41 protein-coding genes (1 of these 41 cut by a window edge) are annotated in these 47,952 nt (G+C 57.8%); 9 read left to right on the top strand and 32 right to left on the bottom strand.

What is annotated here, in order from left to right:
- The coding region (locus tag VNZ60_RS05460; RefSeq protein WP_325657407.1) for an ESPR-type extended signal peptide-containing protein at positions 1 to 4,876 on the bottom strand (4,876 nt) is incomplete at its 3' end.
- A gap of 609 nt (positions 4,877 to 5,485) precedes the next feature.
- Here VNZ60_RS05460 and VNZ60_RS05455 point away from each other — a divergent pair.
- Positions 5,486 to 7,630 carry an autotransporter-associated beta strand repeat-containing protein gene (locus tag VNZ60_RS05455; RefSeq protein WP_325657406.1) on the top strand — a complete coding sequence of 715 codons (2,145 nt, stop codon included), beginning with the start codon at positions 5,486 to 5,488 and terminating at the stop codon, positions 7,628 to 7,630.
- A 98-nt stretch (positions 7,631 to 7,728) separates the two neighbouring features.
- On the opposite strand, the gene VNZ60_RS05450 is transcribed toward VNZ60_RS05455, so the two are convergent.
- A complete protein-coding gene (locus VNZ60_RS05450; RefSeq protein WP_325657405.1) occupies positions 7,729 to 8,085 on the bottom strand; it encodes a hypothetical protein in 357 nt (118 codons plus the stop codon).
- Positions 8,086 to 8,940: 855 nt separating this feature from the next.
- On the opposite strand from VNZ60_RS05450, the gene VNZ60_RS05445 reads away from it, so the two are divergent.
- The 4 genes from VNZ60_RS05445 (at position 8,941) to VNZ60_RS05430 (ending at position 11,057) form a co-directional block, all read left to right on the top strand.
- Entirely contained in the window at positions 8,941 to 9,648 is a 708-nt protein-coding gene (locus tag VNZ60_RS05445; RefSeq protein ID WP_325657404.1) for a hypothetical protein, read from the top strand.
- A gap of 32 nt (positions 9,649 to 9,680) precedes the next feature.
- Positions 9,681 to 10,172, top strand: a complete 492-nt coding sequence (locus VNZ60_RS05440; RefSeq protein ID WP_325657403.1) for a GTP-binding protein — start codon at positions 9,681 to 9,683, stop codon at positions 10,170 to 10,172.
- A gap of 18 nt (positions 10,173 to 10,190) precedes the next feature.
- Positions 10,191 to 10,592 (top strand): roadblock/LC7 domain-containing protein, encoded by a 402-nt coding sequence (locus VNZ60_RS05435; RefSeq protein ID WP_325657402.1) that lies wholly within the window; start codon positions 10,191 to 10,193, stop codon positions 10,590 to 10,592.
- A 105-nt stretch (positions 10,593 to 10,697) separates the two neighbouring features.
- On the top strand, positions 10,698 to 11,057 hold the full coding sequence (locus VNZ60_RS05430; RefSeq protein WP_325657401.1) for a hypothetical protein: 360 nt from the start codon (positions 10,698 to 10,700) through the stop codon (positions 11,055 to 11,057).
- A gap of 117 nt (positions 11,058 to 11,174) precedes the next feature.
- On the opposite strand, the gene VNZ60_RS05425 is transcribed toward VNZ60_RS05430, so the two are convergent.
- The 9 genes from VNZ60_RS05425 to VNZ60_RS05385 all read right to left on the bottom strand — a co-directional run bounded on the left by VNZ60_RS05425 (position 11,175) and on the right by VNZ60_RS05385 (position 20,549).
- Entirely contained in the window at positions 11,175 to 12,050 is an 876-nt protein-coding gene (locus VNZ60_RS05425; protein WP_325657400.1) for an amino acid ABC transporter substrate-binding protein, read from the bottom strand.
- A gap of 267 nt (positions 12,051 to 12,317) precedes the next feature.
- Positions 12,318 to 12,644, bottom strand: a complete 327-nt coding sequence (locus VNZ60_RS05420; RefSeq protein WP_325657399.1) for a hypothetical protein — start codon at positions 12,642 to 12,644, stop codon at positions 12,318 to 12,320.
- 51 nt (positions 12,645 to 12,695) lie between these two features.
- A complete protein-coding gene (locus tag VNZ60_RS05415) occupies positions 12,696 to 13,289 on the bottom strand; it encodes a hypothetical protein (protein WP_325657398.1) in 594 nt (197 codons plus the stop codon).
- A 103-nt stretch (positions 13,290 to 13,392) separates the two neighbouring features.
- Positions 13,393 to 17,211 (bottom strand): pilus assembly protein, encoded by a 3,819-nt coding sequence (locus VNZ60_RS05410; protein WP_325657397.1) that lies wholly within the window; start codon positions 17,209 to 17,211, stop codon positions 13,393 to 13,395.
- A 58-nt stretch (positions 17,212 to 17,269) separates the two neighbouring features.
- The gene (locus VNZ60_RS05405) at positions 17,270 to 17,920 is read right to left on the bottom strand and encodes a pilus assembly PilX family protein (RefSeq protein ID WP_325657396.1); all 651 of its coding nucleotides are present in this window, start codon (positions 17,918 to 17,920) and stop codon (positions 17,270 to 17,272) included.
- 12 nt (positions 17,921 to 17,932) lie between these two features.
- Positions 17,933 to 19,114: a PilW family protein gene (locus tag VNZ60_RS05400; protein WP_325657395.1), complete on the bottom strand. Its 1,182-nt coding sequence runs from the start codon at positions 19,112 to 19,114 to the stop codon at positions 17,933 to 17,935.
- Complete coding sequence (locus tag VNZ60_RS05395; protein ID WP_325657394.1) at positions 19,111 to 19,542, bottom strand: type IV pilus modification PilV family protein; 432 nt, start codon at positions 19,540 to 19,542, stop codon at positions 19,111 to 19,113. Before VNZ60_RS05395 ends, VNZ60_RS05400 begins: the two co-directional genes overlap by 4 nt.
- Positions 19,543 to 20,136, bottom strand: a complete 594-nt coding sequence (locus VNZ60_RS05390; RefSeq protein ID WP_325657393.1) for a GspH/FimT family pseudopilin — start codon at positions 20,134 to 20,136, stop codon at positions 19,543 to 19,545.
- Positions 20,127 to 20,549, bottom strand: a complete 423-nt coding sequence (locus tag VNZ60_RS05385; protein ID WP_325657392.1) for a type IV pilin protein — start codon at positions 20,547 to 20,549, stop codon at positions 20,127 to 20,129. The genes VNZ60_RS05390 and VNZ60_RS05385 overlap by 10 nt, the downstream gene beginning before the upstream one ends.
- A gap of 326 nt (positions 20,550 to 20,875) precedes the next feature.
- Here VNZ60_RS05385 and VNZ60_RS05380 point away from each other — a divergent pair, with 326 nt between their 5' ends.
- Positions 20,876 to 21,508 carry a response regulator transcription factor gene (locus VNZ60_RS05380; protein ID WP_325657391.1) on the top strand — a complete coding sequence of 211 codons (633 nt, stop codon included), beginning with the start codon at positions 20,876 to 20,878 and terminating at the stop codon, positions 21,506 to 21,508.
- Between the two features lie 63 nt (positions 21,509 to 21,571).
- On the opposite strand, the gene VNZ60_RS05375 is transcribed toward VNZ60_RS05380, so the two are convergent.
- The 3 genes from VNZ60_RS05375 to VNZ60_RS05365 all read right to left on the bottom strand — a co-directional run bounded on the left by VNZ60_RS05375 (position 21,572) and on the right by VNZ60_RS05365 (position 27,145).
- Positions 21,572 to 24,610 carry a sensor histidine kinase gene (locus tag VNZ60_RS05375; RefSeq protein WP_325657390.1) on the bottom strand — a complete coding sequence of 1,013 codons (3,039 nt, stop codon included), beginning with the start codon at positions 24,608 to 24,610 and terminating at the stop codon, positions 21,572 to 21,574.
- Positions 24,611 to 24,678: 68 nt separating this feature from the next.
- Positions 24,679 to 24,945, bottom strand: coding sequence for a hypothetical protein (locus VNZ60_RS05370; RefSeq protein ID WP_325657389.1), 267 nt, complete (start codon positions 24,943 to 24,945; stop codon positions 24,679 to 24,681).
- 229 nt (positions 24,946 to 25,174) lie between these two features.
- A complete protein-coding gene (locus tag VNZ60_RS05365; RefSeq protein WP_325657388.1) occupies positions 25,175 to 27,145 on the bottom strand; it encodes a hypothetical protein in 1,971 nt (656 codons plus the stop codon).
- 397 nt (positions 27,146 to 27,542) lie between these two features.
- On the opposite strand from VNZ60_RS05365, the gene VNZ60_RS05360 reads away from it, so the two are divergent.
- Together VNZ60_RS05360 and fnr are read left to right on the top strand one after the other, a co-directional pair.
- Complete coding sequence (locus VNZ60_RS05360) at positions 27,543 to 28,631, top strand: fatty acid desaturase (RefSeq protein WP_325657387.1); 1,089 nt, start codon at positions 27,543 to 27,545, stop codon at positions 28,629 to 28,631.
- Between the two features lie 118 nt (positions 28,632 to 28,749).
- The gene (gene fnr / locus VNZ60_RS05355; RefSeq protein WP_325657386.1) at positions 28,750 to 29,502 is read left to right on the top strand and encodes a fumarate/nitrate reduction transcriptional regulator Fnr; all 753 of its coding nucleotides are present in this window, start codon (positions 28,750 to 28,752) and stop codon (positions 29,500 to 29,502) included.
- A 4-nt stretch (positions 29,503 to 29,506) separates the two neighbouring features.
- Here the strand turns inward: fnr and VNZ60_RS05350 are convergent, their stop codons facing one another.
- The 11 genes from VNZ60_RS05350 to hemN form a co-directional block, all read right to left on the bottom strand.
- A complete protein-coding gene (locus VNZ60_RS05350; protein WP_325657385.1) occupies positions 29,507 to 30,784 on the bottom strand; it encodes an amidohydrolase family protein in 1,278 nt (425 codons plus the stop codon).
- A gap of 30 nt (positions 30,785 to 30,814) precedes the next feature.
- Positions 30,815 to 31,396, bottom strand: coding sequence for a FixH family protein (locus VNZ60_RS05345; RefSeq protein ID WP_325657384.1), 582 nt, complete (start codon positions 31,394 to 31,396; stop codon positions 30,815 to 30,817).
- 324 nt (positions 31,397 to 31,720) lie between these two features.
- The gene (gene ccoG, locus VNZ60_RS05340; protein WP_325657383.1) at positions 31,721 to 33,127 is read right to left on the bottom strand and encodes a cytochrome c oxidase accessory protein CcoG; all 1,407 of its coding nucleotides are present in this window, start codon (positions 33,125 to 33,127) and stop codon (positions 31,721 to 31,723) included.
- Between the two features lie 27 nt (positions 33,128 to 33,154).
- Positions 33,155 to 34,126 carry a cytochrome-c oxidase, cbb3-type subunit III gene (gene ccoP, locus VNZ60_RS05335; RefSeq protein WP_325657382.1) on the bottom strand — a complete coding sequence of 324 codons (972 nt, stop codon included), beginning with the start codon at positions 34,124 to 34,126 and terminating at the stop codon, positions 33,155 to 33,157.
- Complete coding sequence (locus VNZ60_RS05330) at positions 34,119 to 34,325, bottom strand: cbb3-type cytochrome oxidase subunit 3 (protein ID WP_325657381.1); 207 nt, start codon at positions 34,323 to 34,325, stop codon at positions 34,119 to 34,121. Before VNZ60_RS05330 ends, ccoP begins: the two co-directional genes overlap by 8 nt.
- A gap of 2 nt (positions 34,326 to 34,327) precedes the next feature.
- Positions 34,328 to 34,942 (bottom strand): cytochrome-c oxidase, cbb3-type subunit II, encoded by a 615-nt coding sequence (ccoO, locus tag VNZ60_RS05325; protein ID WP_325657380.1) that lies wholly within the window; start codon positions 34,940 to 34,942, stop codon positions 34,328 to 34,330.
- A gap of 37 nt (positions 34,943 to 34,979) precedes the next feature.
- The gene (gene ccoN, locus VNZ60_RS05320) at positions 34,980 to 36,482 is read right to left on the bottom strand and encodes a cytochrome-c oxidase, cbb3-type subunit I (RefSeq protein WP_325657379.1); all 1,503 of its coding nucleotides are present in this window, start codon (positions 36,480 to 36,482) and stop codon (positions 34,980 to 34,982) included.
- A 106-nt stretch (positions 36,483 to 36,588) separates the two neighbouring features.
- The gene (gene ccoS, locus VNZ60_RS05315) at positions 36,589 to 36,765 is read right to left on the bottom strand and encodes a cbb3-type cytochrome oxidase assembly protein CcoS (RefSeq protein ID WP_325657378.1); all 177 of its coding nucleotides are present in this window, start codon (positions 36,763 to 36,765) and stop codon (positions 36,589 to 36,591) included.
- Between the two features lie 32 nt (positions 36,766 to 36,797).
- On the bottom strand, positions 36,798 to 39,284 hold the full coding sequence (locus tag VNZ60_RS05310; protein ID WP_325657377.1) for a heavy metal translocating P-type ATPase: 2,487 nt from the start codon (positions 39,282 to 39,284) through the stop codon (positions 36,798 to 36,800).
- Positions 39,281 to 40,060 (bottom strand): sulfite exporter TauE/SafE family protein, encoded by a 780-nt coding sequence (locus tag VNZ60_RS05305; protein ID WP_325657376.1) that lies wholly within the window; start codon positions 40,058 to 40,060, stop codon positions 39,281 to 39,283. The genes VNZ60_RS05310 and VNZ60_RS05305 overlap by 4 nt, the downstream gene beginning before the upstream one ends.
- A 27-nt stretch (positions 40,061 to 40,087) precedes the next feature.
- The gene (gene hemN / locus VNZ60_RS05300; RefSeq protein ID WP_325657375.1) at positions 40,088 to 41,506 is read right to left on the bottom strand and encodes an oxygen-independent coproporphyrinogen III oxidase; all 1,419 of its coding nucleotides are present in this window, start codon (positions 41,504 to 41,506) and stop codon (positions 40,088 to 40,090) included.
- A gap of 391 nt (positions 41,507 to 41,897) precedes the next feature.
- Between hemN and VNZ60_RS05295 the strand changes: the two genes are divergently transcribed.
- The gene (locus tag VNZ60_RS05295; protein WP_325657374.1) at positions 41,898 to 43,352 is read left to right on the top strand and encodes a sensor histidine kinase; all 1,455 of its coding nucleotides are present in this window, start codon (positions 41,898 to 41,900) and stop codon (positions 43,350 to 43,352) included.
- An 18-nt stretch (positions 43,353 to 43,370) separates the two neighbouring features.
- Here VNZ60_RS05295 and VNZ60_RS05290 read toward each other — a convergent pair whose 3' ends face one another.
- The 7 genes from VNZ60_RS05290 to cyoB form a co-directional block, all read right to left on the bottom strand.
- Positions 43,371 to 43,877, bottom strand: a complete 507-nt coding sequence (locus tag VNZ60_RS05290) for an acyl-CoA thioesterase (RefSeq protein ID WP_325657373.1) — start codon at positions 43,875 to 43,877, stop codon at positions 43,371 to 43,373.
- Positions 43,878 to 44,025: 148 nt separating this feature from the next.
- Complete coding sequence (locus VNZ60_RS05285; protein ID WP_325657372.1) at positions 44,026 to 44,562, bottom strand: response regulator transcription factor; 537 nt, start codon at positions 44,560 to 44,562, stop codon at positions 44,026 to 44,028.
- On the bottom strand, positions 44,552 to 45,901 hold the full coding sequence (locus tag VNZ60_RS05280; RefSeq protein ID WP_414648780.1) for an ATP-binding protein: 1,350 nt from the start codon (positions 45,899 to 45,901) through the stop codon (positions 44,552 to 44,554). The genes VNZ60_RS05285 and VNZ60_RS05280 overlap by 11 nt, the downstream gene beginning before the upstream one ends.
- Positions 45,891 to 46,772: an SURF1 family protein gene (locus tag VNZ60_RS05275; protein WP_325657370.1), complete on the bottom strand. Its 882-nt coding sequence runs from the start codon at positions 46,770 to 46,772 to the stop codon at positions 45,891 to 45,893. Before VNZ60_RS05275 ends, VNZ60_RS05280 begins: the two co-directional genes overlap by 11 nt.
- Positions 46,769 to 47,266 (bottom strand): cytochrome o ubiquinol oxidase subunit IV, encoded by a 498-nt coding sequence (gene cyoD, locus VNZ60_RS05270; protein WP_325657369.1) that lies wholly within the window; start codon positions 47,264 to 47,266, stop codon positions 46,769 to 46,771. Before cyoD ends, VNZ60_RS05275 begins: the two co-directional genes overlap by 4 nt.
- A complete protein-coding gene (cyoC, locus tag VNZ60_RS05265; protein WP_325657368.1) occupies positions 47,263 to 47,898 on the bottom strand; it encodes a cytochrome o ubiquinol oxidase subunit III in 636 nt (211 codons plus the stop codon). Before cyoC ends, cyoD begins: the two co-directional genes overlap by 4 nt.
- Positions 47,891 to 47,952, bottom strand: the final stretch of a protein-coding gene (cyoB, locus tag VNZ60_RS05260) for a cytochrome o ubiquinol oxidase subunit I (RefSeq protein ID WP_325657367.1). 1,942 nt of this gene lie beyond the right edge of the window; 62 of the gene's 2,004 nt are visible here — the last part of the coding sequence; its start codon lies beyond the right edge, outside the window; the stop codon is at positions 47,891 to 47,893. The genes cyoC and cyoB overlap by 8 nt, the downstream gene beginning before the upstream one ends.

Genomic DNA, 47,952 nt, shown 5'->3' with positions numbered 1-47,952 from the left:
CCCCCGCGATTGTTGTCTGCGCCGTCGGTCCGGTCACTGCACCGGTAGCGCTGACACTGTTGATCGGCTGGCTGAAACCAGCGACATTGCCGGTCGCCGGATTATAGGTAGCGCCGCCGCCCAGGGTGCTTGCTGTCGTCGTGCCCAGGTTGTTGACGCCGGTGACCACCGAGTTCAGCTGCGAACCGTTGATGGCGTCGGTGCTGGTTGCTGAGATCACGCCAGCAGCCACGTTCTGGATCTGACGTTCAGAACCCGCTGCACCGACCGAAACCACGCCATTGGTCGAAGCGGCTGCTTCAATGCCAGCCGCTGTTCCGCCATACTGCGCCGTGGTGCCTGTATGCGGCGCTGCCGTTGTCGAGTGAGAACCCAGCGCTACGTCATTGGTATTGGCGGCCACCGCAGTATCGCCCAGCGCCACCGCACCGGCCGCTGCCGCGCTGCTGGTGTTGCCCAGCGCTACCGAACCCTGGCCGGTCGCGGTGTTGGCATTGCCGAGCGCTACCGCGCCCTGACCGTTGGAAGTATTGTTAGCGCCCATCGCCACGGCGCCGGTGCCGGTGGCCGTATTTGGATCGCCGATAGCGACTGCACCGTTGCCGCTGGCCGTATTGCCAACGCCGATCGACACGGCCTTACCGCCTGTCGCTGTTGCCGTCTGACCGATCGCTATCGCCCCGGCCGTATTCGCCTTGGCTCCTTGTCCGGCTGCAATCGAATTGCCGCCAGTCGCTTGTGCGCCATTACCCAAGGCAATGTCATTGGCCGTCGCCGGTGTGCCGTTGACACCGGCCACTGCGTTCAAGCCTTGTGCTATCGAATCGTTACCGTAGGCATTGGCCGCAGGCCCCACTGCAATCGCATCGGTACCGGTTGGCGAACTATCAGCCAGCGTGGAATTGGTGTGGAAGTATTTAATCCCACCGCCGTTATTGATATTCGTGATGGCGGTGGTGTTGCTGGTCACCTGCTGGTTGGTCGCAAACAGCTGGCTGCCATTCACCGCATCCGTGCTTGTGCCGCTCAGTTGACCGGCTGCCACGTTGGTGATCTGACGGTCGTTGCCTGCGCTGCCTACCGATACCACCCCTACCGGCGCGCCGCCGGCGAACGCATAGGATGTGCCGCCTACGGTCGCACCCGTCGTCGGCACCGCTGCGGCTGCTACTGTGCTGCCCTGGCCCAGCGCCACATTGCTGCCGGCGGTCCCGGCTGCAATGCTCGCGCCCTGACCCAGTACCGTCGCGTTGGCGTTGCCGTTGTCGGTAGACTGATTGCCCAGCACCGTCGAGGACGCGCCCGTCGCACTCGCACCGAAACCGCCGGCGCTCGCGTTCGCTCCACTCGACACCGGTTGCACCGCCGTCACGCTGTTGTCGGATACAAACGGACCTGCCTTGCCGGTGGTAATCGCCGTCACATTCTGGTTAGTGGCAAACAGTTGCGACCCGTTCACCGCATCGGTGCTGGTTGCATTCAATGCCGCCGGCGCCATGTTGGTGATGGCTACCGGCGCACCTGCCCCCGCTCCGCCGGTTGCGCCCAAGGTGATCTTGGTGCCGCCTGCGGCATCGTACTTGACCGCGATATTGGCCGTGTTGTCGACGTTGGTATTCAACGCGCTCAAGGCCCCCGCGATTGTTGTCTGCGCCGTCGGTCCAGTCACTGCACCGGTAGCGCTGACACTGTCGATCGGCTGACTGAAACCAGCGACATTGCCGGTCGCCGAATTATAGGTAGCACCGCCGCCCAGTGTGCTCGCCGTCGTCGTCCCCAGATTGTTAACGCCGGTGACCACCGAGTTCAGCTGCGAACCGTTGATGGCGTCGGTGCTGGTGGCCGAAATCACGCCCGCCGCCACGTTCTGGATTTGGCGCTCGGTGCCCGCCGCGCCAACCGACACCACGCCATTGGTCGAAGCGGCTGCTTCTACGCCGGCAGCTGTGCCGCCATATTGCGCCGTAGTGCCGGTATGCGGCGCCGCAGTGGTCGAACCCGCTCCGAGCGCCACATCATTCGCATTGTTAGCATTTGAATTGGCGCCGATCGCCACGCCGTTGCCCAGCACGGCATTAGCCGTATCGCCAAGCGCAATGCCGCCGGCGGCCGCAGCGGTCGATGCGTTGCCCAAGGCGATAGAACCTTGCCCGATTGCGCTGTTGGAATTGCCGACGGCAATCGCTCCCTGTCCGTTCGAGGTGTTGTTGGCGCCGACTGTCACCGCACCGGTTCCGGTCGCACTGTTGGGATCGCCAATTGCCACCGCGCCGTTGCCATTGGCGAGCTGGCCCTCGCCCAGCGCCACCGCGCCGGTGCCGCCGCTTACCTGCGAGTTGTGGCCGCCGGCGATGGAGCCGGGGCCGGCTGCGGCGGCCACTACCGTCGTGTCGCCGAAGGCCACGGTGGATACGGCACGAGCCTGCGCCGAGGGCCCGAATGCGGTAGCGCGGTCAGCCGCGGCGAGCGCAGCGGGGCCGAAGGCCGCGGAGGTGGCGCCGGTCGCGTTCGAGAACACGCCCACCGCCACGCTATTGACCCCACTAGCTGCGCTATTGACGCCAACCGCGGTCGAGCCGCTGCTGCCGGAACTCACCGCGCCCGCGCCGAGCGCGGTCGTCTGACTGCCCGAAGCCGTCGCTCCATCGCCGATCGCGAGGGCCTGTGTCGCGCTCGCCTGGGTTTGGAAGCCCATCGCAATGGATCGATTTCCCGAAGCGCTCGCCGCGACACCTGCCGCTACGGCATTGTTGCCGGTGGCGCCATTGTTTATGTAGTTCGCCTGCTGCGTGCCGGTATCGTTCACACTGTAGTAGTGGAGAGGCGTGCTGGCCGCGATAGCCTGGACGGCCTGGTTGGTGGCGTACAGCTGGCTGCCGTTTATGGCGTCGGTCGAGGTGCCCGAGATGCGCCCGGCCGCGACATTGGTGACGGTGCGTTCGCTTCCGACTGCGCCCACGCTCACGGTGCTGGCTGGGTTGGTACCGGCAAAGTTATAGACCGTACCGCCCAGCGTCACGCTGCCGGTGCCGACCGCCACCGCCGTTGTCGAACCAGAACCCAGCGCGACGTCCTTGGCGTTGTTCGCCGTGGCGGCATCGCCCAAGGCAACGCCGCCGGCAGCAAGGGCCGATGTGGCATTGCCCAATGCCACCGATCCCTGTCCAATCGCGCTGTTGCTGTTGCCGATTGCAACGGCGCCATTGGCCGCAACAGTCCCGCCCGCGTTGCCAGCTGCGGTGTTATTCGCTCCCATCGTGACGGCGCCCGTACCAAAGGACACATTCGGATCGCCGATCGCCACTGCGCCGTTGCCATTTGCGACCTGCTGATTACCGATCGCAACGCCGCCGACACTGGTTCCCTTCACCTGCGACTTATAGCCGATCGCGGTCGAACCCAGGCCCGCCGTTGCCGCCACCGACGACGTATCGCCGATCGCCACCGAGGATGCAGCCAGAGCGGAAGATGTGCTGCCGCCGGCGAAGGAGTTGGCGCCCGAGGCCGTCGACTTCATGCCGACGGCGGTCGCGTTGACAGCAGAGGCGGTAGTTTGTGCGCCGAGCGCGGTGGAATCGGTGGCCGATGCATTGGCGGAAGCGGTGGCGTCAGCACCCAGCGCCAGCGAGCCGACACCCGAGGCTACGGTGTTGAAGCCAATCGCAACGGAATTGGTGTTGGACGCTCCAGCCGTGTTGCCGATCGCAATAGTGTTGATCCCGACGCTCGCCGTGGCGGCCTTACCAATAGCGATACCCGAAGTGGCTGCAGCCGCCACGGATGACTGGCCGCCGATGGCAATGGAATCTGTTGAGGCCGCCGAGGCGCTGGCGTTGCCGGCGACGCTGCTTGAGCCAATCGCTGTCGCGCCCGCCGCGGTCGCGTGCGCGGCCAGGCTTGCAGTTGCGTTGCCGCCGATCGCCGTTGCATTCAATGCCGAAGCGTTCGCCTGGGTGCCGAGGGAAATCGTATTTTCTGCGCTGGCCGTCGCGAAGGAGCCGATCGCGGTTGCGTTCAATGCCGAGGCGTTCGCCTGCAATCCCATGCCGATGCCTTCGGAGCCGGCAACGCTCACATCCGTACCGATCGCGATGGCCGATGTTCCGGATGCACCTACGCCAACGGTACGCGCGCCCAGGTAGATCGCGTTGAGAGCGCTCGCATTGGCTTGCCAACCGACAGCCGTCCCGTGGGTTCCTCCGCTCACAGTCGAGCCCGAGCCGACAGCAACGGCATTGTTGGAGTTAGCGACATTGGCCAGATAACCAACGGCGATGCTGTTGACCGAGTTCACGTCCACCGAACTGCTGTTGGCAAAAGCAACGCTATTGGTGCCGGCACTGATCGAAAGAGATCCCATGGCAAGGGCATTGGCGCCGGAAGCCGTGACATCGGTGCCAATGCCAATCGCGCCGCCCGCGGTCGCACCGGTGCCGCCAGCGCTACGCGCCCCCAGATAAATGGCATTGATGGAGTTGGTATAGGCTTGGAAACCCATGGCTATACCGTTCTGGCCGGTGGAAAGAGAGTTGTAGCCCACAGCCAGCGCGCCCAGCACGTTGGCGTGCGCAAGCGATCCTAGCGCGGTGGCTCCAGTACCGCTGGCCGCGGACTGAAAACCCATGCACGACGCGGTGCTGTTATATATATTGTAAGGCGCCACGGAGCAATCCACTGCTTGCGCCTGCGCCAGCGAAGCCCATCCGAGCCAGCCCGACGCCACTAGTGCAGCGAACACTGCCGGGCTCCGGCTGCGCAACAATGAGCGGCGCCCGCCTTGCCCTGGTGCGCCGCCACGACGGCACGCGGCTATTTCCGAAGCGACCACAAACTGGTTCAGCGCGGGACTCCAGACCTTGCTGTGAATCTTGTTCATACCTTCTCCTTTGCGTAGGGAATGCGGGGGCAACAACAGGCTGCGCGATGCAGGCTTGCAAATGTTAAAAATCCCCGCGTGCACATTGCTTTTCAGCAATTAAGCTCAGGATTTACTGTAAGTTACAATCAATCAGGCAACTGTCAGAGACTGTCAAATCTGGACACGAAAAGGATAAATTTTGTTAAATCCCCTTGGAGATTGATGGAGTAGTCAGGAGTTTTTTTGCGGTGTAAGGCTTCCAAGCCCAGCAGAGCGATGGCTGCCAGCGCACCGAAGACGTCTGTTAATTTTCCCCATGCTTCCCGCACTTTGTCCGTCGACGCCTGTCGATATGGCAACGCCTTCTCGATTCAGGCAATCCCTACACGGAAATCAAGATTTCCCTATGGGACATCGCATCAATATTGATTACTCTTTGAATTCCAAATGGCAACTTGGAGCAGCATTACCTGCATTGAACTCAAGAGGGGGAATTCCTGAATTGCTCTGTCGAAATGACGAGTTTCGACCGCCCTTCCCTGTCTTCTCGCCGTGGAAATCTACCCAGTTTTGGCAGGCACGGTCCGTGCTCTGAACAAAATGTTGCATACTCCCCACTCATAAGTCATGAAAATAAAAACCTATGTTCCATCGGCGATTGCTGCTGCCTTGATCTCAACGCTGAGCGCTTGCGGAGGCGGTGACAGCGCCAGCAGCGGCGACACGGCGAATGCCACCAATCCAGCGACACCGGCCACCACGACCGGTACCGTAACCAACAGCACTTCAAACACTTCGAGCGGCAGCACTGCCACCAACACAACTAGTACAAGCGCTACCACTGCTGTCACCGGCTCGACCACTACGCAAGTAACAGCGGTAGCGCTGATCGACATCAGCGCCGCCATCCTGGCCAACCAGAACCTCGTCCTCAATGGCGATTCCGTGGTCAATCTCCCCGCCGGCACGACTACTTACAGCGGCGTCATTTCCGGCGCCGGCACGCTGACGCTGCGCGCCCCGAGCGGCGCGGGCACCCTAGTTCTCACCGCTGACAGCAATTTCACGCTGCCGGCCTCGCAACAAACCGAGACCGCCACGCAAACCAAGAGCCCCTTCGATCCTAACCACGTGCATTACTGGGTCATCCACAATCCCAATCCACCGGCAGTGATCGTCGATGCCGGCGCCACCTTGCAACTGGGTACGCCATCATCGACCGGCGGTAGCATCGGCAGTTACATTCCAAACACTGCCGGCACTACGATCAATCTCGACAATTACCAGATCGACGGCACTCTGGTGCTGGAATCCGGTCCGCCGCTCAATATGGGTATCCTGAGCGGTAGCGGCGTCATCCGGCGGCCCCCCATCGGCGCCACCGGCGGCACCGTCCGTTTCGTCGGCGACAATCCGTTCAGCGGCGTGTACTCGCAACTCTACGGCGGTTATTTCGGCGTCGACCATGTGATTTTTTCGATGCCGAACGCGACCATTTTCAGCAACGAGTCGTTCATCACCGCCGCACCGGAAGGCTTGTTCGGCGATACCGCGGGCCATCTGCTGAAGTATCCGAAAACAATCTGGGAAAGCCATTACGGCGACGATATCAACACCAATTCCGGCCTGGTGATTTTTTCAGGCGTCTACAGTTACAGCAACAGCGGCGACCAGCTCAAGCCGGCCTTGAGCAATCCCAGCTTGAATACCATGCTGGTGCAAAATGTCTCGGGCAGTCTCACCGGTGGCCATAACTCCAGTTTCCGCGGCATCAACATCGAGGGCGGCATCACCCAGTGGGGCGATGGCACAAGCAATCAATTTTTCCTGCCTTCGGCGCCATCGCCCGCTGCGCCCGATTCCTCTGTAAAAAATGCCTATATCAATCTGCACAGAGGCTCGACCCTGGTGTTCGATTACAACGGCAAGTACAGCTGCAACGTGGGTATTACAGGGGGCGGCGGCGGGCCGCACGCCGACGGTTCGACCGGCGCCGGCAATCTGACCATCGCCGCCACCGCCGGCAACTACGCGATATTGACCATGCCGCAGAACTACAACGGTATTACCACCATCGGCGCCGGCGCCACGCTGCAGATCGGCAACGGGGCGCCGGTCAGCGCGGTGCTGGCAACGGTGGGGGCGCCGACCGCGGCCGAGCCGTATGGCGCCGTCACGCGCCAGACCACGCTGGCCACCTACACCGGCGACAGTAGCCTGCTGACCGCCGAATCCGCCAGCGGCAGCCTGAGCGACGCCATCGTCGACAACGGCACACTGATTATCGCCAACACATCGAGCGCCATCACCTTGGCTAACATCAGCGGCAGCGGCACGCTCAAACAGGCCGGCGCTGCAAACACTACCCTGTCGGGCGCCAACAGTTACAGCGGCGGCACCACGATCAGCGGCGGCACACTAAGCGTGGCCAGCGCCACCGCACTGGGTAGCGGCAGTCTCACCAACGGCGCGACATTGGCAACCGCCGGCAGCCAGCATGCGATCAATGTCAGCGGCAGTTACACGCAGACCGCGAGCGGCAATCTCGTATTATCGATGGGTAGCGTGAACGATCAGCTGAAGGTCGGCGGACAGGCCTTCCTGTCCGGCAGCCTGACGCTCAACTTTGCTTCAACGCCGGCGCCAGGGAGCCGCTTCGTGGTGGTGCAAGCGGCAGGCGGCGTCAGCGGCGGGTTCTCCAGCATCAGTGGCAACGGCGTTACTTTGGCCGGTGGGCAGGACGCTGGCAGTTACTACGTGACGGTGCAATGAGGGTGCAATGAAGAAAGATGCGAGCTGCGGCTGGCGCAGTTCGCATCATAGGGAAATTCCTGCGATGAAATAACTCAATCCCGTATAGCCCGATCTCGTCAAAGTGACATGAACTCCCTCCTTGGGCGTACTTCGCGGCCGCCGCAGGATGCCATATATTTGCTGAGCCATTCATAATGCGCTTCAATTTCAACCAGCAACTGGTTGGCCTTTTCGCGCACCAGGCTGTCTACATCGCTATGGTTCGCCAATCCATCCAGAATGGCGTCGGCGAGCGTGCCGTAAAATTGCAGCTGAGGCTGATGGCCGCAGATGCGTTCCCATTCTTCAAGGAAAACGGCGTCGAAAGTCAGGCTCTCTATGAATCGTGCAGCACTGGTTGTCTCGTCCAGATTAAAAGACCGCAATATCTGCGCCAGCAATAAAGCATCGTCGTCTGAAATCTTTTCCACCATGTTGTCCACCTCGTCGGTCTGAAAACGCGAATAGTTGCAAAATGTCATACAGATAGTTCGATGTATTCAAGGGCCGCTCAAGCAGCGTAAATTCAAATATCGGAAATATTGAAAAGTAGCTATCAAAAAGTAGCTATCAACTACGGCAGCGGATGATTTCGATGATTTCCTGGCATCGAAAGCAGATCCAGCGCTTTGAATTTCTGCGCAAAACGTAACTGCCCGCGCCTGCCGCTACCTCTCCCTGGTGATTGGTACAGAATTTCCTGCCTGCGATTGCGCTTGCCGCCGACGTACTCATTGCAGGCGGAGAAATTTTTCGAAGAGTTGGGCTCATTAGTCGCTACCTCTGGCTAGCTTCCGGATCTGCTTAGGTCCTATATTCGATAGTGCATAGTGCCAAAGAAAATTCCAATCAGACTATCCTGAAATCCATGTAAGCATTTCCTTCAACATCGCAAATAATTCCAGCGACCGGCCGCTGGAAATTGGATCGACAACAACAAGAATTCGCAGTTTTAGCAAACTGCGGCGATCAGATTTTCATAGCAAGGGTAGGGAAATTCTTACAGCTGACAGCGCTGCACCTACAGAAATATCAAGATCCCCCGATACCCCCTATCCATCGCATTGCTTAGTCTTGCCATATGCCCAGCGATTGAAAAACATACGTCGCATGCACATACTTTACATCCGCCACTGGCCCGGTCAGGCAGTGGCGACTGAGTTACCGCGTCTTTGAAGGAAGAACCATGCCGAATTGGCAATTAGAAAGTGCAGGCACACAATTCTGCGATTTCATCTCCACCTTCACCTCCATCGCCATTGTTGGCTGCACCCGAATCGGTTTGCGTGATGCGTAAAACTTCCTTCATATCCGTCAAATACCTGGCTGAAAAAGAATTCCTGCGTTATGACCTCCTGATGCAGATAGCGGATGAAAAAACCATATCGCAGTGGCAGGCATCCGATCTCGGATCCGCCTCGGTGGCGCTGCTGGACATGAATATTTTCAATGCTCGTGAGCCACTTCCGGCCAACTGTGTGTGTATCTGGATTGCCGAATCCCCGGCTTATCCAGGCCGTAAAGGCGACATGACGTTACCGCCCAATTTCAGCGTTTCGGATTTGATCAACGCATTGGATCGGGCTGCTTTGCGATTGCTCGACATGAAAGTCGCTGAAGACGGCCCGGCTACCGAATCCGAACCGCTTTCACAAAACACCTACCGCATCTCGAAATGGGTCAGTCTCGAACACGGTTTTTCTACTCTCCGTTTTAAAAAAATTCTGGCAGTAATGACAAAGCAAGACATCAGCTGGGGCTGGCTGTTGACCTATGGCGGCTTGACGGAACGCGATGCCATTCTGTTCCTTGAGGAATTGAGAAAGAAAAGCGCACTTGTCGAAAGAAATAAAGTGTTCCTCATTCGCGACCGCATCGCACACGAATCGCGGCCGATCTCTCTTGAGCAAAAAGAAGGCGGCGTCGGATTGTTCGTCAAAAAAATCAGTCACTGGCTAGGCAAGACTCGCTCACAAGAATTGGAGAAAACCTCATAGTGTGCATACTCCGGATTGTTTTGCTAGGGCCGATGGGGATCGGAAAAACCACGGCCATCCGCTCTCTGTGCGGCGATCTCATGGTCGATTGCGACGTCCCCAACATGGATCCGTCATCCCACGCCAAAGAAAGCACCACCGTCGGCGCCGATTTCGGTGTGGTAGAACTGGATGGCGGCGAGCAACTGCATATTTACGGCAGCCCCGGCCAGGATCGCTTTGACTTCGTGCGCGGCTGGCTGCTGTCCATGTCTATCGGCGTCATCATCATGGTCGACGCCAACCAGCCAGACGCGATTCAGGTGGCAACCCAATATATCCGCACTGTCTTATCGGTTTCCGAGAGCATGCCATGCATGCTGTTGCAGGCGCGCCCAATCAGTGCCGAGGCGACCGACCGGTTTGCATCGGCAATCACCAACATACTCGGCATGCCGATACCGGTAATCGCTGCGGACGTACGGGAAAAATCGCAAATGCTCGACGCGCTGGATATATTTTCCTCGTTGCTGGTAACCATATAAATTCAACCATCAAGAGACATGAAAGCCAAACTAGCTTCTGCATCAAGCGCAGCCCATCAGGTATTCAATCAAATCGGCATGTCCCAGAACGGCATCTCCACGGTAGTCATGACCACCCTGGATGGCCAGGAAATCGCCATCTACGACCCGGCGCAGAAATTCAGCGCGGTGCGCCTGTCGGCAATGACCAGCTCCCTGGTGGCGATTGCGCGATCGGTAGGCAGGGAAGTGGATTTTTACGGATGCGATCGCCTGCTGCTTGAAACCCCGAACGGGAAAATCATCTTCCGGCCAGTCGGCATGCAACATCCCTATCTGCTTTGCATCGTTGTCAATCGGGACGCCATCCTGGGACACACGCTATGGACGGTCGACAAGATAGTCAGCAATTTCATCCAGCAGTTAGAACTCAATCAATAAAGCCAAGCCGTTTCTAAGTTCGCTTCATACATCACCGGCGTTGGTCGGCCGACGGTAATGTTTCTGTTTCATTCAACGCCACTATCTATATAAGCAGGGGAAAATATGAGTAACATGAATGTTATCGTTGACACATTATTGAGCATCGATGGCGCGCTGGCGGCAGCAATCGTCGACAGCAATAGCGGCATGATCCTGGGCTCCGGCGGCTCCGGCGTCGATCTGGAACTGGCTGCGGCCGGCAATACCGAGGTCGTGCGCGCCAAAACAAAAACCATGAAAAGCCTGGGCTTGAAAGACAACATCGAAGATATCCTGATTACGCTCGGCAAGCAGTATCACATCTTGCGCCCGATAGAAAAGCACGAAGGCCTGTTCATTTATGTGGTTCTGGACAAGAGCAAATCCAATCTGGCGCTGGCGCGCCGCAAGGTACTGGATGCAGAGCAAGCGCTGGTGATGTAAGCAGTGCTGCAGGCCCGATGAGAATTTCTCCTGGTTTGATTTGCCTCGGCACCTGAGCACGCCAGGCAGCCATCGATATCGATGGCTGCCTTGTTTTTTTGTATTTTCAGTGCGTTTTCAATCCCCTACCTTATCGGTTGGGAAAATAATCGAATCCCGCAATAGATATCCCATGGGCATATTCATGCTCTTGCCGAGCGGCGGCACCGGGCTCATGAACCATTTGTTGTAGATCTTGCGAAAATCGCCATCGTGCTCCATGTTCGCCATCGCCCGGTCGGCCAATGTCTTAAACTCCGCATCGTCTTTAGTCAACATGATGGCGTAGGGTTCCACCGACAAGGCATCGCCGACGATCACGAATTTTCCGGGATTTTTCATATTTGCGCGAAATCCGAACAGGATAACGTCGTCCATCACGAAAGCGTCGGCCTGCCCTTTTTCAAGCATGCTGAACGATTCGGCGTGGTCGGTACCATCAACCAGATTCAAGGCCAGCGCCCTCACCTTATTTCTATCGTTTAACAGCTTGACGGTAGTAGTGCCCTTGGTTGTCACGACTTTTTTCCCGCGCAAGTCGGCCCAATTCCTGATGCCGGAATCGGCCCGCACCGCCATCCGCACTCCGGCAAAAAAATGCGGCACGGTAAACGCCACCTGTTTGCGCCGTTCGGTATTGTTGGTGGTGGTGCCGCATTCAAGATCGGCCTTGCCGCTGGTGATGGCGGCGATACGGGTGGATGGCGTCACTGCCAGATAGTTCACCTTCAATTGCGGCAGTTTCAACTCCTGGCGTAGGCCGTCGACAATTTTCGAGCACAGGTCGAGCGTGAAGCCGATCGGTTTCTTATCTGCATCCAGATAGGAGAATGGCGCCGTTGTTTCCCGATAGGCAAGCGTGACAGTCTGGGTATCGCGGATTTTAGCCAAGGTGACGCCGGCAATTGCTGGCGGGGAGAGAAGCGATGAACCCAGCAGCAGCCAGGCAAGCATGGAATATCCAGGCCGAAGAGAAACACCAGTGTGCATTGAACCACCTTGTTATATGAAGAAAGTAATGCGGCACTTCAAGCATTCCGCATTCGGCAGCCAGCGTGCCGAACTCAGAATAGAGAGAGTCTGGATATGGAGATATCAGGAGATCCTGATCTTGGTGTAGGAATACCAAACCTGGAGATGGCTATAGTCCGCGAATTTGAAGCCGGGAACTTGAGACGGCGCTGAGCCAGAAATCCTTCGCAGACGGCTTCTGCTGTCTGCTTATGCGGGATCGCGGCGCCCTTCGATCTTGTGCGGGGCATCTTCCCTGTGTCTATGCAGGGCCACACTGCCATACACAAAAAACGCAGTTATCCCGGCAATGCACAGCGCACTCATCAGATACAAATCCGCGCTCCATCCGTCTCTATGACAGCGGATCATGATGAGAGTCGCCAGCGTTACCCCTGCCAGCGCGCCCAGGATACTTGCCACCACCAAATCCTTCATTTTCAGATGGCTGTTTTGTGACTGTATGAATTGCCACGTATTGTTAATCACGGGATTTTCCATTTTCATAGCCTGTCGATTCTCTGCTTCTTCTTTCATATATCCCTGGCACGCATTGCCATCCCATGCAAAGTGCCTCTCTCTTGCGTCTTATTCCGCCGCAGCGGCCTTATTCAGTTCCGGGCCGATATGAAACTCCAGATCCTGATACGAATTCACATCCGCGCCCGCTAACCTGGCTGGCATGAAAGCAGTGCCGCGCAACATCTGCTCTATCCTTTCAAATGCCTCCTGATCGTCGGCAAGAGCTTGCAATTTCTCAACGCCGACTACTACGCCATTGGCGTCGATATACAGGCGCAAACGAATCGGTAATCCAGAAGCCGGGAGCCCCGCCAACATGTCCGAATCCGGCGCGCTATATGGCAAGGCACCCTTGTCCACCTGCTGCGGGCCATAGAATATCGGCGCCGGCGGCAGGTATGCCGTCTGATCGATCTTGTCGCGATCCTGAGCCATCCTGGCGGCCAGCGTTTCTTCAGATGCCGAACTCTTTGCAATTGATGACGTCGCAAGCTCTGCTATAGCAGGCGCCACCGCAACGAGCTGCACATCGATGCGTTGCTCCTGGCCGCCAGCGGCCCTCGCCGGCGGCAATCCCATGACATCGGTCTGATGCCACCACAGCATCAATACCGACATGTGAATCACAAAGGATGCCGCAATACCAAACAAACGGTGCACTTCACGTTTCACATCGCGCTTTACATTTCGTTTTACATCGCGTTTTACACCGCCCAAATCCGCTGCGTCCAATTTCTGCCTCGACCAGACGCTACGCAAACCATCAATTCGCAATCGGAATCTGACGCCAGTTCAGGCGATTGAATGGATCGTTCACAGGAGTGGTGGGCGGCGTGACGCTGTACTGGCCGTCGGCTCTGGTCGTTACCACCTCGATTTTTCCCTTGATGTTCCCAAAATAGATGCCATTATTCAAGCCCGATGTAGCCACCGATGTCAGATCTGCGAACTGGGACTTGCCGGTATCGTAACTGACGGCATAGACATTATTGCTTCCTGAGGGAGTGCAGACATCGCCATCCGGCAGATTTGCAGCAAATGCCACTATGCCGCCGTTTGCTGCGGCCTGCGACGTCACGCGTTGCGCAATATTGTTGCTATTCAGGGCCAGATCGATATACCAGCCGGACGGTTTTGCGGGAGTGGCGCCTATGCCGTTTGTTACATCGCTATTGTTGTTCAGGTTGGCGCGGGTAATCGGATATTTGCCGACAGCGGCCGGCAAGGTCGCGCTGGTATCGAAACTGGCGCCGGTGCCATCGTTGATGGCATAGAAAGTCTGCATCTGACTGCTCTTGATATCGCTGTCAGCCAACAACTTGCCGGTGCCGATCAGCACGTAACGCTTCAATGAATTTTTATCGACTTCAATCAATGGCCGCGTGGTGACAGGTTGTACCGCAGCGGCGCTGGACGAATCCGTCAGCAAAGCGATCTGGGTCGGCGCATCGTAAGCGGCGCCGGTGGTTTTGGTTAAGTCCAGGCGCCATACATTGCCCAGCAGATCACCTGCATATACGGCGTCGGCCGTGTAATCGGTATAGTCGGCGACGTAGGCGGTTGCCTGAGCCAGGCCAGCCGGCGCGCTGGCGCTGCCGGCGCCGGTCGAAATCGGCGGCTCCAGCAATTTGCCGTTGCTGGGATTGACGATATAAAAATAGCCTTTGCCGTCGGTATTGTTGTAACCCGAAGTCAGAATCACCACCCAGCCATATTTGGCGGTTTTCACGACAACCGCAGGACCGTAGCTATAACCCATGGTGGCGTCGGTAAACTCCCACAGCACAGCATTGGCGAGATTGGTTTCATTACTCAGGGTGCCGGGGTTGCTGACATCCAGCGCATAGTAACCCTTGCCGCCCTTGCCCAAGCCCCCCACCAGCAAGGAACGCCAATCGGCGGCGCTGTTGGCCTGGCCGGCCTTGCCAAAATCCACATCGGTCACTACCGGCGTCGCATCGACAAAGAAATGATGGATGTAACTGGCGCTGGCGAGCGAAGCCAGGCCGTTCACTGCAGGAGTGGCGCTTGGTCCCTGGTATAAGAAGCTGGGCACATAGGCGAACAGTTCCTGGCCGCCGCTAGCTGCACCGTCAAAAGCGTGCAACATGCCGTCATTGGCGCCAACGTACACCACCGTGCTGCGGGTTGCCTGGGCGCTGACGAAGCTGCTATAGCCTGGATTGTTGGAATCCGCGTAGGTTGCCGCCGGCGCCCCCACCGGATAAGCCTTGGACGTCACAATATCACCCAGCAGGTAAGCACGTTGGCGGAATGGACTGCCTTCCTTGCTGCGGTCGCCGCGCAGGAAATTGACGACGTCGGTGGTGGTCGCGCCAGACACAGCCAGGGCTGCGGCATTGCCTGCGTTGGCGATATTGGCGGCGCGAAACGCTACGCCTTTGCCGCCGTCGCTGGTGGCGATGAAGCGTTGCGTGTCCCAGCCTTTGACTTGACTGCTGCCGCTGCCGCTGCTAGCCGCTTGCGTCTCCAGCAGTGCACGGGCATCCCATTTGGGTGTCGCAGAGATTACTTGTCCACTAGTCGCGTCGAACTGCAATGAGCTGGCAGTCAGGTCGCCCGACCAGTTAGCCGCGAAATATTGCGTGCTGTAGCTGACTGTGCCATCGGTGATGCTGACCGGTGACGCCACCGCCAGAGATGAAGAAAACTGCGATGCCGAAGTAATGCTTTTAAAGGCATCCGTCAGCGACGACACCATCAGGCCGGCCTTGCCTGCGTCATAATAATTATCCGGCCGTAAATTGCCGTTGCGGTCCGTATCGCCGGCTTTATTCCAGCTTGATTGCGTCAGCGCTGTGGTATTTCCATAGGTGCTGTAACCATTGGGAACTGTGAAGCCGCCGTATTTGGCGGCTAGCCAGTATTGATTGTTTGGCCTCTCTATATTGCGTTCCATCACATCCAGCCAGTAGGTTGTCGCAGTGGTTGTGAAGCTTCCCTTCTTGTTGCCGAAATCGTTGGGCCGCAGATCGCCGGTATGGGCCGCATAGGCGAGACCGGCAATGAAATAACTGTTCTGGTCGCAACACCATGTCGGATGCAGTTCGCCAAGATTGCCTAGGCCTTCTAGTGCGCCGACCTTGTTAGTCGCCAGGCGGACATCAATCGCAGAACTTGTGACTCCTGACACTGGCACATCTGCCGCTACGCTGGCCGGCATGGCAGGCTCCTTGCTAGGGTCGGCGATCGTGCTACCGGGAAGATTGGCGTCGGCATGGGTGTTTTCATCGCCGATGCCGATAATAAAATTCCTTTGGCATGCATACTGAATAGGATCATCCCAGCTGGTAATTACCGGGAAACCGTCAGCCATGGCGGCATTCGTATTCAGGCCGTTGGTGTATTCAGGAACGTTGCCCGCATTCCTGAGATAACGAATCGCGGCGTAATACAATTCGCTGACCGGATCCGCACTCTTATAGATCTGGCTGGCAAGGCCGAATTTATTCAAATAATTGATGACGCCACTGTTGGCGATGGTGCTGCCGGTGACTGTCCCGGTGGCAGCGGCGTCAGCGCTGTCGGGATTATCCACAAAAATGCCGGTAGCAGGATCCCATTCCTTTTGCAGGTTATCGAGGCTGGTCGATCCCGGCACCGGTGTCTTGGGGCCGACTGATTTCATCCTGGCGCGCAGTACGCCGCCATCGCGCAAGAGGTTCGAGTCATTCAGATAAGAGAACGCTGCGAAGCGTAATTTATCGGCATTGTTTTGAATCAAACCGGTCGGCTTGTAAATATTGCTGCCGTATTGCGTGCAGTTGGCTTCCAGCGAGACCGCATTCGGATCGCAGACCTTGACCAATACCGGCATATCGAAGGTAGCGTTGTCGGTCGTGCTCGACGCCGGGATATTCTTTACGCCCAACGTATACGCGGTGGCGACGAAGGCCCCGAAAGTACCGGGGGTGTCGTCGACGCTGATGGTGGTGTTGTCATTGCTGTTCGACACCCGCATCGAAGTGCCGAAGCCATACACGCGCACATAAATATTCCCCCATTTTTTGCCGCTGAATGGTGTCGCGCCGCTGATCGTCGCAGCGTCCTTGGTAATTGCCTGGACAGGAAAGTTCTTTACCCCTCCTTGACTGACTGGCATATACCCTTTTTGCAATACCGTAGCAGTCGTGGTGTCTACCGCGCGATAGCCGCCGGTCAAGGCCCAACGGAAAGGGTCAATGGTTGAGGTAGTCGCCCAATTCAGGAAATTGCCGCTCCATTGCCCGGAACAGACGTGACTTGCGGCTGCCTTGCTCGCCGCAAAATAGCCATTGGTATTGTCGTAGTCGTAGCATTTGTCAGGATCAAAATAACCGATGAAGGTTGAACCCGATGCATACGCGCCGGTATGCGCACGGCTGGTCGCGGTTGGATATTCAACCGACAAGGCCAGCAGAACATTGGATGGCACGATAATGTTGCTGAACATCGGCGTGTCGTTCAGCGCGGTTTGCGCTTGCGCCGCACACGTTACGCCAGCGCCGCACAGCATCAGCGCAGCTGACAGCAGCCGGCTCAGCCAGCGCGGCGCCTGTAGCGGCTTAGGGATTCGATTCATGTACTGATGCTCCTGTTTATGCCAAACGGGTAAAAATGCGCCGTCAGCCGTCTGCGCTTTAGTGAGTGAACGTAATCTGGGTAAACGTCTGGGTATTGCGCGGGCCAAGCGCCATGATCGTCAGCCGGTAGACCGGGCCCAGGCCCGCATTCACCTTGGCCGAACCGGCGCTGCCACCCTTGTCATCGACAAACGAACCCATGGTGCAAGTCGATTTATCGGGAACCGAGGTGCCCGATACACACATCCTGTCGATCACATAACGCAGCCTGATGCCGGCAGCGGTGTCGGTGATGTCGTCTTTTTTTGCCGACGCGATCAATGCATCGGGGATGCCCGGCAGTTTTGTCGAGGGTAAAACATGAGCCCAGTAATTCTGGTCCGCCTGGTCGTTGTACAAAACCGTCTCCGACACCAACGCGCCGCTGACAAACTGGGTTCTGACCTGTGCTACGGCGCGCTCGGCCTGATTCGCCAGATCGCGTTTAAAGGCCAGGTTACCGGCGCTCAGCAAAGAGCTGTCGGTCGAAATTATCAATGCAACGCTGGCCAGCATCAATACCAGCAGAGCGATCAAGGCCATGATCAATACCGATCCGCGCTGCCTTATGTTCTGGCTTGATTTCAATCTGGCTTTACGGCTCGAATGCGGATTTGCGGACAGTAATTGAGTAGAGGGAAATATGCTCATGGTGGTCATAGTGGTCATGACATGCCCTCCTTAGTTGCTGATTGCAAGTGCATTGCGCAAGGGAATGGTGGCGTCCAGCACCCGGTATCGGAACTTTCTTTCGGCATCGCTCAGTGTCTTGGCATAAGACAGAGTGCCGTCGAACATGGCCGGCAAGGTCGCTGGTGAAATCGTGTTCTTGTCCTCCACCGCCGATCGCGTAATCAAACCGATCCGGATCGACTTGATCGAGGCAATCAGTTTGCCGGCATTGACGCTGCCATCCAGCAGCGCGCTGGCAGCGTAACTGCCTGACGGCGCAGTCCATGTAATGTTGCCGTTGTTGGCTTTATCGACGCCGTAGATCGCGTGCATCTCGACCACGCCGTCGGTTATCAGGTCGGTGCCGGCTGCAGTTCCATTCAATAGATCGAAGCCGACCAAGGTGTCATTCGATCCCACCCCATAAAGTTGGAATGACGGATTGAAGCCAAGATTGAGCGCAACCGAATCGGAGGAGTAGCTGCTTAGCGCCTTATCGGTGCCGGCGGTATAAAATTTTCCACCCAGCGGCAAAACACCTGTACTGGGGGGGCCGGCATAGGTGCTGTCAACAGACTCAATCAAACACGCAGGAAGCGACCCGGTGCTTTTGCCAGGACGCTCAGCCACCAGCAATTGCTGCCCTCCCCCGGCAGAAAAAGACAGCGTATTCAACAGATGCAATTGCGGGCTGGGGCTGGTAGTGGGGACACTGGTGGATTCGATCGGCATTTCGCCATAGCCGGCGGAGCCTGCCATCACGATCAGACTATCGGACAGCTTGCCGTTTGGATCTTGCGAGATGATCACTGGCGCCATGCGGAAGGCGCCGCCGATATTCGCCGTCAGGCTGGAAAACGGCGTCGGCAGCGAGGCTGGAGGGATCACCGCCTTGCCACTATTCTTGGCGTTGATCGCACAGCCGAAGGTCAGCGTGTACTGCTGGGAAAAGCCGGTGCCGGCGCTCCTGATTGCCTGGTCCAGCTGATACAGTGCGAAAGCGCCGCTCTGGTTCATGTCGTTGGCGCCGGTGGTATTTCTTTTACGCGCCTCGCTGACCGACATCACGCTGAAAATCGCCAGCGATACTACCAGGCCGATCACCAGCGCCACCATCAGTTCGATCAGGCTCAGGCCGCGCTGAAATCGCGGGTGCATCGGCGCTGCGGTGCATTGGAATGATTTTTTCATTGCACCACTACCTCGGTGTCATAGCTACGGCTGGCCGTTGCGGCAGCGGTTTTGGCGGCGGCGGTCCAGGTGATGCTGATCTTGACCAAAGCCGGATTGCTGGCGTCTAGCGCGGCTACCCCTTTGCCGCCTTGGAGCACCGCCGCTACCTTGCTCTGCCAGTTGCTATAGTCTTTCGCATTGCCGCCATCGGCCGCGCATAACAGGTCGCAACTGCCACCGACCAATTTGCTTTTGCTCCACAGCATGGCAACCAGGTTGTCGCTAAGCAGTGCTGCCTGGCTGCGGTCTTCGGCGCTGATGGAGTTGTTGATGGTTACGGCTTGCAGACCAACCAGGCCGAGGATGCCGAACGAAAAGATCAGAATCGCGACCAGAACTTCGATTAGCGCAAAGCCGGCTTGTTGTTGCAGGGATTGTTTCATCATTTAGCAGCCCGTCGGAGTAGTGCTGGACAAAGTGAGCTGAGGGTCGCACATGCGAATCTGACCGCTTTGGGTGACGATGACTCTCAGGTTGCGGCTGGCACTGCTCGCGCCCGTGATGTCAAATTTATAAGGGCTGGCGCCAGTATTGTTCAGACGTCCAAGGCTGGTGAAAGTCAGTGTATCGACGTCGCCGGCAACAGTGACATTGGCATTCGCGCCAGATAGCGAGGAACCCTGGACAAACAGGTTGTAATTCTTGTCGCTGGCATCGGTGGCCAACTGAAACGTGTCGTTTTGCTGTACGTACCAGTTGCTGCCGCTCTTGGAGGTTGCAGCATCCTTTACCGGCGTCACTGAAGTCAGCCGGAAATCGACCAGCCGGCTGCGCCGCACCGCTTCGGTTTTTGCCAGTCGTATACCGTTTTGCAATGCCTCGGCAGTGGACCTGATCCTGGCATTCTGAACCCAGCTGGAAAACGACGGCACCGCCACCAGCATCAAGATCGACGCCACGGCAATTGTGATCATCAATTCGATCAGGCTAAATCCCCGGCCTGCGAAAGAGAAGGGCGTCGAGCGCATGACTAAGCGCATGATTGCCCTTTTTTTACGATCCAGTCGCTAGCGCATGTACTGCCCCAACTGGCTTTCAATGCGGTCGTGGCCTTTACCAGACCTGCAGCAACTGTGTAAGTGTAGGTGTAAGTAAAAGCGCTGGCGGGCCCGGCGCCAGCGGCAGTAATTGCGTATTCCTGATCAGTAAGGGAACAAGTAAACGTGAAATTCTTGGTGTTGCCAGAGCAAGGCCCTCCAGTGTATTTCCGATTATCTTGATAGAACTGCTCAAGTTGCGCCTGGCCAGCCGCCATGCCGTTGGTGGCGTCAACCAGATAGCCTCGCAGCACATAATCGACATAACTTGGATAGGCAATGGCCGACAAGATCGCAATCACGGCGACTGTGATCATCAGTTCGATCAAGGTAAAACCTTTGCTTGTCCTAACCATGTTGATTTTCTCTTCAGATGTGATTTTTACAAACAAGCGCTATCGCAAATCGGCCAGTTTTTTTTGCATTTGCAAGTACGCGATCTGATCGCGCAACAAAGTGTTTGCATGCCCGCGTTGCCTGACAAAAGCTAGGATAACAATTCTTACCCGCAGGAAATATCGGCATATCCTGATCTTGATGTAGGGATTTCCTTGCGCAGAAAAGAAAGCCATTACCTGCCGCAGGTACGCGATAATGGCGAAGGGCATTGATTGACCCGCATGCCGGATCAGGACGCAAAGATCAGGACCGGTACTTCCATCCACAATGAATTGAGGGATTCATGATACGAGTACTGATCGCCGACGATCACGCGATTATGCGTGAAGGTTTAAAACAATTGTTCGCCCTTGGCAAAGAGGTGGCGGTAGCGGGAGAGGCTGTCAACGGCGGGCAAGTGCTGGACGCCTTGCATGCCGGCGGTATAGACCTGGTGTTGCTCGACATGACCATGCCGGGCGTCAGCGGCGTCAATCTTATCCAGCGCATCCGCGCCCATGAATCCTATCCGCCGATCCTGGTGCTCAGCATGCACAATGAGTTGCCGATTGCACGACGCGCCCTGTCCGCCGGCGCCTCGGGTTATCTGACCAAGGATAACAAACCGGAAACACTGATGAACGCGATCCGCAAAGTGGTTTCGGGAGGACGTTTCATCGACCCGGAACTGGCAGAGCAGATGGTGTTCGAATCCAGCAGTTCCGATCAGCGTCCGCCGCATGAACTTCTGTCGGATCGGGAGTTCCACATCCTGCGGCTGCTGGTGCGTGGCAAAAGCGTCAATCAGGTAGCCGAAGAGCTGGCTATCAGTAACAAGACCGTCAGCACCCACAAGGCGCGGTTGATGCAAAAAATGAACTTCCAGAATAATGCCGAGCTGGTGCGCTATGCGATTACCTACAATCTGATCGAATAATTGACTGAGTAATATTGCTAGTGAGACCGCGAATGAGATCGCGAATGAGATCAATCGCCGCCCTCATTGATTCAGCGCCTCATCGGCGATGGGAATCGACACTTTGATTGTGGTGCCGACACCAGGCACGCTGAAGATGGCGACCTCGCCCCCCAGCATGGAGGTACGTTCGCGAATGCCGATCAAGCCCAGCGATTTCTTTTTGCGCAGAGCGGTGTCGAATCCCACGCCGTTATCGCGCACCTGCAGCACGTAATGCTTGTCGATTTTCTCCAGGCTGATTTTCACCTGGCTAGCTTGCGCGTGGCGGCTGATATTGGTGAGCGATTCCTGGGCGATGCGGAAAATGGTGGTCGCCCGTTGATCATCCAGGACAATATTTTCTTCACACACGTCGAGGCTGCATGGAACGCCGGTGTGCCCTGTAAACTCCTCGGTCAGCCATTCCAGCGCTGACACTACCCCCATGTCAAGCGCCGACGGTCGCAGCGACGAGACGACATTGCGCACCACTTTGATGGTGGCGTCCACCAGCGTTACCATGCCTTCGATTTTTCCTTGCAGCGATGGATTTTTTTCGCCAAACTCAAGCCCCACCACCGACACCCCCATGCGCAACGCCGACAGGTGCTGTCCCAATTCGTCGTGGATTTCGCGCGTCAAATGCTTGCGCTCTTCTTCGCGCGAAGCTTCCAGTTCATAGGCGCGTTCACGTGCCTGCCGTTCCTTGTGACGCTGACGAGCGAGCAGCCAGCGGACGCGGTAGCGGTGCATACAAAACAGCAGCAGCATCAGCAGCAAGCCGCACACAGCATAGGAAGTCCTGGTTGCCCACCATGGCGGCAGAATCACAACCTCGACTTCCACCGTCGGCGAATAAGCCTGCATGGCGGGATTGTCGGCGGCGACCTGGAAGCGATAATGACCGGCAGGTAAAGCCGCATAGCGCACTTCCGGCACGGTGGTCTTCGACCAGTCCGGCTCCAGGCCTTGCATCCGGTAACGATAATTGAGGGTTTCGCGACTCTGGTATGACAGCGCGGCCAGTTTGAAATTCAGCGGACTCGAGGCCCATGGCAGGCGCACAGCTTGATCCGGGGAAAGGATTTTGCCGTCGCGCGCGATGCTTTCCACCAGCACATTCAGCTGCAACGGCGCGAACAGTGCATCGGGCCGCAAGATATGGGAGGCGCCGTTGCTGGTTGCCACCCACATCGAACCGTCGCCATCCTCATAGAAGGCGTTCACGTTGGTATCATTCCAGACCAGGCCGCTGTCCTGATTGAAAAACCGCCACTGCCTGCGATTCCATACGCCGATTCCCGCACCCGTCGCCACCCATAACCAGCCACGACTATCTTCAAACAGCGCTACCACCGATTGATCCTGCATCAACGCCGGTGTGACGTCGCTGCCCGCCAGCGTCTCGCCCTGTTCGGCGGCGTGCCAGATCCCCCCGAGCTCGCCACCCAGCCACAGTGTCCCATCATGGGCGCAGATCAAGATGCTAGATTGAAAAACCTGTGCTGCCGGCTTGAATCGCGACTTGCGCCAACGTGCGCCGTCAAAACGCAACAACCCTTTATCTGTGAGAAACCACAGCACTCCCGCCGGGCTTTGGCATCCGTGGTATACATTGACGTTCTCAATCGACGGGAATTCCGTGACCTTGACCGGAACCGGATTGGATTCGGGATGCCGGATGCGGTAAATGCCCTGCTCAGTGGCGATCCAGAGTTGCCCTGATAAATCGAAAAACAAGACGCGGATGCGTGGCAGTTTTGCGACCATGACGTCCGCTCCCGGGCCGCGGCCACTGTCACGGTGTACCAGGAAGCCCGACAGTGAGCCTGCCCAGATATTGCCTTTGGCGTCTTCTGCCATATTGCCCCACTGGTAGGAGCTGCCGCCGTAGGTTGCCGGCGCAACGGAAAAGTATCCGGCTTTCTGCAATATCGCGGAACCGGAACGGGTGCCGACATGCAGCAGCTTTTCCTGGTCGCGCATGAAGGACAGCACAACGCTGCTGGGCAAGCCTTGCCTGGGTGTCCAGTTCTCCCAATTCGGATAACCTATCCAATGAATCAGGCCATGTCCCAGCGAGCCCAGCCAGACGCCGCCATCGCGGTCAACCAGGGCAGAGTTAATGCCGCCGCCGACGGTCAGTCCGTTGGCCTCGCCAAACGATTCCCAGCGCTTGCCATTCCATCGGATGACGCCTTGATCGTTTCTGCTGAATACCCGGCCGCCGGCGTCCGTCATCAGGAAAGGAATCGCGTTTGCCTTTTTCTGCTCCGCCTGCTGGGGGGAGCGATCCTGGAACACATGGCCACCCGCCGGCAATACAAATATGTGGCGCTCGCTGCGCACCCAGAGTGTCTGTTGCCGGTCATGCATAATCGCGCGCCAGCTTTCAGCGGGCAAACCGCTCTCCTTCCCCAACACCTCCAGTTTCCCTTGATGGTAATGGCACAACGCCCGCTCGCACCCCATCCACAGCTCTCCCTGCGGGCCGACATGAATGCTGAAAAGTGTGCGCATTTCGGGATGATGCGCCAGTTGCGCCGCGTCGAAAAATTCCTGCGCCTGCCAGGTTTGCCCGTGATCCGCCGTTTTCACCAGCCACAACCGATCCTGGTTTACCACCAGCAGGCGATCCGGCCCAAGGGTCGCGAAATTCTGTCTCTCATACAGGCTGAACTTGGTATTTTGAAATTGCATCGGCACCATGCGCTGCTCCTGCCAGCGGTACAAGCCTTCGCTGGTGCCAGCCCACAATCGACCACCGCCATCGACATGCAGTGCCGTTATGTGCGGACTGAGGCTGGGGCCGGAGTTGGGGCCAGAGTTGGGACCCGAAGCACCGTGACTCAACTCAAAGCGCTGAAAGCGCGCGCCGTCGTAACGGAACAGGCCGTTTTGAGTGCCGATCCAGAGATAACCTCCTGGCTCTTGCGCCAGCGCCGAGACGGCCAGATTCCCCAGGCCATCGCTCTGGTTGTAGTAACGCAACGGCAATTGCTGGCAAAGTACCTGCAGCGGCGTGCAAATCAGCCACAATAGCAAGATCAATCGGCAACGCTGGCGCAAAGTTATCAACATTCCTGATTCTAGCGCCCTATTCATGATGGGGTGAACCAGGCTTTTCAGCTTGAGCAGCTAGCGTTTCCTCATGCCAGGCTCTCCGGGGAACGGTCCTCATGCTTTAAAAAACTCTTCAATTCTGCAATCGATAGATCACAGGTTTCATGAATAGTGATCAACAGGGATGCGCCGACCGAGAGCCGGCCATGGCGAATTTTGCTGATAACCGGCGGCCTTACTTTAAGGCAGCGTGAAAGTGCTGCGTCGTTTTTGAGCCCAAGTTTGGCTCTTACCGCATCCAGCAATTTGTTGGCGTTTTTTATGTATTCGTCAGTGTTGTCTTTAAGTTTCATTTGCCGCTTTCAAGAGTCAATATTTGGATATTTCCAAATAGAAATTCTAATCAATACGGAAGACTGCAGTCATCGGGAAATCGCGATCTTTATGTAAGCAAGAAAGAAGCCCGTATCAGGAATTCCTTACCGGAGCAATTGTTTACAGGCCCCCAGCCTCACGCCAGCAGCGGTAAAAAAACGGCCCCACGCATGGAGCCGCCAATGATTCAAACTACGGTTTCAGGTGTCAGGGCTCGATCCGGCTGATGCGGGTTGCCCAGTTGGTCAGGGTGACGCGGCTGCCGTTGCAACTGAACAGTGCCGCCGGATCGGTGAATTGCGCCAGCGTGCAGGCATGCGCGATGTATTCGGCGGCTAGCCAGATGTCGTTGCCGTCAACTGCCGCCGCACCATAATCGCCCCACCGGCTGCGCGGCGTCCCGAAGGCGTGATAAGCGCCGAATTCGTCGTCTGGTCCGAGTCCGTTGGCAATGACTTTCACCGTCTCACCTCGATGCCCCCGGTCACGGCTGAAATGAATATAGCCGGCACTTGGATAATGGTCGGCGCCAGCCAAGGTAAAGCCGATCACTCCTTTGCCGTTAGGCAGTGCCGCGATGGCCGGCCGTGTAACGCTGTTGCCGGCGACCGCTACCTGGCCTTGCTTGACTACCGATGCGCTGATCTGACTGGGTGAAACTGAGGGATTCAGCACGTAGTAGGCAATCCCGGTCTGCTCCTGGCCCGCGACATTGACGACCGTATCGAGTGCACCGTATAAACGGTCGCCGGTGAAAAACACCTGTTGCATGCGCGAATCGTTTGGATCGAGCGCTGCCAGGGTTTCCGGGACTGCCGGCTGGACTGCGGTCAGATATGTCCAGCAGCCGACACCGGCAGGCGTTACCAGGCTGCGATCGTTCAAGCAGTCTCTCAGGGGCGCAGTTCCCGGTTTCTGTGGGATTGCCGGCGGCACGCCGTAGCTGTCGACGTTCACCACATTATGTAACAGCGTCAGTGCGGGTACGGCGTCGTTGAGGGACTTGGTATTGCCAAGCGCCCACACGCGAAGCCGATTGTCATTACCGGAATTGGAAAACACAGCGACCGAGCTCAACAGATATTCGGTGCCGCGGTTGCTGCGCTCAAAATCGCCGGCGGGGGATACTGCCGGCCACACCGTGAATCCCGGATTACCTTCGAGCAGATAATCGGCAGTGTCCAGTTGCACCACTTGTATCGAGGCGCTGCCGCTGATCAGCGCCTTTTTGGATATGGCATATATTTGCGCACTGTTGAAGCCGCCGGAAAACGGGAATTCGTTGGTGGTCAGATAGATGCCGTGGGCGTCGGCGCCGATGTGCGGATAGTCGCCCAGGCATGGGCAGTTTGCATGTTGTGGCGAGCCCTGTGTGCCGTCATCCTGCACCGCAATCTTGTACACCGTCCAGCTCCCGAGCGGATCGGCTGACGAGCTGACCGCGAGGTCGAGATGATTGGCGCCGGTTTGCGCGCCCGTGGCAGGATCGGTATCCAATGTCAGCACCAGGTGAAACCAGCGCCTTACGTCGGGATCGAAATAACAGGCCGGGTCGGTAATCGAAGGGCCGAAAACGCGCGGACTGACCTGGCGGTTAATCGCTGGCGCATAGCCATAAAATGCATTCAGCGCAATATCGCCGCTCAATGCAGCGCCTTTGCGGTTATACACCTTCATGACATCATTCAGGGATTCCATGACATAACCGTTTCCGGCACAGAGTCCCTGGTCCGGCGGCTCTATGGAAAACTGGTTGCCGTTGCTTGCAAGCCGCTGGTTGCGTGAATTTTCACCGTCAAAACTGACTTGCACCCGGCGGTCGGGTACATCTTTGTCGACTGCTTCGGTCCACTCCCCTTTGCCCTGTGCCTTCGCAATACTGCGGTTTATCTTGAACTTCGCTACCCGCGCCAGCACGTTGGCGGTGCTTTGGGTTGCGCTTTTACCAGCGCCGCCTGCGGTACCCGCGGCAGTAGGACCATCGGCAAGATTGGGCGCATTCGAAAATACTGGCGATGTTTCGGGCGATGACAAACCATCGACGCCGACGCTGGTGGCTGGAATCTTGACTGTGCCGCTGCTGGGTATTTGCCTGGTGATGGTGGCGCCTAAGGCCGAACTGAGGGTGAAACAGGTGAAGCTGAGAATTAAGGCTAATCTATTCAAGTTCCGATTCATCTTCTTCTCCAAAAACTAGCATTTTTGAGCCCTTTTCAGGGGAAAGAAAAAACCTTGCTTTGCAAACAGCAATGTTTCAGCCAGAAGATGGTTTCTCTACCAAATTCTCATGGCCGCACTTTGCTGTGTTAAATCAAAATCCGCGTGGCCTAGGGAGGACCGGCGTTGAGTTGTAACGGGCAATATTTGCCGTGCGGAAATTATATATATTTTTCTTTGCGACGCAGCATATATTTGTGGCATGTTAAAAAATTAAGAATGGATTTGCCGAAGTGCGCAATGACCCGACATTTCCATAACCCGCAATCCCGCAAATCTTTGATCGAAGTCAACGTCTTCTCCTTTTAAATCGCCTAAGATCGATCGGCGTTTTATCTCTATATCAAAGGTTTTTTACATGCCACATCTCCACTTGCCAGAGCCGGTGCTGCCGTCGGCAGCGATGCCGCATCGCAAAGTCATCCGCTCCTGGCTGCTGCCGATCGCGCAGCGCAGCACCAGCCGCGCGCTGGCCTTGATTTTGCTCGATCTGATTTTGTTTGGGCTGGCAATCGTCGCTACCGTCTGGCTGCAGCATGCAGCGGCAAAACTGTTCTTCGGCGCGGTCGCCGGCTTTATCATCGGCCGCCTGTTCATTCTCGGCCACGACGCCTGCCACCAAAGTTTCACGCCGCACCGGCGCCTCAATCGCTGGCTCGGCCGCCTGGTGTTCCTGCCTTCGCTGACGCCTTACAGCCTGTGGGATGTCGGCCATAACGTGGTGCATCACGGCTATACCAATCTGAAGGGTTTCGATTTTGTCTGGCACCCGCTGTCGCTGGAGGAATTCCAGGCGCTGCCACGCTGGCGCCAATGGCTGGAACGCATCTATCGCAGCGGCTGGGGGCCGTGGTTGTACTACCTGGTTGAAATGTGGTGGCAACGCATGTATTTCCCGAGCCGGCGCCAAATGCCGACGCGGCGGCCGGTGTTTATCTGGGACGGGATCCTGGTTTCGGTGGCGGCAATCGTCTGGATCGGATCTCTGGCGGCGGCCGCGCTGGCGACCGGCCAAGCGATCTGGCTGACGCTGGCAGCCGGTTTTGTGCTGCCGTTCCTGTTCTGGAATGCGATGATCGGCTTTGTGGTCTACGTCCATCACACCCATACCGGGATCGCCTGGTACGACCAGAAAACCGTGTGGGCGGCGGCACAGCCGTTCGTTTCCACTACCGTGCACCTGACATTCCGCTATCGCATCGGTGCGCTCTTGCATCACATCATGGAACACACCGCGCATCACGTCGACATGAGTATTCCACTGTATCGTCTGCAAGAGGCGCAGCAGATTCTGGAAACCATGCTGCCGTTGCGCATCGTGATCCAGAAATTCTCCTGGCGCTGGTATTTCGATACGGCGCGCCGTTGCAAACTGTATGATTTCCGGCGCCGTTGCTGGACCGATTTCTCCGGCATGCCGACCAGCGAGGCCGTGATCGTCGCTTGAGACAAGCTGCTTATACAAGCTGCTTATCGTTGGCTTCGCGCGATTCGGCGCTGCATGGCGGTAAGGTAAAATAGCGGGTCGCGGTTTTGCTACGCCGCGCCCACTATCGGACCACGCCATGAATCAACCCACACTTCGTGCAGCGCCGCTGCTGGATCTCACCGCCCTGCGCAGCAGCTGCTCTTCTTGCAGCATGCACCAGCTGTGCCTGCCGATGGGGCTGGATGAACCAGACATGCAGCGGCTCGACGGCATCATCGGCCGCCGCCGCGTGCCGCGCGACGGCATTCTGTATCGGATCGGCGATAAATTCACTTCTCTCTACGCGGTACGGGTCGGGCAATTCAAGACTTACCAGGCCAATCCCGACGGCGCGCAACAGATCACCGGTTTTCAAATGAGCGGCGAATTGCTGGGCATGGATGCCATCAGCAGCGATACCCATCAATGCGATGCGGTGGCGCTGGAAGATAGTGAAGTGTGCGAAATCCCGTTCGCCCGGCTGGAAGAATTATTTGGCGACATTCCTGCCCTGCTGCGCCATTTCCACCGCATCATGAGCAAGGAAATCACGCGCGAACAAAGTGTGATCCTGTTGCTGGGCAATATGCGCGCAGAACAGCGGTTTGCGGCTTTCCTGGTGAACCTGTCGTCGCGCTACGCAGCGCGCGGTTATTCGCCGACCAATTTCCAGTTGCGCATGACGCGCGAAGACATCGGCAACTATCTCGGCCTGACCATCGAAAGCATCAGCCGCCTGCTGTCGAAGCTAAAGAAGGATGGTTTACTTGCCGTCAGCAACCGCGATCTGGAATTGCTGGATTTGCCAGCCTTGAAAGCGCTGGCGGCCGGCAGCGAAGTCTGCGGCTGACTAACTACAAACGCTGCAGCCGAAAATCCACACACTCAGGCCGTCCCGGCAAATTGAGTTTCGCTTGTGCCGCCGGCGCTTGACTGACGACTTTGCCGCGGCGGATAACAAAGCGCCGGGCGGCGCGCAGGCGGATCGCCTCGATCGTGCTGCTGGCGTCGAGTATCACCAGATCGGCGTGACATCCTGGCGTCAGTCCGTAATCCTGCAGGCCAAGAATTCGCGCCGGCGTTTCAGTGACCGCCAGGAAACAAGCATGCATCGCAGCCTGGCCGGTCATCTGCGCCACATGCATACCCATATGCGCCACTTCCAGCATATCTCCAGAGCCAAGGCTGTACCAGGGATCCATCACGCAATCGTGGCCGAACGCGACCTCGATTCCGGCGGCCAGCAATTCCGGCACACGCGTCATGCCGCGCCGCTTCGGATAAGTGTCGTGCCGGCCTTGCAGCGTGATGTTGATCAGCGGATTGGCAATCGCGGCGACGCCTGCCTCGCGCATCAGCGGCAGCAGTTTACTGACGTAGTAGTTATCCATCGAATGCATGGAAGTCAGGTGAGACCCTGTCACCCGGCCCTGCATTCCCAGGCGCTGCGCGTGATAAGCCAGGGTTTCAATATGCCGCGATAGCGGATCGTCCGATTCATCGCAGTGCATGTCTACGCGCAGGCCTTGCTCTGCAGCGAATTCGCACAGCAGGCGGATAGACTCGGCGCCGTCGGCCATGGTGCGCTCGAAATGCGGTATGCCGCCGACGACGTCGACGCCAAGATCGATCGCGCGCTTCAGGTTAGAAAATGCGCTCTGATTGCGTAGCAAGCCATCTTGTGGAAACGCCACCAATTGCAGATCCAGATAGGGCGCCACCCGTTCCTTAACGTGCAACAGCGCCTCCACCGCGAGCAAGCGATCGTCGCACACATCGACATGCGAGCGGATCGCCAGCAAGCCGCGCGCCACCGCCCAGTCGCAATATTGCATGGCGCGCTCAACCAGGGCGTCCTGCGTCAGCTGCGGTTTCAACTCGCCCCACAAGGCGATGCCTTCCAGCAGCGTGCCTGAACTATTCACACGTGGCAGCCCATAGCTCAAGGTCGCGTCCATATGGAAGTGGGCGTCAACAAACGGCGGAGTGACCAGGTCTCCGGCGGCATCGATCTCTTGCTTGCCATGCATGGGGAGTGAACGGCCGAGCGCAGCGATGCGCCCGGATTCAATCGCTATATCGATTCCCTGGCTGCCATCCGGCAGGCTGGCGTTGCGAATGACGAGGTCCATCTGCGTTCTCCTTTACTCAACCTTCAGCCTTCAGCCTTCAGCCCTCAGATCGATAGCACGCTGCTGCGGCCAGATCCAATTGCCGTGCAAGCGCCAGTTACCCTGCCTATCCTCGATCAGCACCTGCCAGCGCGCTGCATCCAGCAACGGCAAAGCCGCCGAAAAATTCCCCTGGCGGTCGGCTTGCAGATTCAGCAGGATATCCTTAGCCGGCAAGGTTGAATGGATCAGCCGCAATTGCAGCGTGCCTCTGCCAAGGGCCGCTGCGCCCTCTTCTGTCGATGTTGCCGGCGTTTCCGATTGCTGCAGATTGTGCAAAACGCCGCTCAACACACCTTGCGCCGCATTGTAGCGCAAGTTGCAGCTGATCCCCAGCCGCGCCGCCTCACGGTCGCGCCGCAAATCCTGGTTGATCGCCTTGCCGGCTTTGTAATAGTCGTCGACTACCAGCGCATCCTGGTAAGTAAACGCCAGCCAGGCGGTAAACAGACCCGCCAGCACCACCGCCATCGGCCCCAGCATCAACAACCACGGCCAGCGTTGCGCGTACCACGGCGTTAGCGTCTTTGGCGTTGCGGCATGGATCGGACCTGTCTGCTTCAGCGTTTTCATAGCTGTTCCTGGATATTTTTGATTATTGAGAGTTTCATGAAACATGAGAATGCCCTTGCCCGGTTGCGCTTAACAAATGCAGCTAACTGGGGTCAGAGTGAACTTTCTGCGCGGTTTTTGCAGAAACTTCACTCTGACCCCACTTAGCGGACCACGGAGTACCTGCCTCATCGTTAAAAAGAACAAAACCACCCAGTGCGCTCTGCCTTTCTCCGAATCCGTCATGTGGGGTCAGAGTCAAGTTTCGCGATGAAGCTCTGCGAAAGTTGACTCTGACCCCAGATGACTCTTACCGGGGCGATGTCATGAGTTGAAACCCGCCCGTCAGCGCGGAATAAAAAAAGCCGCCTTCTCGCGCACTCGTGAAGTGCTGCCGTCGATTGCCTGCACCTCAAAAACTATTCTGTTGGAGCCGCCGCGCCCGGCGCCGTGCGGTGTCCTGACCCGTACCGGAACCAGGCGCGTCTCGGTAGCTGCCAGCGTCACCTGGTCAGTCGTCGCCAACACGATGCCGTCGACGCCGGATACGCTGATCCGGTAGCGATGCGCAGTTTCATCGGTATTGATCATTTGCAGCCGGTAGACGTTCTCGATCATGTCGTTCTCGACTTCGCGCCCCATCGAGCCGCGGTCGCGGATCACATCCACCTTGAGCGCGACCCGCATGCCCAGCGAGGTCAGCAGCACGGTCACCAACGCCAGCATCACGGCGCTGTAAATCAGCACCCGCGGCCGCCAGATGCGGCGCCATATCTGCGCCTTCGACAGGCCGCCGGCGATGGCGTTTTCGGTGGCGTAGCGCACCAGCCCGCGCCGCCCGCCGATTTTATCCATGACCATATTGCAGGCGTCGATGCAGGCGGCGCAGCCGATGCACATATATTGCAGGCCTGCGCGGATATCGATCCCGGTCGGACAAGCCTGCACGCACATGCTGCAATCGATGCAAGCCGCCGCTGAGCTGGCTGATGAGCTGGTCGCCGTGGCGGCGTTGCTTGCAGCACGCGGTTCGCCGCGCTCAGCGTCGTAGGTGATGATCAGAGAGTCGCGATCGAACATGGCGCTTTGAAAGCGTGCATACGGACACATGTATTTGCACACCTGCTCGCGCATCCAGCCGGCGTTGCCGTAGGTGGCGAAACCGTAGAACAGGATCCAGAACCATTGCCACGGCCCCAGGCCGAGTACGCTTACCTCCCGCGCCAGCTGATGGACCGGCGTGAAATAGCCGACGAAAGTGAAGCCGGTCCACAAGCCCAGCGCGCCCCAGGCCAGGTGTTTGCCGCTCTTGCGCAGCAGTTTGACGACTGACCAAGGCTGGCGGTCGAGCCGCATGCGGGCGCTGCGCGGGCCTTCTATCTTGCGTTCTATCCACAAGAATATTTTGGTATACACGGTCTGCGGACAGGCGTAACCGCACCAGACACGGCCGGCGACGGCGGTAAACAGAAACAGTGCGAAGGCGCAGATAATCAGCAGAGCCGCCAGATAGATGAAATCCTGCGGCCACAGAACCACACCGAACAAATAGAATTTGCGCGCCGCCAGGTCGAACAATACCGCCTGGCGGCCGTTCCAGTTCAGCCAAGGCAAACCATAAAACATCAGTTGCGTGAGCCAGACGCAGAGCCAGCGCAGGCTGGCATAGCGGCCGTTGACGTCGCGCGGATAGATTTGCTGGCGCGCCTGGTACATCTTGACGATGGCGATGTGGGGAGCGGATTCACTCATGCCCGGCGGCCCTCAATGTGCTGGCGATCATTGCGGCGCGCCAGCGGCAAGAGTGATAGTAGCGGCCACTGCGGCCGTGCTGTCCGCACGGTTCGACAAACTCCACACATAAGCCGCCAGTAGATGCACCTTGGGCTCGCCCAGGAAATCCTTGAAGGCCGGCATGGTGTTGTCGCGTCCCTTGTTGATGGTCTCCATGATGGTCTCGGCACTGCCGCCGTACAGCCAGATCTTGTCGCTCAGCTTGGGCGCGCCCAGGGCTTGGTTGCCGACGCCGCCGGCGCCGTGGCAAGCCATGCAAGCCGCGAACTTGGGCTTGCCGAACACCGCCTTGATCGGATCGTGGGTGGAGTCGGACAGGCTGCGCACATAATGTGCAACCGCCTCGACATCTTTATCCGAGCCGAGGATGGCGCCCATCGGCGGCATCACGCCATGCCGGCCCTGCATGATGGTGGTCTTGATGATTTCCGGCGTGCCGCCATACAGCCAATCCTGGTCGGTCAGATTCGGATAGCCTTTGTTGCCGCGCGCGTCAGAGCCGTGGCATTGCGCGCAATAGGTCAGGAACAGGCGTTCGCCGATGCCATGCGCCTGCGGATCGGCGGCTACGATTTTCAAATCTTCCTGCAGGTATTGATTGAACAGCGGCCCGTAGGCGGCGTCAGCCTGTTTCAGCTCTTCCTGATAAGCGCCAGTGGATTTCCAGCCGAGCTTGCCAGCAAACGCCCCCAGGCCCGGATACAAGGCCAGATACACCCCAGAAAAAGCGATGCTCAGGTAAAACAGCCACATCCACCAGCGCGGCAGCGGATTGTTCAACTCACCCAGGTCTTCGTCCCAGGTGTGGCCGGTGGTGTTGTCAGAAGGGTCTTTGCCCGGTTCCAGCTTGACCTTGGTGGTAGCCTGCATCCACAGCAAGAGGCCGCAGCCGAGCATGCCGAGGATCGTCAATATCGCAATGAAGGGACTCCAGAAGCCATCGGTAAAATCAGCCACGGCGCTTCTCCCTGGCCAGATATTGTGCCTTCACTTGATCCAATTCAGTTTCATCCTCGGCAAAAGGTAGTAAGGCGGCGTCGTCGAAATCGGCAGGACGCTTGCGCACGTAAGCCCACCAGATGATGCCGATAAACGTGACAAAGCTGATCACGGTGATGATGCTGCGCGCATCGCTCAGAAAATTTTCGATAATCATGCTTACCTTTCCGCCTTGATCAAGGTCCCTAGTCCCTGCAAATAGGCGACCAATGCATCTTGCTCAGTCTTGCCCTCCAATGCTGCCGGCGCTGCGGCGATCTCGGCATCGCCATAGGGATCGCCCAGGCGTTGCAGTGCGCGCAAGCGCGGCACAATCTCGTCAGGTTTCAAGTGTGTTTTTTCCAGCCACGGATAAGCCGGCATATTGGATTCCGGCACCAGGTCGCGCGGGTTGTGCAAATGGGCGCGCTGCCATTCATCGCTATAACGGCCGCCGACCCGCGCCAGATCCGGGCCGGTGCGCTTAGAGCCCCACTGGAACGGGCGATCGTAGACAAACTCGCCGGCCACCGAATAATGGCCGTAGCGCTCGGTCTCGGCGCGGAACGGACGGATCATCTGCGAATGGCAGTTGTAACAACCCTCGCGTATATAAATGTCGCGCCCCGCCAGCCGCAACGGCGGGTAAGGCGTGAGGCCGGTGACCGGCTCGGTGGTAGATTTCTGGAAAAACAGCGGCACGATTTCCGCCAGCCCGCCAATGCTGACCACCAGCAGTACCAGCGCAATCAATAACCAAGGATTTTTCTCTATCGACTCATGCGAAAACTTCATGCAGATACTCCAGATTCAAATTGGACCAGGTGCGCCATTACGCCTCCGCCGTTTCTGTCTCGGCTTCAGCTTCAGCCGTAGCTTTGGCAGCCAGCGGCGCGGCTGCAACAGGTGCGGCAGGATGGGCCTTCACTGCCGGTATAAGCGCCACCACCGCCACCCCGCCGCGCATGGTCTGGAACACATTGAACGCCATCAGCAACATGCCGCCCAGATACAGCAAGCCGCCAAAGAAACGGATCACGTAATAGGGATAAGTCGCCTTCACCACTTCCACGAAGGCATAGGTCAGCGTGCCGTCGGCATTCACCGCGCGCCACATCAAGCCTTGCATCACGCCGGCAATCCACATCGCGGCGATATACAGGACGATGCCGATAGTGGCCATCCAGAAGTGCACTTCGATCATCGGTACGCTCCACATCTTCTGCTTGCCGACCAAGCGCGGAATCAGGTAATACATCGAACCCATGGTGATGAAGCCGACCCAGCCCAGGGCGCCGGCATGGACGTGGCCTATGGTCCAGTCGGTGTAGTGCGACAAGGCGTTGACGGTCTTGATCGCCATCATCGGCCCTTCAAAGGTGGCCGTGCCGTAGAACGACAGCGACACCACCAGGAACTTGAGGATGGGATCGGTGCGCAATTTGTGCCAGGCGCCCGATAAAGTCATCATGCCGTTGATCATGCCGCCCCACGACGGCGCCAGCAGGATCAGCGAAAACACCATGCCCAGCGACTGCGTCCAGTCCGGCAATGCTGTGTAATGCAGATGATGCGGGCCGGCCCACATATAGGTAAAAATCAGCGCCCAGAAATGGACGATCGAGAGCCGGTACGAATACACCGGGCGCTCGGCTTGCTTGGGGATGAAGTAATACATCATGCCGAGGAAACCGGCGGTCAGGAAAAAACCCACCGCGTTGTGGCCGTACCACCACTGGATCATCGCGTCCTGCACGCCGGTATAGGCGGAGTAAGACTTGGTCAGAGTGGCCGGCATCGACATGCCGTTGACGATATGCAGCAGCGCCACGGCGATGATGAACGCGCCATAAAACCAGTTGGCGACATAGATATGCGCCACCTTGCGTTTGGCCAGGGTGCCGAAAAACACCACCGCATACGCTACCCACACTACCGCGAGCAGGATCGTGATCGGCCATTCCAGCTCGGCGTATTCCTTGCCGCGGGTGTAACCCATCGGCAGAGTAATCGCAGCCAGCACGATCACCAGTTGCCAGCCCCAGAATGTGAACCCCGCCAGCCAGTCGGAAAACAGGCGCACCTGGCAAGTCCGTTGCACCACATAATATGAGGTGGCCATCAGCGCGCTGCCGCCGAAGGCAAAGATCACCGCATTGGTGTGCAAGGGCCGCAAGCGGCCGAAACTCAGCCAGGCGGTATCCAGATTCAATTCCGGCCAGGCCAGCTGGGCGGCGATAATCAGCCCCACCAGCATCCCGACCACACCCCACACAATCGTCGCAACCGAAAACTGCTTGACGACTTTGTAGTTGTAGCTAAGCGCTCTTTCCACGTCTTCTCCCCGAGTACAACTGTAATAGGCGAGAGATTAGCGGCCTCTGAAGCTTACTTCCTTGATGTGCATCAAACAACTATGAAAAGCAGTCGTGCGCTGGGATCTAATTCTGTTTGTCCTTGCCCACAGCCGGCGCAACGCTGTCATCGTCCTGCAGAATCCTCAGCGCGGGGCCAACCATGTCTTCGAACTGGCCGCTGTCGGAGGCGCGCACGAACACCCAGATGGCCAGGAACACCAGCACGGTGCTGATAGGAATGAGTAGATAAAGTGCTTCCATGGCGACCCCTCTATATCTTGCTTATATCTTGCTTATATTTTGTTACGCAGACGTAGTGCGTTGAGTACCACCAGCGCCGAACTGAGCGACATGCCGACTGCCGATAGCCAGGGATTGAGCAGCCCCAGTGCGGCAGCCGGGATCGCCAGCAAGTTGTAGATGGAAGCCCAGGCCAGATTCTGGCGGATCACGCGCATGGTTTTTTCTCCCAGCTTCGCGCTATCTGAGATTGCTGATAAACGGTCAGTCATCAATACCGTATCCGCATGGATCTGCGCCAGGGCCGCGCCGGCGCCCATGGCAAAGGAAACGTCGGCGGCGCCCAATACCGCAGCGTCGTTGATACCGTCGCCGACCATCGCGACTACCTCGCCGCGCCGCTGCAAATCCTGCACCAGCGCCAGTTTCTGTGCCGGCAAATACTCACCATAAGCGCCATCCATCTGCAATTCACGCGCCACCTGCTGCGCCATCTTCCAATCATCGCCGCTCAGCAATATCACTTGCTTGCCGCAGCTTTGGAAATAGGCGATGGTTTGGCGTGCATCTGCCCGGATAGCGTCGGCCAGGTCGAAACGCGCCAGCCAGCTGCCCGCCTGGCCCAGGAACACCGGCGTCATCGCTGCATCCTGTGGCGCCATGGCTGGCATGGGGACAGCTGCAAGCTGGGCCACAAACGATGCCGAGCCGAGCCTGTAAATAACACCATCGACCATGGCTTGCATCCCCTGCCCGGCGGTTTCGCAGATCGCCTCCGCACGCAATACTGAAGTCTGGTCGAGCGTAGCGCCGGCGCCTTGGACGATGGCGGCTCCCAACGGGTGGGCGCTGCACGTTTCCATCGCGGCAGCAATCTGCAGATAGCGTTCGCCCATGCTGTGGTCATATGCCTCGACCCCGCGCAACACCGGTTTGCCTTTGGTGAGGGTGCCGGTTTTATCGAAAATCACATAGGTCGATCTATGCAAGGTTTCCAGCACATGCGCCTGCACCACCAGCACGCCGCTGCGCAGCAGGCGGTCAGTGGCGGCGGCCAGCGCTGACGGCGTCGCCAGCGACAAGGCGCAAGGACAGGACACCACCAGCACCGCAATTGCAATCGGCCAGGCGCGCGACGGCTCCAGCCATTGCCAGGCGCAAAACGCCAGCAGCGCACAGAGCAACAAGGCGGCTACGAACCAGGCTGCGACCTGATCCGCCCATTGCGAAATCCGCGGCTTGGCCTGGGCCGCTTGTTCGGCCAGTTTGAGCAGGGCCGACAAGGTGCTGTCGTGTACTGCCTGCGTCACCCGCAGCACTATGGCCTGGCCGCAATTGACCGCGCCGCCGGGCAAGGCAGCGCCAGCCGCGCACGGCAAAGGCCGGCTTTCACCGCTCAGCAAGGAGACGTCGATGCTGCCGCCGCCGCTCAGCAAAATACCGTCGGCCGGGATCACCTCGCCTGGCTTGACCAGGAGCACATCGCCCGCCGCCAGCTTGGTCGCGGCAACCAGGTCGCCATGCATGCTGTGCGGATAATCGCTCAGCCGGGTTGCGCAATCCGGCAAGGCATGCTGCAAACGTTCTAGCGTCGATGCCGCCTTGCGGCGCGCAGCCAGCTCCAGATAACGGCTGCACAGCAACAGGAAGACGAACATGGTGACGGTGTCGAAATACACTTCGCCAGCGCCGCGCAGCGTCGCTATCGCACTGCCGGAAAATGCCGCCACGATGCCGATGGCCACCGGCAGATCCATGCCGAAACGGTGCAGCTTGAGACCGATCCAGGCGCCTCGCAAGAAAGGCTGGGCCGAATAGCACAGTACCGGCAAGGTCAGCAGCAGGCTGGCCCAGCGCATCAGCTGGAGCTGGTCATGCTCGATGCTGCCAGCCGCGGCGAAATACGCGGGCGCTGCGTACATCATGACTTGCATCATGCACAGCCCGGCAATGAAGGTTTGACGGAACAAGCGTTTGGCGGCGCGGCGCAATTGCTCGCCCTGCCTGGCGGCGTCGAATGGATAGGCGCTATAGCCGATCTGGTGCAGGGCCTGCAGGATATCGCTGGGCTTGCATTGCGCCGGGTTCCAACGCACCTGCAAGCGCTCGGTCGCCACATTCAGATTGAACAATTGCAAGCCCGGCAGGCGCGCCAATTGCCGTTCTATCAGCCAGGCACAGGCAGCGCAACGTATGCCTTCCAGCGCAAAGCTGGCTTCCAATAGAGGCTCGCCCGATTCGGCAGAGTTCTCAAAGGCTCTGGCGAATTGCCGGCAGCTGTCTGCATCATCGTACAGCCGCAGTTCGGGCGGAACCAAGCCGTCGCCGTCGATGCGGCTGGAGAAAGCTGTGCGCGTGGTGTAATAGTCGGCGCAACCGTTGTCGACGATGGTCTGTGCAACCGCAGCGCAGCCAGGACAACACATCGCTTCCAAAACCTGGCCAATCCTGACCGACCAGCGCTGCTCTGCCGCCTCGGCAGGCAAGGGCAAGCCGCAATGAAAACAGTCGCCGTCGATTGGCGTCGAAGCAGCGTTCAATGCCCTGCTCCCACCGGACTGAGGCAGATTGCATCAAGCCACCCTAGCGACAAACCGTTGCTTAACCTGGCGACGCCGGCTATCCCGAACAACAGCACGATCAAGCCGCCGCCGATACGCAGGCGAGGAGCTAGCGACCAGCGTTTCAAACGCAGGCCTAGCACACCGAGCATGAACAACATCGGCAAGGTTCCCAGGCCGAATGCCAGCATGACCTTAGCGCCGGATAGTGCATCGCCGCTCAGCATTGCTGTCAGCAATACGCTGTAGACCATGCCGCAAGGCAGCCAGCCCCACAACGCACCCAGCATCAAAGCCTTGGCCGGGTTATCCATCGGCAAGAATAATTTGATGGCAGGCTGGATCCGGCGCCAGACGATCTGGCCGAAGGCTTCGAGCCGATTCAAGCCACGCCAGGCGTCCATCAGATGCAGGCCAAGTGCAATCAATATCAGGTTCATCAGCCAGTAAGCGCCAATCTGCAGCGACGCCAGCGAGGCAAACACACGCACGCTTTGCGCCAGGCCGCCGGCTAGCGCTCCGGCCAGGGCGTAGCTGCCAAGCCTGCCGCTGTTGTAGGCCAGCACACGCGATAGCGACTGGAAGTAGCTCGGACCTGAAGCAACTGCTGCGCCGTCGCCAGCCACCAGCTGCAAAGGGACTACCCGCGCGGATGGCATCGCCACCACCGACAAGGCGCTGACAATCCCGCCGCACATGCCGACGCAATGGATACTGCCTAGCATGCCGATCAGGAAAATCGGTAGCAGGTTCATACCTGTTCCAAGTACATTGCAACCGGCCTAAATGGTTTTCGAATAACGCAAGGGCCGCTGCTCCGCTTCCAGGTAGCGATCGAACACCATGCAGATATTGCGGATCAACAGCCGCCCTTTCATGGTCACGCTGATCCATTCATCATCCAGTTTGAGCAAACCGTCCGCCGCCAGCAGCTTCAATTGCGCCAGCTCGTTTGCAAAATAGTCGGCAAAAACGATAGGATGTGCGATTTCGATCGCCGCCAGCGACAGCTCAAAATCGCACATCAGGCGCTGGATGATCAGCCGCCGCAACAGATCGTCCATGTTCAGCCGGACCCCGCGCGCAATCGGCAATGTTTGCTGATCGATGTGTTGGTAATACGCCTCCAGGGTTTTCTCGTTCTGGCTGTAGCTGGCGCCGACCGCGCTGATGGCGGAGACGCCGCAGGCCACCAGGTCAGCTTCGGCATGAGTCGAATAGCCTTGGAAATTACGGTGCAAACGCCCTTGCCGCTGGGCGATCGCCAGATCGTCCTCAGGTTTGGCAAAATGGTCCATGCCGATGTACACATAACCGGCTTCGGTCAGGCGTTTGATGCACAGGAACAGCATGTCGATCTTGGCGTCCGGCGTCGGCAGATCGCTTTCGGCAATCCGCCGCTGCGGCTTGAACAGATGCGGCATGTGCGCATAGTTATAGATGGCAATCCGGTCCGGCGCGGCGGCGATCACCTTGCTCAGCGTTTGCGCCATGGACATCAGGTTTTGCTTGGGCAAGCCATAGATCAGATCGATGCTGACCGAACGGAAGCCGGCGTAGCGCGCTGCATCGATGATCCTGAGCGTTTCTTCCTCTGGCTGAAGACGATTCACTGCCCGCTGCACGGCCGGATCGAAATCCTGTACGCCCAGGCTGATCCGATTGAAACCTTGGCCGCGCAGCGTGACGATGCGCTTCGGCGTTACCGTGCGCGGATCTACTTCTATCGAATATTCACCCTGCTGGTCAGGCGCGAATTGAAAATTCTGGTGCAGATGCGCGAGCAGGTCCGTCATCTGGCGGTCCGTCAGGAAAGTCGGTGTGCCGCCGCCGAAATGCAGTTGCTCGACCTGATTCATGCCTTCAAACAAGGCAGCCTGCATGGAAATCTCGCGCTTCAGATAGCTCAGATAGAGCGCCGCCTTGCTAAGATCTCTGCTGACCACCTTATTGCAGGCGCAGTAATAGCAAATCGTGCTGCAAAACGGGATATGCAAATACAAGGACAAGGCATGCCTTGCGCCCATGCCGTGCCGGTCTGCGACCGCGTGCAAATAGTCGTCCGCGCTGAATTCCTGAGAAAACCGGTCTGCCGTCGGATAAGAGGTGTAACGCGGCCCGAGCTTATCCAGCTTGCGCAGCAAGGCGGCGTCAAATGCAAGGGCATCGGCTGCGGGTATCGATTTTTCTAAAGTTAACATGTGCTGGCTCCGGCGATGGGATGAACCACATCTATCGGGGACAGCATAAACGGCTCAGGCGGCAAGCACTTTGATGTAAATCAACCAGCGGCCATTGCACACCTGTCAGCACTGCCAGATCGGCAGAATCGCAGTGCAGCCGGCATCTTGCGTCACGCCGAATCGAAGCCAGTCAGAATCGGTAGTTATAATCCATCGGTAAAATGGCATTCGTGCCACGAGAATGATATATTGCCGTACTGCAACTTATTCCTCGTATCAGGAATCGCGTGGTTTGCGCATGTGTGTTTGCGCATAATATTCAGGTCAGACTTGAGGCGGCGTCATGAGTTATGTAATGGCCAACTTTTATCGGCTTCACCATATGGATACTCACCCTTAAACATTGCCAATGTACTCAATATTGCCCGCCTTAGTCGCGTCCGTATTCCTGGGTTATGGCTTGTACGTAGTTTGCACGCAAGGCTTTACCCGTATCGGCATCAGTTTTTCCGCGTTGTGCATCATTTCTGCGTTTTGGCAGGGTACCTGGGCTGTGTTATTTCAGGTTCACACGCCGGGGCTGGCGATGTTCCTGATCAAGTTCGGCTATCTGCTGATCCTGTTTTTGCCGACCAGCCTGTACCACTTCCTGACTGAAGTCTCGGATAGCCCCAAAGAGCGCCATCTGGTTTATCTCTCTTATGGGATCGCCTCGATCCTGGCGGTTTTCCTGGTCACAAGCGATCTCTTCGTTGCCGGTTTCTATGAATATTTTTGGGGCTACTATCCCAGGGCGGGCTTGCTCCATCCGATTCATGTGCTGCAAACGGTAGTGGTAGTCAATCGCGGCCTGTATATCACTTTCCGCCAGCAAAAAATTGCACCGCCCAACAAGCGCATTCGGCTGCGCTTGTGCATCGCCGGCCTACTCACCTATTTTTTTGCAGCGATCGATTACCTGTGCAATTACGGCTTCGAGTTTTATCCGCCTGGCGTGCTGTTCATTGCCGTCAGTCTTGGCATCATCACCGTAGCGATCGTGAAATACGGCCTGTTCAATCCGATGGCGATTGCCGCCAGTGTTGCCCACGAAATGCGCACGCCGCTGCTCTCCATCCGTAACCAGGCGCAAGGCATCAACAAATACATACCGACACTTTTGCACAGCTATGACCTGGCCGTTGCGAATAATCTTTGCGAACCCACGCTGCCGCCGTTCGCTCTGAACTATCTCGCCACCATCGGAAAAACGCTGACCCATGAAGTGGACCGCACCAGTGCGGTGCTGGATATGATGCTTGCCTCTATCAAGATGGATCAGATCGATAAGGCCAGTTTTGCCCAGCACGACATCGGGCTTTGCCTGGCCGAGGCCATTGATCGTTACACCTACGACCGCCAGGATCGCGAACACATTGTTGTTAGCGCTACCGAAGAATTTCGGTTTTATGGCTCGGACACGCTCTTGATATTGGTATTTTTTAACCTGCTGAAAAATGCGCTGTACGCAATCAAGATTGCCGGCAAGGGTGAGATCAGCATATCGACGGCGCGCGGCAAGAACGTCAATCGCCTGTACTTTCGGGATACGGGAACGGGCATTGCAGGAGATGCGCTACCGAATATTTTCGATGGTTTTTTTACGACGAAAGAAGGCGACGGCACCGGTGTCGGGCTCACCTTTTGCCATCGCGTGATGGCGTCTTTCGGCGGCCGCATCCTGTGCGATTCTGTGGCCGGACAATATACGACATTTACCCTGGAATTCCCGGTGCTGCCAAACGCATCGGATGTTTCGCCTGCAGCATCTAAACTGCAGCAAGCGGAGGAAGATGCTGCAGTCCCTCCTCCGCGCAGGCTCTAGATCAAGCCAAGCTAGCTGCTATACCGCTTTCTCGACTTCATACTGGCGGATTTTTTCAAGAATGTGCTCAGGCAGCCGCGAGATTTTTTTCTCCTTGTTGGCGAAAACTATCTGTTGATGGCCGGTCGCGACCAGCTTGCCCTCCACCAGAAATCGAAACGCCAAGGAAAACGAGCACTGTTTGATGGCAAAAGTATTCACCTCGCACTCGATCTTTTGGAACGCAAACGTCTCGCACACATATTGCTGTTGCGCCTCCTTGGTTATAAAGACCCCAAGCGATTGCAGCATGTCGGCGGAAATGCACTCGAAAAACCAACGTTCGCGGCAAATCCCTTGCCACTCGAAATGCCGCGCAAAATAAATATTTCCGGTGGCGTTCGAGTCTTTCAGGTAAACATCGATCGAATGGTGAAAGGTTTTGGGTTGCCGAGGCAGCAAATAAACCAGCGGAACCAGTGGGAATGGGATAGCTTCTACTTCATTTTCTTTGCTGACAGGATGCTGAGACAAGATAGCAGACATGATATTTAACTCCATAAGCAGATGGAAAATGGCTGAATCGATCAGCCGCTTTTGCCGCCTCGTCCATTTCAGGTCCGAGGAAGCTGCTTATAGTGTTAATCATGTTGCGCTACTTACAAGGCAGCTCCCATATTGTGGTTGCCTGTGCCTATTTGATGCGCTGTTTTTCGAGTTTGCGCGCCAGCGTGCGCCGGTGCATGCCCAGGCGCCGCGCAGTTTCTGAAATATTGAAGCCGGTCTCTACCAGCACCTGGTGAATCCGTTCCCACTCCAGCGTCTTGATCGAGGTGGAACGGGTGCTCAGTTCAATCTCGCTAGCACCGGCGACATGGCCGAAGGCGGCTTCGATATCGTCGGTATTGGAAGGCTTGGCCAGATACTGGCAGGCGCCAAGCTTGATCGCCTCTACCGCCGTGTTGATGCTGGCGAAACCGGTCAGCACCACGATCAGCATGGCGGGATCATGTTTGTGCAGCATTTGCACGCAAGCCAGTCCGGAAGTATTGTCGTTCAGCTTAAGATCGACTACCGCATAACCCGGCGAATGCTGGCGCAGCAGCACGGCGGCCTCATCCAGGTTCGCAGCCAGCAATACCGTATAGTCGCGCCGCTCGAACGAGCGGCCGAGGGTGCGGGCGAAAGTAGCATCGTCTTCGATGATCAGTAGCAGACGATCAGCCGCCATGTTCAGGTTCCTCTTCAAGGCTTATTGCTGCCAGCGGCAGGGTCAGCTGGACTAGCGCCCCGCCCTGCTCGCGGTTGCGGACCGTCACGGTGCCGCCTAGCTTGCGGGCGACATTGACGACGAAGAACAGCCCCAAGCCGCTGCCGGGCCGCCCTTTGCTCGACTGATAGGGCTTGCCTACCTGCGCCAGCATCGCCGGTGCAAAACCGGGGCCGCTGTCGGTCACCACCAGGATCAGCGCATCGCCTTCGCGGTTGGCCTCCAGGCTCACCCATTGCGGCGAAGCTTCGAGCGCATTGTCGAGCACATTGCAGATCATCTGCTTGAGGGCGGAATCGAAGGCCACCGACATATCCCGCTCGATTCGGTTTTCATAAGCAAAGGATACCGTCGGCCGGGTCGCACACCACTCTTTGGCGAGGTCGTTCAAGAACGTGCTGATGGTGGTCTTTACCGACGATTCGCCGCGCGCCTCGCCAGCCGACAGCAAGATGCCGCTGACAATGCTTTTGCAGCGCTGCAGCTGGGTCTCCATGTCGCTGATTTCTGCCAGCAATTCGCTATTCTTGTTGAACTCGGGCATGCGCCGCCAGTCGCCCAGGATGACCGACAAGGTAGCCAGCGGTGTGCCGAGCTCATGCGCGGCGCCGGAAGCCAGCAGGCCCATGCGCACGATGTGGTCTTCCTCGGCCGCGCGCTGGCGCAGATCGGCAAGCTGAGCGTCGCCAGCGCGCAGATTGCGACCGATGCGCGTGATGAAAAACACCAGCAAAGCTGCATCCAGCGCGAAACAAATCAGCAAGCCTTCCACGTACAAAGTGGATACGCCCGTGCCATGATCGACCGGTAGCGCCAGCGGTTCGGAAAACAGCGACAAACCGGCCAGGCAGGCACTGGTGATGGCGACCATGCTCCAGGTCGACCAGGTTTCCAGCAAGACGGCGCTGAGAATCACTTGCAGCAGATAGAGAAAGGCAAAAGGATTGGTGGTGCCGCCGCTGAGATACAGCTGTGCGGTGAGGATGCCGACGTCGACCAGCAAGGCCAGAAACAACTCGCCATTGGTCGCCATGCGCCGCTCATGCCAGCGCAGATGGCTGGCGATGTTGAACGCCACCAGGCAAGCCAGCACCTTCAACATACTTGGCAGCGGCAGCTGGATGCCGAAGCCGAGGATCACGATAGCGATGGTGGTGATCTGCCCAACCACGGCGATCCAGCGCAGCTGAATCAGCTGCAGCATGTTCTTGTGGCCGGCGGCCCGTTCGACGCCGGCCGCCACCGTCCAGCGTTGCCTCAATTCTTCTGTATTTGCAAGAATATCAATTTTACTTGCCATCATCACTTTCACGGTCGATACCTTCGGCACTGGCACTGGCGCCGGTACTGGCGTTGCGGCGCAGATTGCGCTCTTCGCGCCCAACCCAGAAACAGGCTGCCGCCACCATCAAGGCAAGAGCATACCAAGTGAGAGCATAAACCAAATGATTATTGTGAAAGGCAATCACCGTCAAGCCGCCGACCGGATGCATGTAGTCAGCTCGCTGGTCAGCCGCCGGGGCGGCAGAGGCTGGAGCGGCGTCGGCGTCGATGAAATAAGGCGCAACCCGGGACAGGCCGCGTGCCGCTGCGATGGCTTGCACATCGCGCGAATACCAGCGATCGGCGGCTGCATCGTTATGACGCAGAAAACCGCCGCCCGGCTCACTCATGCGCAGCAGCCCGCTAACCACAACCGCTTGCGCCGCCGCGCCGTCGACACGATCGGCCTGACTGGCTGCCTTGGCAGGAATGAAACCACGGTTGACCAGCACCACGCTGCCATCCGCGCTACGGAGCGGCGTCAGCAGCCAAAAGCCGCTGCCTAGTTCGGTCACAGCCTGAACCTTGGCCGTAAGTGCATACAGGAAGTTGCCGCTGAGACGCACGCGCCGGTATTCGTCGGCGTCGGCATTGATCTGCTGCCAGCGCTCGGGGCCGGGAGCGGCGACGGCTGGCGCGTGTACTCGTTGCTCGACCCGTTCGATCAGATCAAGTTTCCATTGCAGACGCTTGAGTTGCCAACTGCCCAGAGCGACAAAAGCGGCGAACAGCAGCGCGCCGCAGATTGCCAGCGCCAGCAGCACGGTTGTGGAGCGGGAGCGAGGAGCAACTGATGCTGCGCCCTTATGGCCCACGTCCGTCACCGTGTCGCGTGGCGTCCGCTTCATTGCATATTGGACATGCCGGGCATCTTCTGCTTATCGTGCATACCGCTCATATCATGCGTTTTCGGCATGTTAGACATGTCGTGTATCGATTCCGGCACGGTTTCCTCAGACATCATGCCAGGCATCATGTTGTGGTTCAGGTGATACATCACCCACAGCGAACCGCTCAGCATGATGAATACCAGCATCACCGTGAAAATCAGCGCCAGCATCGACCATCCGCCTTCGGATTTGGTATTCATGTGCAGGAAATACACCATATGCACAACGATCTGCACGGCGGCAAAGCCAAGCAACACCATGCCGGTGGTGCTGGACTTGTCGAATACCTTGCCCATTACCAGCCAGAACGGAATTGCGGTCAGGATCACTGCCAGCAAGAAGCCGGTGGTATAGCTTTTGAGGCTGCCGTGGTCGGCATGCATGTGACCGTGGCTGCCGCTGTGATCGTCGTGGCCGGTACTGCGTGCCGGATGTTGTTGATGCCCGCTCATGGCAAGACTCCCATCAGATAGACAAAGGTGAAGACGCCGATCCAGACCACGTCCAGAAAGTGCCAGAACATGGACAGGCACATCAGGCGCCTGCCGTTTTCAGGGGTGAGGCCGTGACGCTTGACCTGGAACATCAGCGTGATCAGCCAGACGATGCCGAAGCTTACGTGCAAGCCGTGGGTGGCCACCAGTGCGAAGAACGAAGTCAGGAAGCCGCTGCGTTGCGGTCCTGCGCCTTCATGGATCAGGTGCACGAACTCATACAGTTCGAAGCCGATAAAACAGGCGCCCAGGATCCCGGTCACTGCCAGCCAGGCCAAGGTGCTGCCCTTGCGTTGGCGCTGCATTTCCAGCATCGCGAAACCGTAGGTGATCGACGACAGCAACAGCAGCGCCGTGTTGACTGCCACCAGCGGCAGGTCGAACAGTTCAGCGCCGGTCGGGCCGCCGGCGTAATTGCGGCCGAGTACGGCATAGGTCGCGAACAGGCAGGCGAACACCAGGCAGTCGCTCATCAGGTACAGCCAGAAGCCTAGCAAAGTACCGTTTTCAGGATGATGCTCGCGCACGAAAAAGCGCGAGCTCGCATTCGCGCTCAAGGCGTCGACGGAAGTTTGTGTGATCTCAGACATGGCTGCCCAGCAAGCGTGTGCGTTCACCCTCGGTACGGACGACTTCGTCCGCCG

Origin of the sequence: Collimonas sp., from assembly GCF_035566375.1 — a bacterium.
Lineage (GTDB): Bacteria > Pseudomonadota > Gammaproteobacteria > Burkholderiales > Burkholderiaceae_D > Collimonas.
Note: the sequence above shows the minus strand (reverse complement) of the source record. Positions and strands in the feature narration are given on the sequence as shown.

Excerpts from the sequence above, each read along its gene's own strand:
- VNZ60_RS05455 (WP_325657406.1), top strand. The coding sequence starts at position 5,486 with ATGAAAATAAAAACCTATGTTCCATCGGCGATTGCTGCTGCCTTGATC.
- VNZ60_RS05450 (WP_325657405.1), bottom strand. The coding sequence starts at position 8,085 with ATGGTGGAAAAGATTTCAGACGACGATGCTTTATTGCTGGCGCAGATA.
- VNZ60_RS05445 (WP_325657404.1), top strand. The coding sequence starts at position 8,941 with ATGCGTAAAACTTCCTTCATATCCGTCAAATACCTGGCTGAAAAAGAA.
- VNZ60_RS05440 (WP_325657403.1), top strand. The coding sequence starts at position 9,681 with ATGGGGATCGGAAAAACCACGGCCATCCGCTCTCTGTGCGGCGATCTC.
- VNZ60_RS05435 (WP_325657402.1), top strand. The coding sequence starts at position 10,191 with ATGAAAGCCAAACTAGCTTCTGCATCAAGCGCAGCCCATCAGGTATTC.
- VNZ60_RS05430 (WP_325657401.1), top strand. The coding sequence starts at position 10,698 with ATGAGTAACATGAATGTTATCGTTGACACATTATTGAGCATCGATGGC.
- VNZ60_RS05425 (WP_325657400.1), bottom strand. The coding sequence starts at position 12,050 with ATGCTTGCCTGGCTGCTGCTGGGTTCATCGCTTCTCTCCCCGCCAGCA.
- VNZ60_RS05420 (WP_325657399.1), bottom strand. The coding sequence starts at position 12,644 with ATGAAAGAAGAAGCAGAGAATCGACAGGCTATGAAAATGGAAAATCCC.
- VNZ60_RS05410 (WP_325657397.1), bottom strand. The coding sequence starts at position 17,211 with ATGAATCGAATCCCTAAGCCGCTACAGGCGCCGCGCTGGCTGAGCCGG.
- VNZ60_RS05405 (WP_325657396.1), bottom strand. The coding sequence starts at position 17,920 with ATGACCACTATGACCACCATGAGCATATTTCCCTCTACTCAATTACTG.
- VNZ60_RS05400 (WP_325657395.1), bottom strand. The coding sequence starts at position 19,114 with ATGAAAAAATCATTCCAATGCACCGCAGCGCCGATGCACCCGCGATTT.
- VNZ60_RS05395 (WP_325657394.1), bottom strand. The coding sequence starts at position 19,542 with ATGATGAAACAATCCCTGCAACAACAAGCCGGCTTTGCGCTAATCGAA.
- VNZ60_RS05390 (WP_325657393.1), bottom strand. The coding sequence starts at position 20,136 with ATGCGCTTAGTCATGCGCTCGACGCCCTTCTCTTTCGCAGGCCGGGGA.
- VNZ60_RS05385 (WP_325657392.1), bottom strand. The coding sequence starts at position 20,549 with ATGGTTAGGACAAGCAAAGGTTTTACCTTGATCGAACTGATGATCACA.
- VNZ60_RS05380 (WP_325657391.1), top strand. The coding sequence starts at position 20,876 with ATGATACGAGTACTGATCGCCGACGATCACGCGATTATGCGTGAAGGT.
- VNZ60_RS05375 (WP_325657390.1), bottom strand. The coding sequence starts at position 24,610 with ATGTTGATAACTTTGCGCCAGCGTTGCCGATTGATCTTGCTATTGTGG.
- VNZ60_RS05370 (WP_325657389.1), bottom strand. The coding sequence starts at position 24,945 with ATGAAACTTAAAGACAACACTGACGAATACATAAAAAACGCCAACAAA.
- VNZ60_RS05365 (WP_325657388.1), bottom strand. The coding sequence starts at position 27,145 with ATGAATCGGAACTTGAATAGATTAGCCTTAATTCTCAGCTTCACCTGT.
- VNZ60_RS05360 (WP_325657387.1), top strand. The coding sequence starts at position 27,543 with ATGCCACATCTCCACTTGCCAGAGCCGGTGCTGCCGTCGGCAGCGATG.
- fnr (WP_325657386.1), top strand. The coding sequence starts at position 28,750 with ATGAATCAACCCACACTTCGTGCAGCGCCGCTGCTGGATCTCACCGCC.
- VNZ60_RS05350 (WP_325657385.1), bottom strand. The coding sequence starts at position 30,784 with ATGGACCTCGTCATTCGCAACGCCAGCCTGCCGGATGGCAGCCAGGGA.
- VNZ60_RS05345 (WP_325657384.1), bottom strand. The coding sequence starts at position 31,396 with ATGAAAACGCTGAAGCAGACAGGTCCGATCCATGCCGCAACGCCAAAG.
- ccoG (WP_325657383.1), bottom strand. The coding sequence starts at position 33,127 with ATGAGTGAATCCGCTCCCCACATCGCCATCGTCAAGATGTACCAGGCG.
- VNZ60_RS05330 (WP_325657381.1), bottom strand. The coding sequence starts at position 34,325 with ATGATTATCGAAAATTTTCTGAGCGATGCGCGCAGCATCATCACCGTG.
- ccoO (WP_325657380.1), bottom strand. The coding sequence starts at position 34,942 with ATGAAGTTTTCGCATGAGTCGATAGAGAAAAATCCTTGGTTATTGATT.
- ccoS (WP_325657378.1), bottom strand. The coding sequence starts at position 36,765 with ATGGAAGCACTTTATCTACTCATTCCTATCAGCACCGTGCTGGTGTTC.
- VNZ60_RS05305 (WP_325657376.1), bottom strand. The coding sequence starts at position 40,060 with ATGAACCTGCTACCGATTTTCCTGATCGGCATGCTAGGCAGTATCCAT.
- hemN (WP_325657375.1), bottom strand. The coding sequence starts at position 41,506 with ATGTTAACTTTAGAAAAATCGATACCCGCAGCCGATGCCCTTGCATTT.
- VNZ60_RS05295 (WP_325657374.1), top strand. The coding sequence starts at position 41,898 with ATGTACTCAATATTGCCCGCCTTAGTCGCGTCCGTATTCCTGGGTTAT.
- VNZ60_RS05290 (WP_325657373.1), bottom strand. The coding sequence starts at position 43,877 with ATGTCTGCTATCTTGTCTCAGCATCCTGTCAGCAAAGAAAATGAAGTA.
- VNZ60_RS05285 (WP_325657372.1), bottom strand. The coding sequence starts at position 44,562 with ATGGCGGCTGATCGTCTGCTACTGATCATCGAAGACGATGCTACTTTC.
- VNZ60_RS05280 (WP_414648780.1), bottom strand. The coding sequence starts at position 45,901 with ATGGCAAGTAAAATTGATATTCTTGCAAATACAGAAGAATTGAGGCAA.
- VNZ60_RS05275 (WP_325657370.1), bottom strand. The coding sequence starts at position 46,772 with ATGAAGCGGACGCCACGCGACACGGTGACGGACGTGGGCCATAAGGGC.
- cyoD (WP_325657369.1), bottom strand. The coding sequence starts at position 47,266 with ATGAGCGGGCATCAACAACATCCGGCACGCAGTACCGGCCACGACGAT.
- cyoC (WP_325657368.1), bottom strand. The coding sequence starts at position 47,898 with ATGTCTGAGATCACACAAACTTCCGTCGACGCCTTGAGCGCGAATGCG.